Genomic DNA, 48,443 nt, shown 5'->3' with positions numbered 1-48,443 from the left:
AAAGTTAGTTTGTCTAGCATCTAAAAATAAAAATTGACGTTTCACGTTGTTTGTTTCGTTCAGTTTTCAAAGAACTTATCTGTCGCTCAGAAGCGACTTTATTAATATAACATTTCGTTATATCTTCGTCAACAACTTTTTTCAATAAGTTGTTTTTCGTTTGTTTTTCTTGTTACCTTTCGTGGCAACGAATATAAATATACCAGTTTGATTATTAAAATGCAATAGTTTTTCTAATAAAATTTTTAACTTAGTAAAAAAGTATAAAAACAGCATATTTCTTCTATATAAATATAATTTCTTGCGCCATCAAGAACTACTATCCCCATGCAACTCTTACTCAAATAAAAAAAGCTTTGGAGAAATCTCCAAAGCTTAGTCTTGTTTATGACGCATGGCAGGGAATAATAATACATCACGAATAGATGGCGCATTCGTTAATAGCATAACAAGACGATCAATACCAATTCCTAGTCCACCTGTAGGAGGCATACCGTACTCAAGAGCTTCAATATAATCATCATCCATCATGTGGGCTTCATCATTACCTTGTTCACGCTCTTTTAGTTGCGCTTCAAAACGTTCTTTTTGATCAATCGGATCATTTAGCTCAGTGAATGCATTTGCATGTTCACGTGCAACGATAAATAATTCGAAACGATCTGTGAATCGTGGATCTTCGTCATTCTTTTTCGCAAGTGGCGAAATTTCTACCGGATGACCGTAAATAAACGTTGGTTGGATTAATTTATCTTCTACTTTTTGTTCGAAGAATTCGTTTATAATGTGACCAACTTCCATCGTATCCTTAATACCTACATTATGTTCTTTTGCAAGTTCACGCGCTTCTTCTACACTCATTGGATTCCAGAAATCTGCTCCAGAGTGTTCTTTAATCGCATCTACCATATGAAGACGTGTCCATTCTGGCTCTAGATTAATTTCATAATCACCATATTGGATTGTTGTTGTACCTAGTACTTGCTTCGCAATATGAGCAACCATATTTTCTGTTAGTTTCATAATATCTTTATAATCAGCATACGCCTCATATAATTCAATCATTGTAAACTCTGGGTTATGGCGAGTTGATACACCCTCATTACGGAATACACGACCGATTTCATAAACTTTTTCTAATCCACCCACAATAAGGCGTTTTAAATGAAGTTCAATTGCGATACGCATGTATAATTCCATATCTAACGCATTATGGTGTGTAATGAAAGGACGCGCAGAAGCTCCACCTGCAATTGCATGCATCATAGGTGTTTCCACTTCAAGGTAACCATTGTCATCTAAGTATCTTCTCATTTCACGAATGATCTTACTACGAGTAACGAATGTTTCACGGCTTTCCATACTTGTAATTAAATCTAAGTAACGTTGACGGTAGCGTTGTTCAACATCTTTTAACCCATGATATTTATCCGGTAATGGACGAAGAGATTTCGTTAATAGTGTAAAGCCCGTTGCTTTCACTGAAAGTTCTCCAACGTTTGTTTTGAATACTTTACCTTCAATACCTACTAAGTCACCTAAATCTGCTGTTTTAAATAATTCGTACTCTTCATCTCCAACAGCATCTTTACGAACATAAATTTGAACTTGTCCATGTAAATCTTGAATATGTGCAAATCCAGCTTTTCCTTTACCGCGTTTTGTCATAATACGACCAGCGATAGAAACAGAGATTTCTTTCTCTTCTAATTCCTCTTTAGAGAACTCTCCATATAAGCTTAATAAGTCATTTGTTGCATTTGTACGTTCAAATCGTTTACCGAACGGATCGATTCCTTGCTCACGTAAGTTATGTAACTTTTCACGACGAACAAGCAATTGGTCGTTTAATTCTTCGTGGTTCATGTTATCCATGGTATTGATATCACTCCAGCTCTATTAATTTTTACAATATATACAGTATAGCATTTTCTACTCAACTAGAAAAACTGCCAGCAACTAGCTGGCAGTTCTTCTTTCTTTCACGTAATTATAGGAAGTGTATAGAAGAATGTCAATCTTCCCTATCTATTATTAACCAACGTGAATTGTTTGTTGTTTCACTTCTACTTCTTCTACAAATGCACCTAATACATTCGCAAGGTCTTCACGCGTATTACAAGCATTGATTCCATTACGTACAGTTGCATTACCACGAACACCCTTTAAGTACCAAGCTGCATGCTTTCTCATTTCTCTTACAGCGACATTTTCGTTCTTTAAATCGATAAGACGATCTAGATGCAACATACATACGTCAATTTTCTCGCGCACTGTCGGTTCCGGCATTAATTCACCTGTCTCTAAATACTTTACCGTACGATAAATCATCCACGGGTCCCCAAGGGCAGCGCGACCAATCATAACACCATCTACACCAATTTCATCAAGCATGCGCTTTGCATCTTGTGGTGTTTCGACATCACCATTTCCGATAACCGGGATATTTACAGCTTGCTTTACTTGTTTAATAATATCCCAATCCGCTTTCCCTTCATACATTTGTACTCGTGTACGCCCATGAACCGCTACCGCTTGTCCGCCAGCACGCTCAACAGCTTTCGCATTCTCAATTGCAAAAATATGATCTGCATCCCAACCAATACGCATCTTAACTGTAACCGGCTTTTCAACAGCATCTACAACTGCCGCTACCATTTCATATATTTTATTCGGGTCTAAAAGCCACTTTGCTCCCGCATCACACTTAATGATTTTCGGTACTGGGCACCCCATATTAATATCAATAATGTCTGCTGTCGTATATTTATCTACATATTTCGCAGCATCTACAAGAGTTTCTTTCTCTCCGCCGAAAATTTGTAAACTTAATGGCTTTTCTCTTTCATCAATATATAACATATCTAATGTTCTTTTGTTATTAAGCAATATCGCTTTATCACTTACCATCTCAGCACAAACTAGTCCTGCACCAAATTCTTTTACTGTCAAACGGAATGCAGAATTACACACTCCCGCCATCGGTGCTAATACAACCGGGTTTTTCATCTCAATATTTGCGATCTTTAACACTCGACTTACTCCTTCCTTCATAGTCACTTTGGCATTAATTCCTCCACCGAAACCTTCAATGCCTTAGCAACTTCTACTACAAAATCTTGGGAAGGCGATCGATTCCCTCTCTCAACTTCACCTAAAACAGATACAGATACCCCTAACTCTTTAGCAAAACCTTCTTGCGTATAGCCTTTTAGCTTTCGAAAAGCACGAATGCGTCTTCCCCATTTTTCTGCTTCCATACCGTTACTCCCTCTCGCCTTTTCATTTCTTCTACTTGTGAACGTGAAATGTTTTGTTTAATATCTTGATTAATCTCTAACAACGGAACGATAACAAAAGCTCTTTCGAACATCCGCGGATGCGGAACAATAAGATTCTCTGCTTCAATATTTTCTTGATTATATAGTAAAATGTCAAGGTCGATGGTCCTCGGACCCCATCTGATTTCCCTTTTTCTTCCTAAATCATTCTCTACTCTTTGCGTAACCTTCAATAACTCTTGCGGTGATAAATTGGTAGAAATTTTTACAACTAAATTTAAAAAGCAACTTTGGTCAGTATAACCAACTGGTTCCGTTTCATATACAGACGAAACATCCTCAACTTGGATATAAGGATTTTTATTTAGAAACTGAATCGCTTCAGTTAAATACGTGTGACGTTCTCCGATATTTGAGCCTAATGCAATGTAAGCTATATTATTCATGGACGCCCTCTCGTAATTTCCACTGCTACAGCACGATAATGCCCAGGTATCGGCGGATCTGGTTTGATTACTTTAATTGTACAACGGCAAATACTCTCATATTGTTTCAATATATCTGCAGCAATATTTTCAGCGATACTCTCTACAAGCTTATACGTTCTATCTTCAACAACTTTTCTACATAATTCGAAAAGCTCTCCATAATTGACAGAATACTCTAAGTCATCACTTTCCCCTGCCCGCTTCAAATCCAATTCCACCGTTAAGTCCACTTTAAATCTCTGACCCAATTTATTTTCCTCTGGGAATACACCATGATAACCGTAAAACTCCATATCATGAACATAGATTTTATCCAATTACTTTCCCCCCTTACCAATCATCGCGTCCATCATCATAGCCATACGTGACATTTCCTTCACATCATGAACACGAACAAATTCACAACCCTTTTCAATACCGAGACAAACGGTAGCTCCCGTTCCCTCAAGACGTTCCTCTACCGGTAAATCTAGCACATGCCCAATAAAGGACTTTCTTGAAGTACCTAACAGCACTGGGTAACCTAGTACGTTTAACTGTTCTAAATTACGCATCGCTTCTAAATTTTGTTCAGGTGTTTTAGCAAAACCGATGCCTGGGTCTAAAATGATATTCTCATCTCGCACACCAGCATTTTTAGCAATTTTAATACTGTCATATAAATCAGCAACCATATCAGCCATTAAATTGCGATAATTCATGTTATCGCGATTATGCATTAAAATAATAGGTACATCGTAATGAGCTGCAACTTCAGCGATTTTCGGTTCCGCCTTCGCTCCCCAAACGTCATTAATAATATGAGCACCAGCTTCGATTGCTTGTTTTGCAACTTCAGCTTTATACGTGTCGATAGAAATAGGCAATTTTACTTCTTTTGAAACTGCCTGAATCATCGGAACAACTCGCTTTATTTCTTCTTCCACTGATACTTTAGCAAAACCCGGACGAGTAGATTCACCGCCGATATCAATAATATGAGCACCTTCATCTCGCATTTCTTTCGCATGGCGCACCGCAGCCTCTACCTCGTTGTAACTCCCACCATCAGAAAACGAATCTGGCGTTACATTTAAAATCCCCATAATTAAGGTTTTTTCATTTAAGTTCAATGTATATTCGCCGCAGCGCAAATCATAATCCCACTTCAAACTACACATCTCCTCTTCACAATTCATTTCTGCTCCACAATTTCTCTCTCTGCATTTCATAAAGACTCATAAACCTTTTTGTAACCATACCTACTTTACCCGGGAAATCTCGTCCCTCTACATGATAAAGTGGAACAATTTCTTGAATCGAGTTTGTCACGAAAACTTCATCAGCTGAAAGTAATTCATCTTTTGTAAAGAAACCTTCCTTTACTTCTATACCTAACTCTTCAGCAACCTTTATAATAAACGCACGAGTGATACCATTTAAAATCCCTGTTTTTAGCGAAGGTGTATATAAAATATCGCCTTTTACGAAAAAGAGATTCGAAACAATACCCTCTGCAACATAACCTGTTTCAGTAAGGAAAATCCCTTCCTTATTCACAACATTTCCAATTTCACGTTTCCCTAAAATGTTATTTAAAAAATGATGAGACTTCAAGCGAGACGCACCCTCTGGTGTATTTCGCACTTGCTTTAAAACAACCCCTTCTTTTTCCACTACATCTCCCGGGGCTACTAAAGGTTTTATAAAAACAACAACAGACGGCTCTTCATACATTTCCGTTTGCAACCCAATTTCATCTATACCCGCTGATACATTAAAACGGACATACGCATGCTCTAATTCATTCTCCACGAGTAGGTTCTTCAAAATAAGCAATACTTCATCTTTCGTCATTGTCCATTTGATTTGCAATGTATTCAGTGCATCTATTAAACGATCATAATGATCATCCAATAAGAACGGATGACCATTATAAATACGAAATGTCTCAAAAACCCCAAGGCCATATAAATAGCCATGATCATAAGGAGAAATTCTCGCTTCACTTGCTTCTACATACTCACCATTTACGTAAATTAACACGATGTCACACTTGGACTGTATTTACGAATGAAATTCTGCAACAACTCTTTCCCGTGGGAAGTCATAATTGATTCCGGATGGAACTGTACACCTTCAATTGGTAATGTTGTATGACGGAGTGCCATAATTTCCCCTTCTTCTGTCCAAGATGTTACCTCTAAGCAATCAGGTAACGTCTCTTTCTTAACGATAAGGGAATGATAGCGCGTCGCAGTAAACGGATTAGGAATATCCGAAAAAATCGTCTTTCCGTCATGATGCATAAGCGACGTTTTTCCATGCATTAAGCGCTCGGCACGAACAACCTCTCCACCGAATACTTGCGCAATGGATTGATGCCCAAGACAAACCCCAAAAATCGGAATCTTTCCAGCAAAGTATTGAATAACCTCCATACTAATACCTGCTTCATTAGGACTACACGGACCTGGCGAAATCATTAAAAAGTCTGGTTTCATATTCTCAATATCTGAAATGGTCACTTCATCGTTACGTTTAACAACAAGCTCTTGTCCAAGTTCTCCTAGAAACTGCACTAAATTAAATGTAAAAGAATCATAATTATCAATCATTAATATCATTTCTCTCACCTAACCGTTTCTTCACTACGTTCTTTTGCACGCCATAAAGCAATCGCCTTTTTTAACGACTCTTTATATTCATTTTCCGGATTTGAATCAATTACAATTCCCGCTCCTGCTTGTACATGAGCTTTTCCATCTTTAGCAAGAAGTGTTCTAATTACAATATTCAATTCTGTATCTCCAGAATAACCGATCCAACCAATTGAACCTGTATAAATCCCTCTGCGAACAGGTTCTAATTCTTCAATAATTTCCATCGTACGTATTTTCGGGGCACCAGTAATTGTTCCCCCAGGGAATACAGCCTTCACTAAATCAAAAGCATCTTTATCTTCATCCACCTCACCACGCACATTAGAAACAATATGCATTACATGTGAGTATTTCTCGATTACCATAAATTCATCTACTTCTACAGTGCCGTATTTACAAACACGCCCTAAATCATTTCGTTCTAAATCTACAAGCATGACGTGCTCTGCTCTTTCTTTTTCGTTCTCAATTAATTCTCTTGCTAACGCTTCATCCTCTTGCTCATTCGCACCTCTAGATCTCGTTCCAGCAATCGGTCTTGTACTTACTTCGATTCCTTGTTTCTTAATTAACAACTCTGGCGATCCACTAACAATTTGAAAATCCCCAAGCTCCAAGTAACCCATATATGGAGATGGATTAATTTCACGAAGACTTGTATAAATTTCTAGCGGGTGTGTTTGTAACGTTCTTTCTTGTCTCGTCGACAAGTTTACTTGGAACACATCACCAGCCCCAATATATTCTTGAATACATTCAACCGCCTTCATAAAACTTTCTTCTGTAAAAGCAACTTCTTCACTTTTCTTTTCAGGGCATGCAAATGGTATAGTCACTTCCGGCGCTTCTGTCGCCCAAAGAACCTCCCACTCATTTAATCGCTCTTTTGCCTCTTCATGCTTATCTACATAATGTGTAATAATCCATAATACTTTCTCTTCTTGATCATACACAAACACATCATCAAATAATAAAAAGAATATATCAGGTATATTAATGTCATCCTCTGCAAGAGAAGGAAGTTTTTCAATATAACGGATGCAATCATAACTAAAGTAACCAATCGCACCACCTTGAAACGGCGGGTACTCTGGATTATAGTCAGTTTTCCATCGCTCCATATATTCCTGCATTAAATCTAATGGGTTTCCTTGCTTTATTGTTTCCTTACCACTTTCGCTTATATGTAACGTTTCACCCTTCCCTCGGATTACCGCTACTGGGTTTAATCCCACAATGTTATAACGACCACCACGTCCACTTTCTAACAAAATATGTTGCGGTTTATCCTTAGAAAGAAATTTATATTGCTTAAAGAAATCTAACTGATATGGAATAGAAAGCGCTAAAGATTTTCTTCGTTGCATATCAACACCCCGTCTTCTTTTATCCCACCCTCTTAGATTAACCACTTCAAACTACATTCGTTATGTATATAGAGTAGTTACACTAGAAGGCTAGTGAAAATAAATTAATTATACTACCTCTTATTTTACATGAAGTTTTCTAGTCATTCACTCTTTTCCTATTTCCAATCCAAAAAGAAAAAGCATCCCTTTTTCAAGGATGCTTTTTCAATCACATATAATTAAGACTCAAATTGATAAAGTGGTGTACTTAAATAACGTTCACCGTTACTTGGGATAATAACAAGTACCTTTTTCCCTTTACCTAACTTTTTCGCAATTTCTGTTGCCGCATAAATAACCGCTCCAGAAGAGATACCCACTAAAATACCTTCCTCTTTAGCCACTCTTCTTGCATATTCAAATGCTTGCTCCGCTTTCACTTGCACAATTTCATCATATACCTCTACATCCAATGTCTCTGGGATGAATCCCGCCCCAATTCCTTGGATTTTATGTGGACCCGGTTTCCCACCAGATAATACTGGTGAATCCGCAGGTTCTACTGCATAAATTTTAATATCTTTATACGCTTCCTTCAGTACTTCACCAGCACCAGTAATCGTTCCACCTGTACCAATACCTGCAATAAATGCATCTAATTGGTCGCCCATTTGTTCAACAATTTCTGGACCTGTTGTTAAACGATGTATTTCTGGATTCGATTGGTTTTTGAACTGTTGTGGTATAAAGTAGCCATGCTCTTTTGCTAATTCAGTCGCTTGACGAATCGCTCCACCCATTCCTTCAGGCCCTGGAGTCAATACTAATTCCGCACCGTAAGCACGTAATAAATTACGACGCTCAATACTCATTGTTTCTGGCATTACTAAAATTGCCTTATATCCTTTAGCGGCCGCTACCATCGCTAAACCAATCCCTGTGTTACCACTTGTCGGCTCAATGATTGTATCGCCTTCTTTTAATAATCCTTTGTTTTCAGCATCTTCAATCATAGCTAATGCAATACGATCTTTAACGCTGCTCCCTGGATTCATAAATTCTAATTTTAAGTATATATCAGCGCTGTCTGATTCTACGATGCGGTTCAACTTAACGATCGGCGTTTTCCCGATTAATTCTGAAACTGATTGTGCCACTCGCATTCCTGTCACTCCTAACACCGAGTATTTTTATTGGTTTTATTTATATTTAGATTTTGTCAGAAAATTCCCTGTTTGTCAATCTATTTAGAGGATGTATTCCCTTACTTCCCTTATTACAAATTCTCAATTAAATTTGTAATATCTTCTTTAGAGAACTTGTATCGCTCATTACAGAAATGACAATGAACTTCTGTCTCTTCTTCTTCTGCACGAACTTGCTCTAACTCTGTTTTACCTAAACTAATTAACACACTCTCAATACGTTCGCGTGAGCATGTGCAATTAAATTGAACATCCATCGTTTCTAATACTTTTACTTTATCTTCTCCAAGAACTGCATACAGTAACTCTTCGGGAGAAAGCCCTTGTTCGATTAACGTTGATACAGGAGGAATCTTCTGCAAACGATCTTCAATGAATGAAATTGTTTCTTCTTGTGCACCTGGCATAATTTGAAGGATAAATCCACCTGCCGCTAATACACTGTCATCTCCATTTACAAGAACGCCAACACCTACAGAAGAAGGTGTTTGCTCAGAAACTGCAAAATAATACGTGAAGTCTTCCCCTAATTCTCCTGAAACAATTGGAGATTGACCAATAAACGGCTCACGCATACCAATATCTTTAATTACTGTTACAAATCCTTCAGTACCTACCGCTTGATATACACGTAATTTCCCTTGCTCCGTTCCTTCAAAATCAACATGCGAATTCGTTACATAACCACGTACATCGCCATTTGCATGAGCATCTACTAAGATAGGACCAATCGGACCATTACCTTCTACTTTAATCGTTAACTTTTGGTCACCTTTTAACATTGCGCCCATCATTGTACCTGCAGTTAAAGAACGACCAAGTGCCGCTGAAGCTGTTCTCCATGTATCATGACGTCTTTGCGCCTCACTTACTGTGTTTGTAGTACGTACACTATATGCACGCACTTCTCCATCAAACGCTAACGCTTTTACTAAATAATCTTTCATACTCATTTATTCACCTTTCTCATGCTGTAAATTTGCATTACGCTCGTATAACATATACAAACCTTTTAATGTTAAAAATGGATCTACAACATCAATTACATTCGATTCTTCTGAAATTAATTTCGCCAATCCACCTGTTGCAATAACTTTCGGTTCTTGTTTAGCTTCCTCTTTCATACGCTTAACAATACCTTCCACTTGTCCAACATAACCATAAAGAATACCAGATTGCATCGCACTTACCGTATTCTTTCCAACGACACTGCTTGGTTTTGTAATTTCAATACGAGGAAGTTTTGCCGCTCTACTATATAAAGCTTCTGCTGAAATCATAATTCCCGGCGTAATAACCCCACCCATATAATGCTTTTCTTCGTTAATATAACAATATGTAGTAGCCGTACCGAAATCGACAATAATAAGCGGACTTCCATATAAATGGATCCCTGCTACTGCATTTACAATTCGGTCCGCGCCTACTTCACGTGGATTTTCATATTTAATATTTAGCCCTGTTTTTATTCCAGGACCTACTACAAGCGGTTTAATTTTAAAATACTTTTCACACATGCGCTCTAAAGCAAACATAATTGGTGGTACGACTGAAGACACGATAATACCTTTCACATCTTCAAACGAAAGACCTTCATGCTCAAGCAATTGCTTTACAAGCATTCCATATTCATCTTCTGTCTTATGACGATCTGTTTCCATGCGCCAATGTTGACGGAGTTCCCCGTCTTCAAACACGCCTAGCACAGCATTTGTGTTCCCTACATCCAATACAAAAATCATATTCTCACCACTTATCTTATTTAATCTATATTTGTGCAGTATGTATAAAACTTATAAAAACATCATATCACACATACTTATATAATCAGCTTTTCTATCCTCATCATTTTACAAAAAGATTACGCCCTATTTCAATTTTTAATACCCGATTTATTTAAATTCTTTTCTACTTCATCTCGTTCCACAAATAAAAAAAGGAGTGACCATCGTCACTCCTTCATCTCTTACTTATCTTCTGATTCTTCATCGTCCTTTTTCATGTTGATGTTTACTTTCACATCAGCTGAAGACGTTGGACGTTCTGGCAATCTGCCGTAATCACATAAATGATTGATTTGCTCTGCATCTAACGTTTCTACTTCAAGTAGCGTTTTCGCAATAAGATCTAGTTTATCACGATTTTCAGTAAGAATTTCTTTCGCACGAGCATAACAATCTTTCATAATTGTTTGCATTTCCACATCGATTTCATGTGCAATTGCATCACTGTAGTTTTGTTCTGAATGGAAGTCTCTTCCTAAGAACACTTGACCACCTTGTGAGCTACCAAATTGCATCGGTCCAAGCTTATCACTCATACCGAATTCCGTAACCATACGTCTTGCAATGCCAGTCGCACGTTGGAAGTCGTTGTGAGCACCTGTACTCACTTCACCAAATACAATCTCCTCAGCCACTCGACCACCAAGTAAACCAGTGATTTTATCAAGTAACTCTGGTTTTGTCATGAAGTAACGATCTTCTTTCGGAAGCATTACTGCATATCCACCAGCTTGACCACGAGGGACAATTGTTACTTTATGAACGACATCAGCTTCATCAAGAACAACACCAATTACAGTATGGCCCGCTTCATGGAAAGCAACGATATTACGTTCTTTTTCAGAGATAACACGACTTTTCTTAGCAGGACCTGCAATAACGCGATCCGTCGCTTCATCAATGTCACTCATATCAATTTTCTTCTTATCTTGACGCGCAGCCACTAAAGCAGCTTCGTTTAATAAGTTTTCAAGATCGGCACCAGAGAATCCTGGTGTACGAGTTGCGATTGCTCTTAAGTTGATATTCTCATCAAGCGGTTTATTACGAGCATGTACTTTCAGTACAGCTTCACGGCCATTTACATCTGGACGATCTACTGTAATTTGACGGTCAAAACGACCTGGACGTAATAATGCTGGATCAAGAATATCAGGACGGTTTGTCGCAGCGATGATAATAATACCTTCGTTTGCACCGAATCCATCCATTTCAACAAGTAATTGGTTCAACGTTTGCTCACGCTCATCATGGCCACCACCAAGACCTGCGCCACGTTGACGTCCTACTGCATCAATTTCATCAATGAAAATGATACAAGGAGCATTTTTCTTTGCATTTTCGAATAAATCACGTACACGTGATGCACCGACACCGACAAACATCTCTACGAAATCGGAACCACTGATAGAGAAGAACGGAACGCCTGCCTCACCTGCAACGGCACGTGCTAGTAAAGTTTTACCTGTACCTGGAGGTCCTACTAATAGAACACCCTTCGGAATACGGGCACCAACTTCAGCAAACTTACGAGGGTCTTTCAAGAATTCAACTACCTCAACAAGCTCTTGTTTCTCTTCATCCGCTCCAGCAACATCTCTGAAACGAACTTTTTTCTTTTCGTCATTATATAACTTCGCCTTACTTTTCCCGAAGTTCATAACACGGCTACCGCCGCCCTGAGCTTGGTTTAATAAGAAGAAGAATAAAATGAAGATAATAACAAACGGAATGATAGAAGTGAAGAATGTTACCCAAGCACTTGTTTCTTCTGCTGGTTGATACTTAACTTCAGCACCTTGCGCTTTGTCATTAATTTTCTTTTGTAATTCCTCAGTATTTGGTGCATAAGTAACAAATTGTTCTCCTTGGCTAGAGTTGTTAAATTGTCCTTTTACCTCAAATACACCATTTTTCGGTTGAAGTTGCACATTACGCACTTCACCTTTTTCTAGTTTAGTAATGAATTTATCGTAGCTAACTGATGTCGTTTTTTGTGTCGAACCATTAAAATAGCTCACGATTCCAATTACTACTAGGAATATCAGTAAATAAAAGATGGTATTACGGAAGATACGATTCATTCCTAACCTCCTCTCACGGCATAAACACTATAGTAAATCGTAACATAGAAAAACTTTCCTATACAATTGTGACGCCTGTATTTAATTAATTTGAGTAAACGCTTGGTTTTAATACTCCTACATAAGGAAGATTACGGTACTGCTCTTTATAATCTAATCCATACCCTACAACAAATTCATGCGGTACAGTAAATCCAACATAATCCGCTTTCAAATCTACTTTGCGGCCTGTTGGCTTATCTAATAACGTAACAATTTTTACAGATTTCGCTTTACGATATTTAAATAGGTCTACTAAGTAGCTTAACGTAAGACCGCTATCAATAATATCTTCAACGATTAAAATATCGCGACCTTCTACAGAAGTATCAAGGTCTTTTAAAATTTTCACTTCGCCTGTTGAAACAGTAGAGTGACCGTAACTAGATACAGCCATAAAGTCCATTTCAAGATATGTATCTGTTCTCTTTAATAAATCTGCCATGAATGGCATTGCACCCTTTAATACGCCGATTGCAAGAGGTACTGTGTTTTTATAATCCTCTGCAATAATTGCGCCTAATTCGAGCACCTTTTCTTGTATTTGTTCTTCAGAAATTAATACTTTTTCGATATCTTGATTCATCATTTCATTATCCTCCCGGAAGACTCCTTGCTTTTGTAGTGAATAATCATATATTTATCCTTCTTTGCGATCTCTTTCGAGATAGCAAATGCAGATCGCTTCAACAAGGGTATCCAAATAATATTCCCACTTGCATCACAAACGACCGGCCATTCTTCTCTTTTTTCTCTTGGTACTTTTGCCTCGATAAAAATAGCTTTTATCTTTTTGGTGCCATTCATACCTTGTATTGACATGCGATCTCCATTTTCCCTAGACCGAATACGAAGTGGATATGATATATCATTATACTTAGCAACAAATACTGTTTCATTCATGTTACTTGGTATATCTTCGCTCACCTCTGCTACAAGCTTATCCCCGTTCGATAGCGTAATTGCCCCGGGTACTGATAAATCTTGCAAAAAAGGAGAAACAATTTCTTGTTTAAATCCAAAGCTACACTCCTCGTATGTGCGGACAATTTTTAAATCACCTGGGAAATCAAGTGAACCCGAAGGTTGTGTCCGCTTAAAAAATTCAATCACTTTGTCAATATGTATAGAGGAAAGAGAAGATGGAATCTTATATTCATAAAGATAGTTTAATATTAGTTGAATCCCTCTCCTTTGTAAAGGCATAGACATGGATTCAAAGGCAGGAATTGATAAGCTAATTTGTTTATCACTTTTTTTTGTAATTACTTTATTCATTTTCTCAAAAGCTAATTCCTGCAAATACGCCTCATCCTCTTGCATCTGCATGCTAAATTTCTGGAATTTCTCATGCACTTGTGAATTTTCTTCTTTCAAATGCGGAAGGACATATTTACGTAATCGATTCCTTGTATATACTTCCTTTTTATTACTTGGATCTATACGAGGAATTATTTTTAGCTTATTACAGTAATCAACAATTTCTTCCTTCGTTACTCCAAGTAACGGCCTAATTAAATATCCATTATGAAAAGGACGCTTCACTGCAATGCCTGCATATCCTTTCGGAGTACTCCCTCGCACAAGGCGCATTAAAATCGTTTCTACTTGGTCATCACCATGATGTCCAAGAGCTACATATCTCGCATCATATTTCTTCATTATTCTTTCCAAAAATGCATATCTGCATTCTCTAGCAGCAACTTGTGCATTAAGCCCGTATTGCTGTTGATATTGCGACACATTAATCCTTATCGTTTCGCAAATAACTCCCAGTCCCTTACAAAGGTCCTGTACAAACTGTAGGTCCTCATGAGATTCATCACCTCTAAACATATGATCCACATGTGCCACTACAATTTCCAACTGTTTTGCTGCTCTTTTTTCTAACAAATAATATAGAAGAGCCAAAGAGTCTGGACCACCAGAAACCCCTACAACAATTGTTGAACGTTCCTTTAATACATCATGCTGCTTTACAAAGTCATCTACCTTTTCAACAAATGTATCTTTCAACTTCGTAATCACCTTTCATTAAACAAGAACAGCAACGTTAGTTACCTTGTTTATAATGGTACAACTTTTACAAACATTGTGCAAAAAAAAGATATACAAAAATTACATTTTTATCTTACATCAACCGTACATATTCAAAAAAATAATAATATTATCTTTTAAAGCAAAAAAACCTAGGCATCCACCTAGGTTTTTAGAAAGAAACGGCGACAGAGAAACATAACACTTAAAGTTTATTGTGCTTGCATTCCTACAATCGGAATCGTAGCCCACTTCGGCATATTTTTCTTCACTTTCGCCACAACAATAGTCATATCGTCATTTATATAACCATCACCAGAGCGAATCACCTCTTCCATAATGATATCAGCAATTTCTTGCGGATCTTCGGTTTGTAGTTCTTTAATTTTTCGTTTCATCCATAGTTCATGATTCTCCACATGTTGGGCTCCCTCAAAAATCCCATCGCTCATCATAATAAGAATATCGCCAGTTTTTAATTGTTCACCCACTACATCAACTTCAACATCCTCAATAATCCCCATCGGTAAATTACTTGCTTCAATTTTCGAAATATTGTTTGCGCGTTTAACAAAACTCGGCGTCGATCCAATCTTTAAAAATTTTGCACTCGCATCCCGCAAATCTACCATAGCCAAATCTAACGTCGTAAACATCTCTTCTGTTGTTCTTAAAGAAAGAATAGAATTGATAGATTTAATTGCTATTTCCTCATCAATGCCTGATTGAAGTATTTTTTGTAATAATTTTACCGTTTCTTTACTCTCCATATGAGCCCTTTGCCCATTTCCCATACCATCACTAATTGCAAGCGCATATTTACCAACACTTAAATCCATCATCGCATAAGAATCCCCCGAAACAAACCCACCGCCTTTTGCAGCTGTAGCCAAGCCAGTATCAAGAGAATACGTTTTTGCTGAACCAAATGATATTAAGCTGTGGCCATTCGGATAAGAAGATTTTTCTTCATTTTTAACAACTATATTTTCCTTTAAAATATCAGAAAGCATCGGCGCAACTAACTTTTCACATTCTCCATGTTCATTAGATGCAACCGGAATCAGCATTTCAATATCAATACTCCCTCTATCTAAACAATATATATCAACGTGCTCTACTTCTACACCGAAATCACGAAACGCTTGCAGAATCTGTTCTTCCTGTACTTGATGATTTTCTCGTTCTCTTTGGATTTCCTTAGCAAAATCCTCCATAACTTTTGATACGCCTAATAGTTGCTCCGCTACTATCCTGCGATTTTCTTTCATTTGTTTTCGTAATTTTTGCCCCTCATAGAAGTGATCTAATTCACCTGCTACTAAATCTGTCACTTTCTTACCTCTTACACAATGTTTGTCCCATTCACGAACTAACTTCCGATTATGCTGCAACGTCCCCTCTTCCGTTTCGCTCATTATCTGTTTCATATAATCGTACGTTTTGTCGAAATTCACTACCCAGCATTGATCCTTTTTAAAACATGTTTGACATGTTTTTGCAGTAATTGTACTTAAGAATAAATCTGCCTCTGTCTCTTTATCATCCTCCTCCACATACCCATATACAGAAAAGCTATTAGATAAAGCAGCAAACACATTGGCAAATTGATTAATTTTATTCGCTGTAACATCACGCATCCTTCTTAAATACTGTTGTTGATCCTGCGAATGCTCCTGTGTGCCTGGCATAAACTTAGCAATGCGATCCATAACAAGTTTCGGTGTTAATAAGAAGAAAGCAATCGCCACACCGGATTCAATTAAAGTTGTCACGATGTTTGTTTGCTTGTCTACATACAGCGTAATCAAGCTCGTCCCAATTAATAAACCTAAACTAACACCTAAACGCTTCCCTTCTTTTAACAAACCACCAAGCAATCCGGAAAAGGCAAGTAGACTAAGTTGAGACAAACTGGAGACATTGGCTAAACTTAATATTAACCCAGTGACAACCCCCACGGTAGATCCCGTAGCAGCCCCCGCGATAAATGCAAACACGAGCACTAAATACCTAGTAAAAATATGTTGAATAGAAGCGTCATATACGAACCAATCTGTTGTACCTGTTAAAACAGATGCTAGTAATATAATTAAACAAACAATTTCTTCTGTCTCTAGTGCTTGTTGTTTACCTTTTCGTTCGACTAGAAGCGGAACACTTTGTAAAAATATCATAGTTAATACGAAGCTCAGCCCTGCTTCAATCGTACTAACGAGTAAATCGTACATGGTAACAGTTTGTTGCGCAAAATATACGACAACTAAATGTGCGGTTAATGCGGAGATAAATACTTGGAATGGAACAAGTCCAACAGTTTTACGTGTAAACCGACTAAAGAAGATATTATAAATGAAGAAAGTAAAAATAGATGCAAAGGTAAAGAATAGATTATCTATCGAAACTGAAAGTGCGCCCCCCATTAGAGCCAAGAACGCGAGCGGCATTTTATCCCGCTTCATAACATAAACAGCAGCAAAAAACGGCAGTGCAAACGGTAAAATGTTTGTTAATATATATGCTCGTCCCAAAAGAAAACCAATAACAACAATAATAAATCCCCATCTAAAGAAAACTTGCTCAAACTTCATTCGCAACTTACTTGTCCACTTTACGGCTCCAAGCTGACTCTCATTCATTGCCAATGCACTTGTATTCATAGTATTCCTTCCTGCTTTAGGCATATTTTTAACACCACCTGCATAGTTTAATTACTGTCATTATAAAAGATGATTATTGGGATTTTTGTCAAAACAACAGTTTTCACTTTTATAATCGTTCGACTTTTTATTCGAAATAACTCTACATATATACACGGTATGTAATGTATTCTTGATATTTTAATTGAACATTCAGAAAATATAGGGTGATTTTGTAGAAGTATTGTATGTCTTAATTTATTTAACAAAAAAAGATCATGCAAATTTGCATGATCTTTTTAGGATGACCCGTACGGGATTCGAACCCGTGTTACCGCCGTGAAAGGGCGGTGTCTTAACCACTTGACCAACGGGCCGTTAAATTAAATATAGCGGCGGAGGGGATCGAACCCCCGACCTCACGGGTATGAACCGTACGCTCTAGCCAGCTGAGCTACACCGCCATGTCGTCTTATTTAACGGACAATTAGTATCTTACCTCAGATACATTTTAAAGTCAACACATCTTGAAAACTTTTTTAAAAATATATTTTCACATATAAAAAAGCACCCCGAGCAATCGCCCTGGGCACCTCTCTATATACTAAGAATTAAACGTTCTTATTATCCGCGACGTGCGCCACGGCCACCACGTTTAGATTCTGTGTTACGTTTTAAAGAAGTTAAACGATCTTCACTATCCTTTAAGAAACGCGCCATCTTTTGCTCGAATGTTTCTTTTGGAGCTCGTTCGTTACCGCCGCCACGATTATCTCTGTTGAAAGAACGATTACGTTGTGGACGTCCAGAACGTTGTTGATCGCCGCCACCGCGTTGGTATTCACCACGTGGACGATCTCCTTCTGTTTTTTCACGCTCTTTCGCTTTTTTAATAGATAGACCGATCTTGCCATCTTTTTCAACGTTAATAACTTTTACTTCTACTTGGTCGCCCACTTTTAAGTGATCGTTAATATCTTTCACATAATTATCAGCAACTTCACTAATATGAACAAGACCCGTTAAGCCTTCTGGCAGCTCCACAAAAGCCCCAAAATTTGTAATACCTGTTACTTTACCCTGTAACTTGCTACCTACCTCGATTGACATAAAAAAAATGCTCCTCCTTAGTGGTTAAAAAGTCAAATTTTACTTTATTATATATAATCCTAAAATATAGTGTCAATAAGACATACTCTACTTAGAAACAGGAAAAATTATCTCCCCTTTTCCAGAGAAGAAATAATCCCTTCTAGCAATCTTTAATACGTACTCTTCATCATTTAACTTTTGAACTTCGTCTTTTAGACTCTTTTCTTTATTCGTTAATGAATCCAGTTCTTTTTTCATGTCCTTAACTTTTGCTTCTTTTGCTCTAATGGAACTGTTTTGTTGATAAAACGTTACACTAATACTCGCAATAATTGTAAAAGCAAAGACAAGAAAAACCGCTAAACGGCGATAAAGTCGCTTCCTGTTCTCATCCGTTTGTATTATATGCTCTTTAACAGGATTTGGACTCTGTTTTTCGATTGTTCTTTGTCTCAGTTCCCTCATTTCCGAGGTCCCCCTAACTTCTTTTTTATACGCTCCCATAATTGGAAGATGTGTCCCTTCAATTTTGCTATATATTGCAGGAACCCTACATGTTTCATTATAAAAAGTTTAACACAATTAGGGAGAAGTTTCCATATGAGCGAAGCAATAAATCGAACAGGCCAGAAAAAAACTTTCCATATGAAAAGTAATATCCAAATCACCATTTTCCATAACACATGTCCAATTGAAAGCAGTATACGAAATAAGAATAATATAAATGCAATAAATAGCTGCGCTATAATAATAACAGGTTTTATCATGAGTAGCTTTATAATTTGAACAAAAAAATGTGTTGTTTGCATAAAAATATAGATGAGAAAATTTAACAGTTTCATGTATAGTGCTTTCAATAAGCTTTGATATGCCGCAAAACCACATAATAATGCCAAAAATACATATATACGTAGTTCAGCTTCATTTACAAGAAGCAATACATAAAAAACGAATAATGCTTGGACAATCCAAAATAGTATATCATGTATAAATACAAGCCAACGTTTACGTTCTTGACGATTTAAAAATCGTTGGTATGTATCTAAAGACGCTCCAATCCAAGCACCCATTCCGATCATTGAGAGCATCGTATACAACTGAATTGTTAGGCTCATTTAAACAACTTACTAAAGAAACCTTTAGTTTTCTCCCCTTGATTCTCATCAATATACAGCATCTCATGAACTTTCCCTTTAATTGATACAACACCTTTTTCTACATCTAAATTTTTCATTTGCAAATTTTGACCACGAATTGTTAAAAAGCCCATTACAGTCTCAAGTAAAAACTCTTCGCTATCAAAACTCTCTACCTGTTTTACACCGGTAATGTCAATTACACGCCTGCCACGCATAACAATATCATGCTCTACCGAAACATTTTGTTGATTAGAAGACATAGGTGAGTAACCATTATTCACGTAAATCCCCCCATACATTTATACTAGCTAATAGTAATGTATGAAGGGATAATTGATTTTAGAACAAGCCTTCTTCAGCCTTTACTTTTTCTTCGCGAACTAAGCTATACATATTTGCTGCATCTTCTTTTTTAGTCGTTTCTTTCAATTCGTTTATTTTTACAGTTACTATTTTTTGACCAAAACGAATTGTTAATTCATCAGCTACTTTCACATCCGAACTCGCTTTTGCCACTTGACCATTAATTGATATTCTTCCTTGATCAGCTACTTCTTTCGCTAATGTTCTTCTTTTAATTAAACGTGATACTTTTAAAAACTTATCTAAACGCATATCAAATCCCCCTATTAACGCTCTGTTTGTTTTGCCTCTTCCCATAAAACATCCAACTGCTCTAATGATAAATCTTGCATCTCTTTATTCATTTCAGCCACCTTTGCTTCCATGTATAAGAAACGACCGACGAATTTCTCATTCGTTGAATGTAACGCCTCTTCTGGATCTATTTTATAATGACGAGCTATATTAACAAACGCAAATAGTAAATCGCCGAATTCACCTAACATCTTCGCCTCATCCATGTTTGTAACTTCTTGTTGGAACTCTTGCCATTCTTCTAAAGCTTTCTCTATCATCGGTTGTACATCAACCCAATCAAAACCAACCTTGCCAGCTTTTTTCTGGATTTCATAAGCGCGTAGTAACTGTGGCAAACTTTTTGGAACTCCATTTAAAACAGATTCTTTCACGAACCCTTTTTCTTGTTTTTTAATTTCTTCCCAATTGGCAAGTACTTCATCGGCATTATTTACATCTGTATTCCCAAATACATGCGGATGACGACGAACCATTTTCTCAGATAAAGTTCGAATAATATCATCTATAGAGAACCAACCTTCATCCTCTCCGATTTGAGCATGCAGCATAACTTGCAATAATACATCACCCAATTCCTCTACTAAGTGATCGTCATCCTCTTCATCAATTGCTTCCAACACTTCATAAGCTTCCTCAATTAAATACTTCTTTAACGATTGATGTGTTTGCTTTTTATCCCACGGACAACCATTCGGTCCACGAAGGTCTGCAATAATTTCTCTAAGCACATCAAACTGTTGATACAAGGATGCACGTTCCTGAACTGGTGGTACATATACACTCGTTAAATTATTCAACTCCGTTTCATGATCTAACATGTACAACGGCACTTTTTTAACTTGTTCAAATGAAGTCCCTACAGCTGTTACAATATACACTTCATAATCATCTGGTAGCATCTCCATTAATGTTAATTTCACATCAGATGCAACGAATGCGTCATATACTTGGCAAAAGATTAAATGTTGGCGTAATTCTAATTGTCCTCTTTCAAATGATGTGGCGTCAATTAATTGGAATCCTTCAATCGGATCAATCTTTAGACTTGCAAACATCGGATCAAGGAAACTTTGCCCACCTTCAATGCGCACTTCAACATTCGCTACTTCGCCTTTTTCCAACAATAGCTGAACCGTTCTTTCCGCTACAAGCGGATGCCCTGGAACGGCATAGATGATTTCTGCGCCTTCAGCTTTTTCTAACAATGTATTTGCAATTGTTTCATATACAATTTCAAATGTATCATGTGCTTCATATACACTGTCAAAGGCTGTATATTGTATACCTTCTTTCTCCAACTCTTCTATAACGGGATGTTCCTTCGTTCTAACAAACATGTGATCTGCTTCTTTTATTTTTCGATATACACCCATCGTTAACTGATCTAATTCACCAGCACCTAATCCTAAAATAGTAATGATTCCACTCACAACCTGCCACCTCTATCCACTCTTCTTCAATGAACCTTCTTTTTTCTCTTTTTTCATCACGGTTCCTATTTCCGCTTTTGTAAATACACGTAATTTTAAAATTAAAAACATATATGCCAATCCACCGATAGCTACACCTAACAACGCCTCAATTGTCGCAATTCCTCTATGTTCCGTATCAATTACTAATCCAGACATTTGCATCACACGCATAAACATTATTAATACAAATCCCATACCGATACCACTAATAACTACACCTAACATATTACGTTTATCGATCAGCGATTCAGATACAGTTTGCATAAGTAATGCACTATTTAACACAGAAATTACAAGTAACGCAACTAGTGTTGCGATTGCAGCTCCCTTCACACCAAAATACGGCATTAATATATAATTTAAAGCTAACTTTAAACAACTCCCAAATATAACGAATATTGCTGGTTTTAATGTTTGTCCTAACCCTTGCAAAATAGAAGCAGTTGTAATCGACAACGAACTAAATAAAATAGATAAAGATAAAATGGATAAAACATCTGACCCATCACTATTTTCAAACAACATAATATTCGTAGGCTGAATAATACAAGTTAATCCGATGGCCGCTGCAAATCCAATAACAAATGTTATTTTCATTGCTAACTTTACCTTTTCTCGAATAAAAGAAAGATCTCCTCTTTCCTTTGCCGCTGTAATGATCGGAATAAGCGACAAAGAGAAAGAAGTTGTCACGACAGTCCCTAATTGCATAAGCGGGATACTTCTGTCATACACACCTTTTAATACCTTTGCACTTTCAGCTGGTTCTCCTGCCCCAATAAGTAAGGAATAGAAGGAAACAGAATCAGCCATTTGTATAAAAATAAGTACTAAGTTACTAACACAAATCGCCAATCCCTGCCAAAATAGAATTTTAATGATCCTCTTTTTGCCCTTAATTCTCTTTACACTTTTGAAGAATATAGAACGAAAGTCATGACGCATATAAAGTACAAGTACGATAATCCCAATCAGTCCGCCTGCGATTGAACCTAACATAGCACCTGCACCGACTGTATATAAATCAAATCCATGAGCAATTAGGAAGAGAGATAAAAATACAATAATAGAGACACGAATCGTTTGTTCTATCACTTGCGAAACAGCTGTTGGCATCATATTATTGAATCCCTGAAAATATCCTCTTGCTACAGATAAAAACGGCATCAATATGAATGAAAAGGAAATAACACGTAATAACTTATCTAAGTGTATATCGCCCATGGCTGTTGCAATTGCTTCGGCACCAAAAAACAATGTGAAAAATCCTATGAATCCAATTCCTAATAAAAACCAAAAAGATACACAAATAATTTCTTTTGCTTCTTGTTGTTTCCCTCGCTCTAATCGTTCCGCAACCATTTTTGAAATTATAATGGGGAATCCATAAGTAGCTAAAATTAAACAAAATCCATAAAACGGATAAATTTGTTGGTAAATATAAAAACCAATATCACCCGCTATATTTTGATATGGAATACGGTAAAAAGCGCTTAATACCTTTGTAACAAAACTTGCAATTGTTAATATAATAGCCCCACGCCAAAAGGCTTGATACTTCTTCGATTCCATACAAGAAAACTCCTTTTTCTATTCTCACCCCTCGTATTATATCATAAAGAAAAGGACAAGCTTCCTTACCTACACGAGTAATAATACGTTCGTGCAGTGCTAGAAATGTTCAACGAAAAAAGGTAGCAAAGCGCTACCTTTTTTCAATATACATATATCTCCGAATAATTGATTTCTCAAGAAGAAATATCATAATTAGGAAAGATTGCTACTTCTAAAATTCGATATGTCTTTATTGCTCCATTTGTTTCGCTAAAAAGCTCGCTGCTGTATTTACTGACTTATGCTCCACTTCGCTTATAATGGCCTCTTTAGAGAAGATAATAACAGCTCCAATTGGATCCCCATTCGCAACAATCGGGCCAATTGTATAGGAACTAACTTTTTCTGTTACTCCATCAATAATTGAAATTTCGCTTTCATCCGTCATAATTACAGACTTACGATCTTCCATGGTCTTCTCGATTAAATCGCCAACACTTTTATTTAAGTATTCTTTTTTAGATATACCTGCTACTGCGATAATAGAATCACGATCGCATACAAGCACATTATGTCCTAAGCTATCGTATAAAGCTTCCGTATATTCTTTTGCAAAATCGCCTAGTTCACTAATCGGAGAATATTTCTTCAAAATTACTTCTCCATCGCGATCAACAAATATTTCTAGTGGATCCCCTTCTCGAATACGTAAAGTTCTACGAATTTCCTTCGGGATTACTACCCTACCTAAATCATCAATTCGACGTACGATTCCAGTTGCTTTCATTCTAATGCTGCCTCACTTTCTACTGATGATGAAAGTGGTGAATTTACCTGTTCATGTAAAAATCACCAACTGTTAGACATAGTATTTTACACATTAGTTCTTCTATGCACGCCGAATTGTATTTTTTTATCTAATATTAGGCATTTATGACTTCTTTTTTTACATCTGGTAGGCCTTTTAATAAATTTTCAGCAATTGTTAACCACTTCGATGTCTCTAAGCCATTTGTTTTCATAACGATTTTCAATTGTGATCCTTCCATCCCTAAACCAATCATACGTCCAAAACTATTTCCAAGCATGAATAATTTTCCGCCATCAATATTTTGACTTGCTTGTTCTGAGAACAGAATTGTTACTTCAAATTTATTTTGCTTAATTAACTCAATTTGTTCTTTCATTGCCAATACTTTAATATTTGCAATTTGTAATAAGTAACCAACTTCTTGCGGGTAATCACCAAATCTATCTATCATCTCTTCCTGCAACTCTTCAATATCCTCCATTGCAGAAACGCCTCTAAACTGTTTATACATCATAATTTTTTGTTTACTATCTGAAATATAAGCATCTGGTAAATATGCATCTACTTCTAAATCAATTTCAACATTAACTGTATTTTCAACCCCATCTGTTCCTCTACGCTGTTCAATTGCATCTTTTAACATTTGAGAATATAGATCAAATCCGACAGAATCAATAAATCCATGCTGTTCGGCACCTAACAAGTTACCTGCACCACGAATAGATAAGTCTCTCATCGCAATTTTGAAACCTGATCCAAGCTCTGTGAACTCTTTAATAGCTTGTAGACGCCTCTCTGCAACTTCTGATAACACTTTATCTCGTTTGTATGCAAAGTATGCATATGCAACACGATTAGAACGTCCGACACGCCCACGAAGCTGATACAACTGCGATAATCCCATTCGATCTGCATCAAATACAATTAACGTATTTACATTCGGAATATCTACACCCGTCTCAATAATTGTTGTACTTACAAGAACATCATGCTGTCCCTCTAAAAACGATAGCATAACAGACTCTAATTCACTTTCGTTCATTTTCCCATGTGCATAAGTTACACGTGCGTCTGGAACTAACATCGAAATTTCATCTGCTTTTCTTTCGATATCCTCCACACGATTATATAGGAAGTAAATTTGCCCACCTCTTGCAAGCTCTCGTTCTATCGCTTCTCGCATTAACGCTGGATTATACTCTACTACATACGTTTGAACTGGGAAACGATTTTCTGGTGGTGTCTCAATAACAGATAAGTCACGCACACCAAGCATAGACATATGGAGTGTACGCGGAATCGGAGTTGCCGTTAATGTTAATACGTCAACATTCGCTTTTAATTGTTTAATTTTTTCTTTATGCGTTACACCAAATCTTTGTTCTTCATCAATAATAAGGAGACCTAGATCTTTATAAGTAACATCTTTAGATAAAATACGATGCGTTCCAATTACGATATCTACCGTGCCATCTTTTAAGCCTTTAATTGTTTCATTTTGCTGTTTTCTCGTACGGAATCTACTTAATAATCCTATATTGATTGGATAATCTTGAAAACGCTCTCGAATTGTTTCATAGTGTTGTTGTGCAAGGATCGTTGTAGGCACTAAAATTGCAACTTGTTTTTCATCCATAATTGCCTTAAATGCCGCACGGATAGCTACTTCCGTCTTTCCATATCCTACATCACCACAAAGAAGCCTATCCATCGGACGTCCACGTTCCATATCTTTCTTAATCTCTTCAATAGAACGTAATTGATCCTCTGTCTCTTGATACGGGAAAGAAGATTCAAATTCTTGTTGTTCTGCCGTATCTGGTGTATATGCATAACCCTTTGAAGCTTCGCGTTCAGCATATAATTTAATTAGGTCATCCGCAATGTCTTGTACAGATTTTTCAACTTTCGTTTTGACCTTTTTCCAGTCATTTCCGCCCAATTTATAAACTTTAGGATCCTTACCTTCAGATCCTACATATTTTTGCACTTGGTCAATTTGTTCAATTGGAACGTATAACTTATCATTACCTTGATATTTAATATTCAAGTAATCTTTATGAACACCATTAATTTCTAATGTCTCGATGCCTAAGAATTTACCTATACCATGATTTACATGAACTACATAATCTCCAACTTTTAATTCCGAATAACTTTTAATACGTTCGGCATTAGATAACTTTTGCTTACGTTGTGATTTTTTAACTTTCTTATGAAAAAGCTCTTTTTCAGTAATAACAACAAGCTTTTGCATCGGCATTTCAAATCCTGCATGTAAATCACCTACAGCAATTTGTAACCTTCCAGGCAATAATATATCTGTGCCCTCTACGATATCTGCCTCAATATCATAATCACTTAAAATATGTTGTAGTTTTTTTACACGTTCATCATCAGTTCCGAGCACAACAGTCGTAAAATGCCCTTCGTTCCATCTATCAATTTCAGTTTTCAACAACTGCATCTGTCCATGGAAATCTTGCATTGTTTTACATGTCACATTCACAATGTTTTGCGGATGTGTATGTGCTATGTGACGTAAGAATAACGTTAAATATACAAAACTTCTTTTTTTATGATGAAGAAATTCCTCAAACGAGTGCGAGAAAGATAAATCTTGAATAATTGTTCCCTCACCAAGAAGTGATATATACCATTCCGCCTCTTCCGTTTCAAGATGTGATGCTGTTTCTTGAATACGGGAAATCTCATCTAAAATTACAATACCATCTTCTGGTAAATAATCTATCAGACTAGCAGGTTCGTTATAGAAAATAGATAAATATTTAAACATCTGTTCTATACTTTGCCCGTTTTTTAACATCTCAATTTCATGACTTACCGTCTCAAGCACTGTAGTCTTCAATTTATCATCGGAAAGTTTTTGCATCGTCTTAGTCAAGCCTTCCTCAAGACGCTTAATTCCCGACTTCAATTCTTCCTGTGAAAATAAAAACTCTGTTGCTGGACCAAATCTAACACTGTCTTTTTTATCTTGAGAGCGTTGTTCATCCACATCAAATAATCGAATAGAATCAACTTCTGTGTCGAAAAATTCAATACGAAATGGTAACTCTTCAGTTAATGGATAAATATCTAATATTCCCCCGCGCAAACTGAATTCCCCAGGAGCTTCTACCATCGACTTACGCTCATAACCAATATGATGTAAAGTATGCAAGAATGTATCTAAATCAATCTCTTGCCCTAGATTAATTTCGATTTGCCTTTGCTTCCACAATTCTTTCATTGGTAAAAATCTGCGTAGTCCTGCAACCGGCGCTACAATAATCCCATTCTCTCCTGCAGCCAAACGATTCAATACTTCAATACGTTGCGCCTTCAATTCTGGGCTTGCAACACCAATTTCTGATGCTATCAATTCATTTACTGGGTATAGCCACACATCTTTTTCACCAAGTAACGCCACTAAATCTTCATGTACTTTTTGCGCTTGATATAAATTATGCGTCACAATAAGTTGTGATTTTTTTGTTTTTTTATATAAGGCCGCTATTAATAACGAACGAGAAGAGGTTGCCATACCTGATACAAGCTGTTCTTTTAAACCATCTTCTAATCCATTAATAACCGATTGGATCTCTTCATTTTTATAAAATTGCTCTAATAAACCTATCATTTTCAAAACCCCTCTCAACATAAAGAGCAAGCCACTATATTTTATGCAAATATTTCGGAAAAAGAAAACAGAAAAATGCTTTGGACATGCCAAAGCGACAACATTTTATTGCAGAAATTTTTCATATTCATAATACTCAGGATAAGATGCGAGCGTTTCTTGACACGATTCACAAATCGTTTGTATATATATATTTCCATTCTCATGAAAATGAATCATCTCTACTACTTCTTGCTCTGTTAGTTGAAATAAAACGTCGCTATATACTTTTTCTGCAGTAACGGAGCCTACATTACTCCCGCAGTGTCTGCAATAATAATACCCTTCCATACTAGCCTCCTAAAAATCCAATTACTACTAGTATGGGTAAAAATAAAACAAAATATTCCCAATCATACCCTTAACTATTGAAGGTATTCATGATTTGAAGAAAAGGTTTATTTAACCATTCTTCACATGCATCCGCTGCTTTTTCAATAGAATGACCCACATCAGGAATTTCTTCCGATGTAAAACGTCCTAATACGTAATCTACTACCTTCATTCCATTTTTTGGACGATCAATTCCCATACGAATGCGTTGAAACTCTTGTGTTCCTAAATGTGAAATTGTTGATTTCACACCATTATGTCCACCAGCACTACCTTTCATACGAATGCGTAATTTACCTACAGGAATGTCTAAATCATCGTACAGAACAACGAAGTCCTCAACATCAATTTTATAGTAATCCATGAGTGGACGAATACTTTCCCCAGATAAATTCATATATGTAAGTGGCTTTAATAAGATTACTTTTTCTCCATTAACAAATCCTGCACCAAATACTCCTTTAAATTTTTGTTCATTCAAAGAAATATTCCAACGCTTTGCGAGTTCATCAATTGCCATAAATCCAATATTATGCCTTGTTAATTCATATTCTCTACCCGGGTTCCCAAGTCCTACTATCAATTTCATTCTTGTACCACTACTTTCTTTTTTCGATACGAAAAGACGTAACCAATCTTGGTTACGTCTCATTCTATCCAATTAATTGAATAATACACTTACAGATTCTTCTTCGTATACACGAATGATTGCTTCTCCGATTAATGGAGCAACTGAAAGTTCATGTACTTTGTCGATTTTCTTCTCTTCCGGTAATACGATAGAGTTCGTTACAACTAACTCTTTAATATTTGAGTTTTGGATACGCTCAATTGCTGGACCAGATAATACTGGGTGTGTACAGCAAGCATATACTTCAGAAGCACCGTTCTCAACAAGAGCGTTTGCTGCTAATGTAATTGTACCAGCTGTATCAATGATGTCATCAATTAAAATTGCTGTTTTACCTTCAATATTACCGATAATGTTCATTACCTCTGATACGTTCGGACGAGGACGACGCTTATCAATAATAGCGATTGGTGCTTTTAGGCGATCTGCCATTTTTCTAGCACGAGTTACCCCACCATGGTCAGGTGACACGATTACGATATCTTTAAGACCTTTTGTTTCAAAGTAATCTGAAAGAATCGGTACACCCATTAGGTGGTCAATTGGGATATCAAAGAACCCTTGAATTTGTGGAGCATGTAAATCTAGAGTGATTACACGAGTTGCACCTGCTGTTTCAAGCAAGTTTGCTACAAGTTTCGATGTAATTGGTTCACGAGAACGCGCTTTACGGTCTTGACGCGCATAACCATAGTAAGGAATAACAATATTAATTGTTTTTGCAGATGCACGCTTTAATGCATCGATCATAATAAGTAATTCCATGATATGTTCGTTTACTGGGAAGCTTGTAGATTGAATAATGAATACATCGCAACCACGGATACTTTCTTCAATGTTAATTTGAACTTCTCCATCACTAAAACGATCAACAGAACATTTTCCTAGTCCTACTCCAATGTGCTTTGCAATTTGCTCAGCAAGTTCCTTATTAGAGTTTAAAGAGAATACTTTCAAATTAGAATTTAGATATTGAGTCGACATCTAGATTAACCCTCCACATTATGATTTTTTCTTATTCAGCAATTGATCAACATAGTCTTCTTTGTTAACTTGACGCGCACGTGCTACAGATAATGCTTTTGATGGAACATTCTCTGTAATTGTAGAGCCTGCTGCCACATAAGCACCATCTTCAACTGTTACAGGAGCAACAAGGTTTGAATTACATCCAATAAATACCCCGTTACCAATCACAGTTTTGAATTTATTCTTACCGTCATAGTTCACCGTAATTGAACCACAACCAAGATTCACGTCTTCTCCAACTTGTGCATCCCCGATATAACTTAAGTGTGAAGCTTTACTTCTATTACCAAAAACAGTTTTTTTGATTTCTACGAAGTTTCCAACGCGTACTTCATCTCCAATAACTGAATCTGGGCGAATATGTGCAAATGGACCAACCGATACTTCTGTACCCAGTTTACTATCATGTACAGTAGATTGACGAATTGTCGTACGATCTCCAATTTCACTATCGCGAATTACTGTATGCGGTCCAATTTCACAATCAGAACCAATTACAGTATTCCCCTCAATAATTGTTCCTGGATGAAGAACTGTATCACTACCGATAATTGCATCAGCAGAAATATACGTGTTACTTGGATCAATAATCGTAACACCATTTACCATGTTCTTTCGGTTGATACGGTTTTTCATAATAATTTCCGCTTGCGATAGAGCGACTCTGTCGTTAACACCTAACGTTTCATCGAAGTGCTCTGTTTGATAAGCCGATACAATATGACCTTCATTTTTTAAAATCTCAATAACATCTGGCAGGTAATATTCACCTTGTACGTTATCATTTGAAACTTTAGAAAGTGAAGCGAATAAAGCTTTATTATCAAAACAATACGTACCTGTATTGATTTCTTTAATAGCTAATTCTTTCTCATTTGCATCCTTATGCTCAACAATCTTTTCAACATGACCATTCTCATTACGAACGATACGACCATATCCAGCAGGTTCTTCTATGTAAGCTGTTAGCACCGTTGCCATTGCCCCTGCTTCTTTATGTTGCTGAAGCAATGCTTCCATCGTTTCAGCAGTTATTAGCGGCGTATCACCACAAATAACTAAAGTTGTTCCTTCTTCATTTGCAAGTACATTTGCAGCTTGATCTACAGCATGCGCTGTACCAAGTTGTTCTGCTTGTAATGCAAACTCACTTACGTTTCCTAGCTGTTCTTGTACCATTTCAGCACCATGTCCTACGACTGTTACAAGTTTCTGCAATCCTAATTGAGATACTTGATCGACAACATGTTGTACCATAGGTTTTCCACATACAGGATGAAGCACTTTGTATAGCTTAGACTTCATACGTGTGCCTTTACCTGCAGCTAGAATCACTGCAAATCTGTTTGACATATAGACCCTCCATCGCAACCTATTTATCCATTAACGATATTATCCTAAATCATCATATATTTCAAGAAACACATTTCAACTATTAAATTTTACCATAATTCTTATACGATGTTTTACTCTTTAGTATCTTTTTTAAGAAATAAGCTATACTATTTAAAATGATTTTGAAAAAATTAGAAGTTTTTCTCTTCAATTTTATGAATTCAGAATTTTCCGTACATAAAATATATAAAAACAAAAAAAAAACAAACCCCTGTAAATGCTTACAGGAGTTTGTTACAAAATTATAGGGCTTTCTTTAAAAAGCCCTTTTCATTCGAATTTTACGAAGCACCCGCTTCTTCAAACTCAACCTCTTCTAACTCGCCTAAACGATGATACTCTGTTAAAACCGCATCTTGAATTTTAGAGCGTGTACCAGAATTAATTGGATGTGCAATGTCACGGAATTCTCCATCTGGAGTACGTTTGCTTGGCATTGCTACAAATAATCCATTATTACCATCAATTACACGAATATCATGAACAACAAATTCATGGTCTAGAGTAATAGAGGCAATTGCTCTCATGCGGCCTTCTGTGTTTACGCGGCGTAATCTTACGTCAGTCACTTCCATCTTGTGTTCACCACCCTTTTCTAAATAAGCGATATATTTGTATAAATTCCACAAATTTTCTATTTTCCCTTTAATTTTTTAAAAATTTTTAAGATAAAAATTTTTAATGTAATTGAATATAGAGATTAGTGGAGGTTATCGCTTACAAAGAACTACTTAACTAGGGCAATTACTTCGATTTCAACTGAAACATCTTTCGGTAATTTTGCTACTTGTACACAAGAACGAGCTGGCTTATGAGTAGAGAAATAAGAGCCGTATACTTCATTAACAGCATTAAAATCATCCATATCTTTTAAGAATACTGTTGTTTTTACTACTGTATCAAATGAAGCACCCGCTTCTTCTAATACTGCTTGTAAATTTTGAAATACTTGCTCTGTTTGTACTGTCACGTCTCCCGCTACAAGCTCTCCACTTGCAGTTAATGGAATTTGTCCTGAACTATAAAACATATTATTTACAATAATCCCTTGTGAATATGGTCCAATTGCTTGTGGTGCATTGCTTGTTTGAACAACTTTCATATTTTTCCACCCTTTTATTATTTATTTTTACTCTTTAAAAATAGTGCACGAAAAGCAGTTTGTCCATCTATTTTATAATTTATAAATAGAATAAAAAAAAGATAAAGCGATCGCTTTACCTTTTTACTCAGCCTCTACAAGCCCTTCATCAAATGGTGCCAGTGAATAATTTCCCTTTTCCACTTGAATCGCTTTTTCTTTCACATCAACTTCTGATAGACGAATTAATGATACAAAATTATTAATTAGTCTTTCTTCAATATCCGTGGATTCTACTAATACACCAATACCAACAACATTAGCCTTAAACTCTTCTAACATACTCATCATACCTTGAATTGTCCCGCCAGCTTTCATGAAGTCATCAATAATTAAAACATTTGACCCTTCTGGAAGGCTACGCTTTGCTAACGTCATTGTTTGAATTCGCTTAGAAGAACCTGATACATAGTTAATACTAACAGTTGGGCCTTCTGTTACTTTATTATCTTTTCTTGCAATTACTACCGGTACATCTAAGTAATTTGCCACCGCATAAGCAAGTGGAATCCCCTTTGTTGCCACCGTCATAACTGCATCAATTGGTTGCCTAGCAAAAACAGAAGCAAATAAACGACCTGCGCCATTAATATGACGAGGATTACTTAAAAGATCTGTCATATATAAGTAACCACCAGGTAAAATACGACCTGGATTTTCAAATAGGCTACAAAGCTCTCCAATAATGAGATCTGCCTCTTCCGCACTTATATATGGTATATATTTCACTCCTCCTGCTGCTCCTGGTATCGTTTGCAATGTGCCGACCCCTTGTTGTTCAAACGTTTGCTTAATAATAACTAAATCTTCACTAATGGAAGACTTAGCCGATTGATACCTTTCAGCAAAAAAAGTGAGAGAAACTAGCTGACGAGGATTTTGTAACAAGTAATACGTCATATCGACTAATCTTGTACTTCGTCTAATTTTCATACTCTCACCTCAAATCACGAATATTCTAAACAAATCATACCGTATTATACGTCTTTATTCAAGCGTTTCTCGCTCTCCCAACAAACGTACTGCATATACTTGTTCACAAAATCCTTTTAATCCGTTATATATACGATGCATTCGCGAATCATGGTGCACCAGGCCAAATACGGTTGGGCCACTTCCACTCATTAATACGGCATCCGCTCCAAATCGCTTCATCTGCGCCTTAATACGTGCAACTTCAGGATGCATCGCAAATGTTACATCTTCTAAAACGTTATCAACAGTGTCACAAATCCCTTTGTAATCCCCGGCATTTATAACATCAACCATTTTATCTACATTTGGATGTGTAACTCGATTTAACTTTAAATTTCCATACACATCAGCAGTAGATACACCAATATGGGGTTTTGCTAAAATAACCCAACACGAAGGCGGAGTTTTTATGTGCTCAATTTGCTCTCCTCTTCCAGTGGCAATTGCTGTCCCACCATATACGCAAAACGATACATCTGATCCAATTTCTGCGCCAAGCTCTGCTAACTGGTCAATTGTAAGCCCTAAATTCCATAATTTATTAAGGCCACGTAATGTCGCTGCTGCATCACTACTTCCACCTGCTAATCCAGCTGCTACTGGAATCGTTTTTTCAATAGTAATAGATACGCCTTTTTTTACATTAAACTTCTCTTTTAATAATCTCGCTGCTTGATAAGCTAAATTTCTTTGGTCGTCTGGGACATACCGATTATGGGATAAAATTTCAATACGGTCTTCTGCTAATTCCATTAGTTCTAAACGATCCGCTAAATCAATTGTTGTCATAATCATTTTCACTTCATGATATCCGTCTTGTCTTTTTCCCAGTACATCTAACGACAGATTAATCTTTGCTGGTGCTTTCACTAGTAGCTTCAATCTATTCACCCACTCTATGTACTCAATCTTTTATCGTTTATTTTACCATAAATTTATAGTAAGACGATGACACTTCCCTAATTATAACGAAAAGCATTCAGAATGAAACTACTTATGTAAAATGATGGCACCTTTTAGAGTACAAAAAGCCGAGGAATCACTCCTCGGCTACCGTAGCATAGAAAGTATCTTATAACTACTGGTTTTGTTTCATTAATTGCTGTTCTGCAATTTCTATAGCACGTTTCACCATGTTACCAGCATCTTTCGCACGAATTCCGCCCCAGCCTTCTTTCTGAACAACATCATAAAAGCCTAGCTCTTTTGCAAGCTCTTCTTTAAATTGATTTGACATGACACCTCTTCGTCTACTCAATGCAGAGTCCCTCCTTATTTTGCTACGGTATAATTAGTATGCAAAATAATATAGCTTTTCATTTGTGGGAATATATGTAACGATACATCAATTATAAAATCACTTCATTATGAGGGTCACCATAAAACGTTAACTCCACTGTTTCTGTTAAAACATCCGCATAGCTATACGATACACGTTGCAACGCATCTTCTTGCTGATCCAATTGTACAACAAAAACAGAACGGTACGTTTCTGCAAGTACACCTGATTGTTCTACTGTTTTTCTTCTCCCACTATTTGCCTTTAACATCAGTCTCTGTCCAAGATGGTGATCTAATTCGCTTTTAATTTCATCTAAACGTTTTGACATATACTTCGTTACACCTCGCTGTAATTTAGATTGAACACTTAAAACACGATATATCTATCCCAATTATTAACCGCAACTCACAGGCAATATCATTATAAAAGCATTATGCGTTCGAATAGATAGAAGAAATACTATATTGTAAAAGTATCATTATGTAGTCTGTGCGTTCTTATCTCTTTTTATCCAAGTTGATTTAAATCCTTTCCATACAAAAAAGCAAGATACATATGTACCTTGCTTATTCTTCATAATGTTGAAAGGGTAATCCAGTTCGTAAAATCCCCCTCGTTTCAATCCCGCCAAGTCCCTTTTCACCGGTAATCGTATTACGTACAACATCCCATACATTGACTCTCTCCATAAATGACGTAAAACTAATTTTACCTACCACATATACAGGATCTAGTGCGTGAATATTAATTCTAGATGGTGAACTAGCAAAATTAGCGCCGGCTCGAATTAATGCTTCAAAGTGTGATTGGCATGCCCCGGCAAAAATAACGAGTTGATCCAATGATGGATATTTTTTTCTCACTTCTCGAACAGCCTGTACAAAATGCCTTGAATGTCTATATGCTGCTAAATCTCCCTTTACACCCTTTGACTTTGTATATGCATCGTGCCCCGTAATAACTAAAATATCCGGACGAAAATGATCTATTAAATCTACTACTTTTTCATGCATCTCTGTTTCTTTACAATGAATACCTTGTACAGGAACACCAATTTTATTATATAAGTCTAAGCACTTGCGCAAATATAACGGGTCTCCATCTATATGCAATACACGTCCCGGCATTTGAAAATAATTCACCTCACTTGTATATCCACCCGTTGAAGTGTGTTCGTGCCTTTGTTTCATTAATACATAATCTTGTTGAAACAATCGATACGTACGCTCCATCGTTTCTTTCTCACGCTTCGCTCTTTTTTTATGTTCTCGTTGATCTATACTAATTAAATCTTCAAGTGGTGCGTCTGCCACCAGTCTAATTTCCTCTCCAAACAATATAGCTATCTCGCCTTTTATTTCTATAATACGAAAAAGAATATCCCTATTATGAGAATATCGTTCCACTAATTCTCCAACATGTAAAACCATTCTCCTACCTCCAAACTCGTTAGGCCATCTTACCTGTTTTTAAAGTATGAATGTAGGAGAGGAAAGGTGACAAAAGGGACAGTTCAAGTTGAACTGTCCCTTTTCTATTCTTATGACAATTTATGAAGAACTAATGCATTACTTAATGTTGCAAACTCCTCGATAGATAGCGTTTCGCCTCTTCGTTTTGGATCAATTCCTACTTCTGTTAAAATTCGATCCAACAACTCTTTATCTTTCGGGAAACCATTTAAATTATTTGATAAATTATTCATTAAAGTTTTACGACGTTGTGCAAAACTTGCTCGTACTACTTCAAAGAAGAATGTCTCATCTGTTACTTCTACAACTGGTTTCGGACGCTTCAGAAGACGAATAATCGCAGAATCAACATTTGGTTGTGGCACAAACACTGTACGCGGTACAGTCATAACTGTTTCTACCTCTGTATAATACTGAATAGCAATGGATAAAGAACCATACTCTTTCGTTCCAGGTTTAGCAGCTAAACGATCTCCGACTTCTTTTTGCATCATAACAACAAATCCACGAACCGGTAATTTCTCTTCCAGCAATTTAAATAAAATTGGCGTTGTAATATAGTATGGTAAATTAGCTACTACCATTACATCTTGCCCTTCCTCAAATTGCTCACTAAACACCTCATGTACATCTGCCTTTAATACATCTTTATTGATAACTGTGACGTTGTTATACGGAGCTAACGTCTCATCTAAAATCGGTAATAATCTTTGATCAATTTCAAAAGCCACTACTTTTTTAGCACGCTTCGCTAATTGTTCTGTTAACGCACCGATACCTGGTCCAATTTCAATTGCACCACTTTCTGAACCAATTTCAGCGTGATCAACGATACGATTTAATACATTCGTATCAATTAAAAAATTTTGTCCTAAACTTTTTTTGAATGAAAATCCGTACTTTTCAACAATATCTTTCGTACGATTTGGCGTTGCGATATCCTTCATTTTCTTTCCTCCTGTATGACTTGCTTATAAGCCTCTGCAAATGCTTCTTTTGAAACTTGAAACATTTGTAAACGTTTATGTAACTGTTTTGCGTTTGTATAACCAATCTTTAATAGCTTACCCATTCTTTCTCTGCGACTCTTTGCCATCTCTCCGCCCACTAAGCCTGCATCGACTAGATCGCTCCAACTAATTTCACTTGTGTAAGCTTCCATTTCTTCATGTATATTCTCTAAAGCTCGGCGAATTGATTCATTAGTAGCATGTTCAATTCCGACACCCTTTTTCCTTTTAGCAATTGCTTCTTCCTTCGGTAAAAAAGCATGTTTACATCCAGGAACCTTATCAGAAATAATTTTCCGAATACGCTCTCCAGGATAATCCGGATCTGTAAAAATAATAACGCCTCGTTTTTGCAGCGCTAATTTAACTTGCTCAATAACATGATCACCGATTGCTGAACCGTTCGTTTCAATTGTATCCGCATCAACAGCACGCTTAATCGCAACTGTATCATCTTTACCTTCTACAACGATAATCTCTTTAATTTTCATGCTTGCCTCCACACTCGTTTCGTCTCTACTTAGTAAAACAAAAAAATGACGACTTTTCCATTATTATTTTCCCCATTCTTACATTTTAAAAAATAGAATGTCCAAAACTTTGTTCTCTCTCCTTATTGTAGCACTTCCTCATTCACCTTTATTTTCTCTATCACTCCTGCTATTTTTTCACAAAACTAAAAAAAGAATGGGTTCTCCCACTCCTTTTTATTCAACACCAAATAAAGCTTTTGCATTCTTTGTTGTTACTTCTGCTACTTCCTCATAAGAAATCCCTTTTAAGTTCGCAATTTCTTCTGCTACGAGTTTTACATAACTCGGTTCATTTCGTTTCCCTCGAAATGGATGTGGTGTTAAATATGGACAGTCCGTCTCTATTAACAATTTCTCTAACGGAATCTCTGCAGCAACCTCTTTCGGTTTCTTAGCATTTTTAAATGTAACTGGTCCGCCCAACGAAATTAAAAAGTTCATATCAACACATCGCTCTGCTACTTCTACGCTGCCACTAAAGCAATGCATAATGCCTCCCACTTCAGCCGCATTCTCTTCTTCTAGAATATCAACAATATCTTGAGTTGCATCGCGGTTATGTATAATAATCGGCAATTTTACTTTTTTCGCTAATGCAATTTGTTTACGGAATACTTCCTTCTGTATTTCTTTTGGAGACTTATCCCAGTGATAATCTAAGCCCATTTCTCCAAGTGCAACAACTTTAGGATGGGAAGCAAGTTCTTCTAACCAAGCTAAATGTTCTTCCGTCATGTCGATTGCATCAACTGGATGCCATCCAACCGCAGCATAAATAAAATCATAAGTTTCAGCTAATTCAATCGCCTTTTTAATCGTTACTTCATCAAAACCAACAACAACTGTATAAGTAACTCCCGCTTCTTTCATTCGTGCAATAACTTCTTGCAAATCCTCTTCAAATTGGTCTGCATTCAAATGTGAATGTGTATCAAACAACATCATACATAACTCCTTTTATATTGAAATCAAGTTTATTCTACACAAATAAGCTCTTTACTAGCTTAACGATAACAATACTACAATCTTAATGCAAAAATTGAGAGTGTAAAAAGAAAAAAGACGCTTCACACATGTTACACGTGAAACATCTCTTTTCTTGTCTTAATTACTTAATTTTTGTACCGTTTGGTAGATTTTGGTCGATTGTTGCTAATGACAATACGCCATTCTCCTCACCCGCTAAAATCATACCTTGTGATAATTCACCGCGTAGTTTTACAGGTTTTAAGTTTGTTACACAAATAACCTTTTTACCTTTTAGGTCTTCTGGCGAATAAAATTTTGCAATTCCAGAAACAACTTGACGCTTTTCTGTACCTAAATCTAGCTGGATTTTTAACAACTTATCTGCTTTTTTCACAGGCTCAGCAGATAATACTTCAGCTACGCGTAATTCTACTTTAAAGAAATCATCAATTGTAATTTCTTCTGCCTTCGGTTCTTCTTCTTTTTTCTCTTCTACTTTAGGAGCAGAGGCTTTCATTTGTTCTTTAATGTACTCTACCTCTACTTCCATTTCTAAGCGTGGGAAAATTGGTTGTCCCTTTTCTACTTTTGTTCCAGCTGGAATACAGCCAACTGTAGATAGACTTTCCCAAGACTTATGTGCTTCATCAGTAAGGCCAAGCTGAGCAAACATCTTGCTTGGTGCTACTGTTAAGAATGGCATAAGCATAATACCTGTTTGACGAAGTACTTCTGCTAAATGGGCCATTACAGAAGCTAACTTTTCACGATCATTCTCATCTTTTGCTAATACCCAAGGTTGTGTTTCATCAATATATTTATTCGTACGGCTAACCAATTGCCAAATTGAGCTTAATGCTACAGAGAATTCCATATTCTCCATTGCTTCTTCTACTTTTTTCAATGTATCCTGTGCAAACGTTACTAACGTTTCATCGAATTCCGTTACATTTGCTTTAAATGCAGGGATTTCTCCGTTAAAGTACTTATCAATCATAGCTACTGTACGATTTAATAAGTTACCTAAGTCATTTGCTAAATCGAAATTAATACGCTCCACGAATCCTTCTGGTGTGAATACGCCATCAGATCCGAATGGAACTTCACGAAGTAAGTAATAACGTAATGCATCTAATCCGTAACGATCGATTAATGTAACTGGATCTACTACGTTCCCTTTTGACTTACTCATCTTTCCATCCTTCATTAAAATCCAACCATGAGCAAAGACTTTTTTCGGAAGAGGTAAGTCTAATGCTATTAAAATGATTGGCCAATAAATTGTATGGAAACGAACGATTTCTTTTCCAACTAAATGCACATCAGCCGGCCAGAACTTCTTATACATCTCTTGATTTTCTGTTCCATAACCTAATGCTGTAATGTAGTTAGATAATGCGTCAACCCATACGTAAATAACGTGTTTTGGGTTGCCTGGAACACGAACTCCCCAGTCAAATGAAGTACGAGAAACAGCTAAATCTTCTAAGCCTGGTTTAATGAAGTTATTAATCATTTCATTCTTGCGAGACTCTGGCTGAATGAAATGTGGATTATCTTCATAGAATTTTAATAGTCTGTCGACATATTTACCCATTCTAAAGAAATACGACTCCTCACGAACAAGTTCTACATCATGACCACTATCTGGGCTTTTTCCTCCAACTACTTTGTCACCTTCCATAATTGGATCTACTAATTGATGCGCTGTATAGAATGTCTCATCTTGTACAGAATACCAACCTTCATATTCATCAAGATAAATATCACCTTGATCTACTAGTTGCTTGAAGATTTTTTCAACAACATCTTTATGACGATCTTCAGTTGTACGAATAAAATCATCATAAGAGATATCCATCTTCTCCCAAAGTTCTTTAATTCCTGCAACGATGTTATCCACATATGCTTGTGGTGTCACGTTTAATTCTTCTGCTTTCTTTTGGATCTTCTGTCCATGCTCATCAGTTCCTGTTAAATAATGAACATTATATCCTTGCATACGCTTATATCGTGCCATCGCATCTCCTGCTACTGTTGTATAAGCATGTCCAATGTGTAATTTTCCACTTGGATAATAAATTGGGGTAGTAATATAAAAGGACTTGTTTTCCTCTGTCATTGTTTTGGACCTCCCGGATAACCTCATATGTATTTATAAACAGTATATCAAAAACTTATATATAAAGTGAAACTTTAATCTGTGGGGCTTTGTTCACTCCCGCGGATTATTAGTCCGCACTAATCGAGCTTTTACGAGCAGCCCGATCCACACTGGACTTCTTTCCTCCAATCGAGTTTTGAAGTGGGAATCTTACTGCTCGTTAACATGGGATAAAAAACGAGTTAATACCTAGTGCCTTTATCATCTATTACTCATATTTCAAGAAAATATACAATCCTCACTTGCAATTTATAAATTTTTCAGAAAATAAAGTTAAATAATAGTAGAAATTACTCGCATTCTATTATATATAAGAAGTAAGAAATCTATAAATCTTTTTAAAAAATATAGAATTTAAGAATTGACGGAAATGTAAATGATTGGTATCATATGTCCATAGGGTATTTTGTCGAAAAATGACGAATCTAGAAAATAGACTCGAAACTTATAAACTATTTCTTTAGGAGGAAAAGAATTATGAAATCTACTGGTATCGTTCGTAAAGTTGATGAATTAGGTCGTGTAGTAATTCCAATCGAATTACGCCGTACTTTAGGTATTGCAGAAAAGGATGCTCTTGAAATCTACGTTGATGACGAGAAAATCATCTTAAAAAAATATAAGCCAAACATGACTTGCCAAGTAACTGGTGAAGTATCTGATGGTAACCTATCTTTAGCTGAAGGTAAAATTATCTTAAGCAAAGAAGGCGCTGAGCAAATCTTAAACGAACTTCAAGATTATATCGAAACTGCAAAATAAGCTTCTCAATTATGAGAAGCTTATTTTTTATCGACATGATAGATTTGATATACATCGCGTTTCGACAAATCTCGATCTTTAGCGACTGTTTTTATCGCCTCTTTTGAATTCATACCTTTTTCGTTTATATAATGTTCAATATGATCATATACCGAAATAGATTCCCACCATTGTTCTTCTGGGGCAGGTTCTTCCGTTGAACCAGCTACTAAAATACAAAACTCACCACGAACTTCATTTTGTTTCGTCCACTCAATTGCTTCCTCGACTGTTCCACGAATAAATTCCTCGAATTTTTTCGTTAACTCTCGACATAATACAATTTCTCTATTTCCCAGCACTTCCTGCATCGAGATTAAAGTATCATCTAAACGATGAGGTGCTTCATAAAACATCATTGTAGTTTGTACATAACGAAGCTTCTCTAACTCCATTTTTCTTTCTTTTTTATTTCTTTGTAAAAATCCATAGAAATAAAATTGTTTTGTTTCAAGGCCTGACGCAATTAACGCTGTAAGGGCTGCATTCGCCCCAGGAAGCGGGATAACATGATACTGTTCCGCTACAGCCTCTACGACAATATCGTAACCTGGATCGGAAATACACGGCATACCAGCATCACTAACAAGTGCTACTGTCTTTCCTTCGTCTAACTTATCTAATATTTTTTTCCCACTTACTTCCTTATTATGCTCATGGTAACTCATAACAGGTGTTTCAATTTCGAAGTAATTACAAAGTTTTTTCGTTTGTCTCGTATCTTCAGCAGCAATTAAATCAGCTTCTTTTAAAATTCGGATTGCACGAAATGTCATATCTTCTAAATTTCCAATAGGAGTTGGTACTAAATATAAAACTCCCTTTTCATTTTGTTGAAAGCTTTTTTGTTGCCACATAGCGTTCTCCTTTTTGCATATATTCTTCTTTTTGTTTTCTATTTAATTGCTTAAAATAGTACTCTGCTTGCATAGCTGTACGCTTATCTTCATGAAATTCTACATATTTTAAAACAACAGGAAGTCTAGCACGCGTATACCTAGCTCCCTTTCCGCTATTATGTGTCTGAATCCGCTTCTCTATATGATTTGTATATCCAGCATAATAACTTCCGTCAGAGCACTCTACTACATAAAAACAATGCTTATTCTTCTCCATATAAAATTGAACGAATCTCCTTTGTATATTCATTATTTTCTTCATATACAAAAAGAGGTGGCAATATTTTTAAATCTGCGTTTCCATCCTTAATTCCTTCAATTAACAACGTATTCGCTTCTTTCCCTGCCTTTGGATAAACAAATCGTACACGTTTTGGTTCGATTTTGTATTTACGCATTAATGTAACAATATCTAGTAAACGGCCGGGGCGATGTACAAATGCTACTTTCCCGCCTTGCTTTACTAGCTGACTACTTGCAGATACAACATCCTCTAATGTACACATAATTTCATGACGAGCTATCGCTAAATGTTCATTCATATTTTTCTCAGACGTTGCAGGTGTTTGAAAATAAGGCGGATTACATGTGACAACATCATATTGATGACGTCCAAGTTTCTCCGGCATATCTTTCAAATCCCCGTGTATTAAGTGAATTCTTTCTTCTAACTTATTGTATTGAACGCTTCTGATTCCCATATCATATAAACGTTCTTGAATTTCCACACCTGTAATATTCCCTTTCGTTCTTGTGCTTAATAGAAGCGGCACAACTGCATTACCTGTACACAAATCAAGTAAATTACCTTTTTGAATTGGTACCCAAGCAAAGTCTGCAAGTAAAACAGCATCTAACGAGAAATTGAATACTGATGGGCTTTGTACAATCTTCATATCTTGCGCTAATAAGTAATCTAAACGTTCATCTTCATATAAATTCATATGTTACTCCTTTTCTTACACTTAACCTACCCTATTTCATCTTCTACTAATAAAAAACATATTTCATTCTACTCTCATGTATAAAAAATTACCTTTCCAATTATCATTGGAAAGGTAATTTCACTTTTTATTTAAAAATGACAGGCAGAATAAACAATCTCCCTCTTTACGTACACTTCCATAATGCAGATTACAAATATGAAAACCTTCTTGATATAGTCTTGCTAAATTATCGTAGCCTTCACCAATATCAGCTGTCTTCGGCTTCACTTCTTTACGTTTTTGAGTTTTTTGTTTTTCTTTAATCTGCACTTCTTCAAAACGGTGTCGCAAATTTTCATTTTCCATTTTTATATGTTGGTTTTCTTCCAACAACTCTGCAAGATGTTGTTTTAATTCTCCCAACTGTTTGTATAAATGTCCAATTTGCTCTTCCATACTAGAAACCGATGCAAAAATATCTTTTTTCTCCACAAGCACCCACCTCATTAATCTGTGGTTTGACTCGAAACGACCCCTTTATTCACTAACTCATCTAACGTATATTCTACTATCCGTTCCTTGTCTACTAGTTCCACTTGAATTAATCTTTCTAAAATATTTAATCCGATAACACGGCCAGTACCATGCGGGGTTTGTATACGTTGATCTAAATCAGGAAGTTGTTCCTTTGCTGCCTCGTATTCATCATTCTCATATTTTAAGCAACACATTAAACGACCACATAAACCAGAGATTTTTGCAGGATTTAATGATAAATTTTGATCCTTTGCCATCTTAATAGATACAGGTTCAAAATCACCTAAAAAAGTAGAACAACAAAGCATACGACCACACGGACCAATACCACCAAGCATCTTCGCTTCATCACGAACACCGATTTGTCTTAGTTCAATTCTTGTCCTAAAAATTGCTGCTAAGTCCTTCACCAGTTCTCGGAAATCAATCCGACCATCCGCAGTAAAGTAGAAAATAATCTTATTGCGATCGAACGTATACTCTACATCTACAAGTTTCATATCAAGATTATGCTCTACTACCTTTTGCTGACAAACTTGATATGCTTCTTTCGCAGCATGTTTGTTCTCTTCAACAATGGTACGATCATTTTCATTTGCAATACGAATAACCTTTTTTAGCGGTAATACAACGTCGTTTTCATCAACTTGCTTTTTGGTAATAACTACTTTTCCGTATTCAATACCTCTTACCGTTTCTACAATTACAAACTCATTTTCAGAGATATCGAACTGGTTCGGATCAAAATAGTACACCTTTCCGGCCTTCTTAAAGCGAACACCTACTACATCATACAAAACGGTCATCCCTCCTGCAACCGCAACACTAACTGTTCGAACACAAGCTGCGCATTTACATTAGCGTTGATTCTATTTTTTGCCTCTAATATATTAAAGAGAGCTGATACAATGCGCTTCTGAGCATAGGAGAAAGATTCAAACATCTCTTTCTGCTCATGAAAAACAAGACGATCTTCTTCTCCAAGTTGAACATATAATAAATCCTTATAAATAAGGAGTAACATATCTAAACCTTGCTGTAATTGTTCTTTCTCTCCAAAGTGTTTTCCCCATTTTTCTTGTACAAAAAAAATAGAGGCTTTATCCTTTTCGAGCGCTTCACATAATTTTATCACTAAAGCTCGTGCTTGTGCAAACCATTCATCACTACATAAAGCTAAAGCTTCATCAAAACTATTCGTGAGTTGTGCAGCAAGTGTTGATAAAGATGCCGTAATACCTTCATCCTGTAATCTTCTAATTAAAGATTCCGTAGGTAATGGTCTAAATGTAACAACTTGACAGCGAGATAAAATCGTATTTAAAATTTGATGACTTTGTTCAGTAAGTAAAATAGCTGTTGTATCACTACTCGGTTCTTCTAAAAATTTCAAGAGTGTATTCGCTGCATTTGCTGTCATGCGGTCTGCGTGCTCAATAATATATACTTTTTTATTTGCCTCTAATCCTGTTTTTGAAAACTCTTCTTGTAAATCATGAATTTGTTGCTTCTTAATAGATAATCCGTCTGGTTTTACAATATGTAAGTTCGGGTGGTTACCTGAATCAATTCGCTTACAATTTGTACATACATGACAAGGCTCTACCCCATTCCGCTGAGAACAGAGGAAACTCTTTGCCATTTGAATTGCCGTCGCAAATTTTCCTGTCCCTTTCCCTCCCTCTAACAAGTAAGCGTGGGATATACGCTCTTTTGCAATGCTATTCATCAACATTTTTACACCGATGGGTTGTATAGCAGAAAGCTGCTCCCACGTCTTCGTCATAATGCATACCTCACTTATTTCATTCTTTCCTTCTATTATAACAATTTATCTTCTATAATCTGAACAACTTCTTCTATAAGTTTTTCCATTGGTTGATCAGCATTTACTAATACAATACGATCTGAGAAACGTTCTACAACTTGTAAATATCCTTCACGCACACGTTTATGGAAAGAGATATCTTCCATATCTAATCGATTCACTTCACGTCCTGCATCTTTTTCAATTCGAGCTAAACCAATCTCTGGTTCAATGTCTAAGTAAATCGTTAAACTAGGCATACAGTCCTCTGTTGCGAAACGATTGATTTCAAATACTTTATCCATACCTAATCCTCTTGCATATCCTTGATACGCTAAAGAGCTATCTATAAAACGATCACATAGTACAAGGTAATCCTCGTTAAGCGCTGGCATAACTTTTTCCACTAAATGTTGTCTACGTGCAGCAGCGTACAGAAGCGCCTCTGTACGTGCTTCCATCATCGTGTATTCTTGTTTATGTAAAATCGTTCTAATATCCTCAGAAATCGCAATACCACCTGGTTCTCTCGTCGCCATTACCTTTTGTTCTTTTTGTTCAAAGTATGGCAATAAACTTTGAATTAACGTTGTCTTACCAGAACCTTCTGGACCTTCAATTGTTACAAATAATCCCTTCATCCTAAAACCCACTTTCTATATCATACACTTTCATATATTTCGTACTGCCTTGAAAACGAGCGCCTGCTTTCTCTAAATACATAATTTGCTCTTTATGTTCTGAAGTAATTCTTTCCCCATACATAATCAATGGAATTCCAGGTGGATACGGAATCACCATTTCTGCCGCTATCATCCCAACTGCTTCCTCTACAGATACTACTTTTGTTTCATATCCTTCCAGTTGTTTATATGTATACGGTAAAGGAGAAATTTCTCCTTTATAAGTATAACGAATAGATTCCTTCTTGTCTTTCACCTCATAATATTGCAATACCACTCGGATCATCTCTATAGCCTTCATATACTCCTTATTTACTTGCAAGGGCAAAATAAATAGGACATTATATGGATCCGCCATTTCTGTATATATACCGACCTTTTCAAATACAGACTGTAATTCGTATCCTGATAACTGACAACGTGTCTGTACGGTAACCTTTAACTCGTCTTGTAATGGATATTGTAAAATAGCTATTTGTGGGATAGAACACAATTCTTCTTTAAATTCCCGTAAAAACTCGACAATTTCATCCTGTCCCTTTTCTTTTATACGCGCTATTGTAAAGCGTGCAATATCAAGAGAAGTCATAATTGGATACGATGGACTACTCGATTGTAGCATATTTAAATAGGTAGAAACTTTTTCTTCTTTTACTAGGCGACTATTGATATGTAAATAAGATCCCATCGTCATGGCGGGTAATGTTTTATGTGCAGAATGAACTACAATATCTGCACCATATGCTAATGCTGACTTTGGAAATGCCCCCCCTAAACAAAAATGAGCACCATGTGCCTCATCTACTAAAACGGGGATTTTATGTGCATGTGCATAAGTGATGCTTGCCTCTAGATTCATCCCCATACCATAATAATTAGGATGCGTTAAAATGAGTGCTTTAGCATTTGGATATTTTTCAATTGCTTCCTTAATAACTTCATCATGAATTCCCGCTGGTACATTATAAGCTTCATCAATCCATGGATCTAAAAAAATTGGATTTGCTCCCGCTAATTTTAAACCATTAATAATTGATTTATGACAATTTCTTTGTACAAGAACAATATCATTTTCCCCGCAACAAGACAAAATCATTGCTAAGTTCCCTACTGTTGAACCATTAATTAAAAAATAACTTTTTTCCACTTCATATACATCAGCTAATAATTGTTGTGCCTCATCTATACATTCAAATGGACTATGTAAATCATCCAGCCCTGACAACTCAGTTACATCGATAGATAGTATATCTTTAAACTCCTCTACTGCCTCCCTAGGGAAGTTTAAACCATTTTTATGACCTGGAACATGAAAGGACAACGGTCCTCTTTCTTTAAACTCTATTAATGCCTCATATAAAGGTATGCGATTTTGATTCATCTATATCTCTTCCTTATTATTTCATTCTTCCTCTATTATACAGAACAAAAAAAATAATAGGCATATGCCTATTTAAAAATATGATACTTCTAATTTCCGAAGCTGTTTTAAATAATATATATACTTCGGATCATTTGTCTCCGTATTCACCATATCTTTTTCACATTCATAACATATTAAATTATTATAAACATATATCCCTTCTTTTCTTTCTGTCTCACAAACAATACAAACTTCATTTTTTGATTTCATATCCTTCCCTCCCTAATTTAAATGGACATATTTTATACTCCTATTCCTTAACAATTTACAGAAAAATATACATCAACCTCTTATATAATATGATTAATCCTTGGGCAACGTGTTTGTATTATCATTACTTCTTTTTACGTACTGTTTGAAAACACAAAAAACACAAGTCAAAAGACTTGTGTTTTTAATTGCTTGGCGACGTCCTACTCTCACAGGGACAAGGTCCCAACTACCATCGGCGCTAGAGAGCTTAACTTCCGTGTTC

50 protein-coding genes and 2 tRNA genes are annotated in these 48,443 nt (G+C 36.3%); 1 reads left to right on the top strand and 51 read right to left on the bottom strand.

All coding sequences use genetic code 11. From position 1 onward, the window contains the following. Positions 1-375 precede the first annotated feature (375 nt). The 42 genes from lysS to metG all read right to left on the bottom strand — a co-directional run bounded on the left by lysS (position 376) and on the right by metG (position 40,850). Positions 376-1,875, bottom strand: coding sequence for a lysine--tRNA ligase (gene lysS, locus PDL00_RS31590; protein ID WP_000369672.1), 1,500 nt, complete (start codon positions 1,873-1,875; stop codon positions 376-378). A 159-nt stretch (positions 1,876-2,034) separates the two neighbouring features. Beyond that, positions 2,035-3,033 carry a tRNA dihydrouridine synthase DusB gene (gene dusB, locus PDL00_RS31585; protein WP_270733497.1) on the bottom strand — a complete coding sequence of 333 codons (999 nt, stop codon included), beginning with the start codon at positions 3,031-3,033 and terminating at the stop codon, positions 2,035-2,037. Positions 3,034-3,056: 23 nt separating this feature from the next. Next, complete coding sequence (locus tag PDL00_RS31580) at positions 3,057-3,260, bottom strand: helix-turn-helix domain-containing protein (protein ID WP_000387029.1); 204 nt, start codon at positions 3,258-3,260, stop codon at positions 3,057-3,059. Next, complete coding sequence (folK, locus tag PDL00_RS31575) at positions 3,212-3,727, bottom strand: 2-amino-4-hydroxy-6-hydroxymethyldihydropteridine diphosphokinase (RefSeq protein WP_001059441.1); 516 nt, start codon at positions 3,725-3,727, stop codon at positions 3,212-3,214. Before folK ends, PDL00_RS31580 begins: the two co-directional genes overlap by 49 nt. After that, positions 3,724-4,086 carry a dihydroneopterin aldolase gene (gene folB, locus PDL00_RS31570; protein WP_242257392.1) on the bottom strand — a complete coding sequence of 121 codons (363 nt, stop codon included), beginning with the start codon at positions 4,084-4,086 and terminating at the stop codon, positions 3,724-3,726. Before folB ends, folK begins: the two co-directional genes overlap by 4 nt. Next, on the bottom strand, positions 4,087-4,947 hold the full coding sequence (gene folP, locus PDL00_RS31565; RefSeq protein WP_242257391.1) for a dihydropteroate synthase: 861 nt from the start codon (positions 4,945-4,947) through the stop codon (positions 4,087-4,089). It abuts the gene before it with no gap. Continuing rightward, positions 4,937-5,794 (bottom strand): aminodeoxychorismate lyase, encoded by an 858-nt coding sequence (gene pabC / locus PDL00_RS31560; RefSeq protein WP_270733495.1) that lies wholly within the window; start codon positions 5,792-5,794, stop codon positions 4,937-4,939. Before pabC ends, folP begins: the two co-directional genes overlap by 11 nt. After that, on the bottom strand, positions 5,788-6,375 hold the full coding sequence (pabA, locus tag PDL00_RS31555) for an aminodeoxychorismate/anthranilate synthase component II (RefSeq protein ID WP_088022345.1): 588 nt from the start codon (positions 6,373-6,375) through the stop codon (positions 5,788-5,790). Before pabA ends, pabC begins: the two co-directional genes overlap by 7 nt. A 5-nt stretch (positions 6,376-6,380) precedes the next feature. Then, the gene (gene pabB, locus PDL00_RS31550; protein WP_270733492.1) at positions 6,381-7,778 is read right to left on the bottom strand and encodes an aminodeoxychorismate synthase component I; all 1,398 of its coding nucleotides are present in this window, start codon (positions 7,776-7,778) and stop codon (positions 6,381-6,383) included. Positions 7,779-7,999: 221 nt separating this feature from the next. Next, a complete protein-coding gene (cysK, locus tag PDL00_RS31545; protein WP_270733491.1) occupies positions 8,000-8,923 on the bottom strand; it encodes a cysteine synthase A in 924 nt (307 codons plus the stop codon). Between the two features lie 113 nt (positions 8,924-9,036). After that, positions 9,037-9,912: a redox-regulated molecular chaperone HslO gene (gene hslO, locus PDL00_RS31540; RefSeq protein ID WP_270733489.1), complete on the bottom strand. Its 876-nt coding sequence runs from the start codon at positions 9,910-9,912 to the stop codon at positions 9,037-9,039. Between the two features lie 6 nt (positions 9,913-9,918). Beyond that, positions 9,919-10,707, bottom strand: a complete 789-nt coding sequence (locus tag PDL00_RS31535; RefSeq protein ID WP_149178472.1) for a type III pantothenate kinase — start codon at positions 10,705-10,707, stop codon at positions 9,919-9,921. A gap of 224 nt (positions 10,708-10,931) precedes the next feature. Continuing rightward, positions 10,932-12,833: an ATP-dependent zinc metalloprotease FtsH gene (gene ftsH, locus PDL00_RS31530; protein ID WP_001079662.1), complete on the bottom strand. Its 1,902-nt coding sequence runs from the start codon at positions 12,831-12,833 to the stop codon at positions 10,932-10,934. 85 nt (positions 12,834-12,918) lie between these two features. Next, positions 12,919-13,461 carry a hypoxanthine phosphoribosyltransferase gene (hpt, locus tag PDL00_RS31525; protein WP_000981838.1) on the bottom strand — a complete coding sequence of 181 codons (543 nt, stop codon included), beginning with the start codon at positions 13,459-13,461 and terminating at the stop codon, positions 12,919-12,921. Beyond that, positions 13,458-14,888, bottom strand: coding sequence for a tRNA lysidine(34) synthetase TilS (gene tilS / locus PDL00_RS31520; RefSeq protein WP_242257022.1), 1,431 nt, complete (start codon positions 14,886-14,888; stop codon positions 13,458-13,460). The genes hpt and tilS overlap by 4 nt, the downstream gene beginning before the upstream one ends. A gap of 233 nt (positions 14,889-15,121) precedes the next feature. Then, entirely contained in the window at positions 15,122-17,593 is a 2,472-nt protein-coding gene (spoIIE, locus tag PDL00_RS31515; RefSeq protein ID WP_270733484.1) for a stage II sporulation protein E, read from the bottom strand. A gap of 260 nt (positions 17,594-17,853) precedes the next feature. Further along, a tRNA-Glu gene (locus PDL00_RS31510) sits at positions 17,854-17,925 on the bottom strand. 13 nt (positions 17,926-17,938) lie between these two features. Next, positions 17,939-18,012: transfer RNA gene (locus PDL00_RS31505), tRNA-Met, on the bottom strand. A 160-nt stretch (positions 18,013-18,172) separates the two neighbouring features. After that, the gene (locus PDL00_RS31500) at positions 18,173-18,658 is read right to left on the bottom strand and encodes a S1 domain-containing RNA-binding protein (RefSeq protein ID WP_000021453.1); all 486 of its coding nucleotides are present in this window, start codon (positions 18,656-18,658) and stop codon (positions 18,173-18,175) included. A gap of 87 nt (positions 18,659-18,745) precedes the next feature. Beyond that, complete coding sequence (gene divIC, locus PDL00_RS31495) at positions 18,746-19,105, bottom strand: cell division protein DivIC (RefSeq protein ID WP_001208737.1); 360 nt, start codon at positions 19,103-19,105, stop codon at positions 18,746-18,748. Next, a complete protein-coding gene (gene yabQ / locus PDL00_RS31490) occupies positions 19,102-19,755 on the bottom strand; it encodes a spore cortex biosynthesis protein YabQ (protein ID WP_270733477.1) in 654 nt (217 codons plus the stop codon). Before yabQ ends, divIC begins: the two co-directional genes overlap by 4 nt. Next, positions 19,752-20,060 carry a sporulation protein YabP gene (yabP, locus tag PDL00_RS31485; RefSeq protein ID WP_001059102.1) on the bottom strand — a complete coding sequence of 103 codons (309 nt, stop codon included), beginning with the start codon at positions 20,058-20,060 and terminating at the stop codon, positions 19,752-19,754. Before yabP ends, yabQ begins: the two co-directional genes overlap by 4 nt. A gap of 58 nt (positions 20,061-20,118) precedes the next feature. Further along, positions 20,119-20,394 (bottom strand): RNA-binding S4 domain-containing protein, encoded by a 276-nt coding sequence (locus PDL00_RS31480; protein WP_001234876.1) that lies wholly within the window; start codon positions 20,392-20,394, stop codon positions 20,119-20,121. A gap of 14 nt (positions 20,395-20,408) precedes the next feature. Next, positions 20,409-21,869: a nucleoside triphosphate pyrophosphohydrolase gene (mazG, locus tag PDL00_RS31475; RefSeq protein ID WP_270733475.1), complete on the bottom strand. Its 1,461-nt coding sequence runs from the start codon at positions 21,867-21,869 to the stop codon at positions 20,409-20,411. Positions 21,870-21,881: 12 nt separating this feature from the next. Next, a complete protein-coding gene (locus tag PDL00_RS31470) occupies positions 21,882-23,483 on the bottom strand; it encodes a putative polysaccharide biosynthesis protein (RefSeq protein ID WP_242257020.1) in 1,602 nt (533 codons plus the stop codon). A gap of 232 nt (positions 23,484-23,715) precedes the next feature. Then, positions 23,716-24,252: a stage V sporulation protein T gene (gene spoVT / locus PDL00_RS31465; protein WP_000648309.1), complete on the bottom strand. Its 537-nt coding sequence runs from the start codon at positions 24,250-24,252 to the stop codon at positions 23,716-23,718. Positions 24,253-24,388: 136 nt separating this feature from the next. Further along, entirely contained in the window at positions 24,389-27,919 is a 3,531-nt protein-coding gene (gene mfd, locus PDL00_RS31460; RefSeq protein ID WP_270733472.1) for a transcription-repair coupling factor, read from the bottom strand. A gap of 105 nt (positions 27,920-28,024) precedes the next feature. Next, a complete protein-coding gene (locus tag PDL00_RS31455) occupies positions 28,025-28,249 on the bottom strand; it encodes an anti-sigma-F factor Fin (RefSeq protein ID WP_000399442.1) in 225 nt (74 codons plus the stop codon). Between the two features lie 70 nt (positions 28,250-28,319). Continuing rightward, complete coding sequence (pth, locus tag PDL00_RS31450) at positions 28,320-28,880, bottom strand: aminoacyl-tRNA hydrolase (RefSeq protein ID WP_333563550.1); 561 nt, start codon at positions 28,878-28,880, stop codon at positions 28,320-28,322. A gap of 72 nt (positions 28,881-28,952) precedes the next feature. Next, positions 28,953-29,906: a ribose-phosphate diphosphokinase gene (locus PDL00_RS31445; protein WP_000107420.1), complete on the bottom strand. Its 954-nt coding sequence runs from the start codon at positions 29,904-29,906 to the stop codon at positions 28,953-28,955. Positions 29,907-29,924: 18 nt separating this feature from the next. Continuing rightward, positions 29,925-31,304 (bottom strand): bifunctional UDP-N-acetylglucosamine diphosphorylase/glucosamine-1-phosphate N-acetyltransferase GlmU, encoded by a 1,380-nt coding sequence (glmU, locus tag PDL00_RS31440; protein ID WP_270733467.1) that lies wholly within the window; start codon positions 31,302-31,304, stop codon positions 29,925-29,927. A 323-nt stretch (positions 31,305-31,627) separates the two neighbouring features. Then, positions 31,628-31,921, bottom strand: a complete 294-nt coding sequence (gene spoVG, locus PDL00_RS31435; RefSeq protein ID WP_000454041.1) for a septation regulator SpoVG — start codon at positions 31,919-31,921, stop codon at positions 31,628-31,630. A gap of 152 nt (positions 31,922-32,073) precedes the next feature. Continuing rightward, positions 32,074-32,448, bottom strand: coding sequence for a RidA family protein (locus tag PDL00_RS31430; RefSeq protein ID WP_097905083.1), 375 nt, complete (start codon positions 32,446-32,448; stop codon positions 32,074-32,076). A gap of 123 nt (positions 32,449-32,571) precedes the next feature. Further along, positions 32,572-33,420 carry a pur operon repressor gene (gene purR, locus PDL00_RS31425; protein ID WP_061678916.1) on the bottom strand — a complete coding sequence of 283 codons (849 nt, stop codon included), beginning with the start codon at positions 33,418-33,420 and terminating at the stop codon, positions 32,572-32,574. A gap of 54 nt (positions 33,421-33,474) precedes the next feature. After that, on the bottom strand, positions 33,475-34,344 hold the full coding sequence (ispE, locus tag PDL00_RS31420) for a 4-(cytidine 5'-diphospho)-2-C-methyl-D-erythritol kinase (RefSeq protein WP_270733463.1): 870 nt from the start codon (positions 34,342-34,344) through the stop codon (positions 33,475-33,477). 196 nt (positions 34,345-34,540) lie between these two features. Next, entirely contained in the window at positions 34,541-34,720 is a 180-nt protein-coding gene (gene sspF, locus PDL00_RS31415) for an acid-soluble spore protein SspF (RefSeq protein WP_001985066.1), read from the bottom strand. A 91-nt stretch (positions 34,721-34,811) separates the two neighbouring features. Beyond that, on the bottom strand, positions 34,812-35,072 hold the full coding sequence (veg, locus tag PDL00_RS31410) for a biofilm formation stimulator Veg (RefSeq protein WP_000044347.1): 261 nt from the start codon (positions 35,070-35,072) through the stop codon (positions 34,812-34,814). A 238-nt stretch (positions 35,073-35,310) separates the two neighbouring features. Further along, complete coding sequence (gene yabG / locus PDL00_RS31405) at positions 35,311-36,174, bottom strand: sporulation peptidase YabG (RefSeq protein ID WP_000242870.1); 864 nt, start codon at positions 36,172-36,174, stop codon at positions 35,311-35,313. A gap of 110 nt (positions 36,175-36,284) precedes the next feature. Next, on the bottom strand, positions 36,285-37,163 hold the full coding sequence (gene rsmA, locus PDL00_RS31400; RefSeq protein ID WP_064475151.1) for a 16S rRNA (adenine(1518)-N(6)/adenine(1519)-N(6))-dimethyltransferase RsmA: 879 nt from the start codon (positions 37,161-37,163) through the stop codon (positions 36,285-36,287). Beyond that, positions 37,160-37,717, bottom strand: a complete 558-nt coding sequence (rnmV, locus tag PDL00_RS31395; RefSeq protein ID WP_270733459.1) for a ribonuclease M5 — start codon at positions 37,715-37,717, stop codon at positions 37,160-37,162. The genes rsmA and rnmV overlap by 4 nt, the downstream gene beginning before the upstream one ends. Before the next feature lie 216 nt (positions 37,718-37,933). Next, entirely contained in the window at positions 37,934-38,701 is a 768-nt protein-coding gene (locus tag PDL00_RS31390; RefSeq protein WP_270733457.1) for a TatD family hydrolase, read from the bottom strand. Between the two features lie 166 nt (positions 38,702-38,867). Further along, positions 38,868-40,850 (bottom strand): methionine--tRNA ligase, encoded by a 1,983-nt coding sequence (metG, locus tag PDL00_RS31385; RefSeq protein WP_270733455.1) that lies wholly within the window; start codon positions 40,848-40,850, stop codon positions 38,868-38,870. Between the two features lie 519 nt (positions 40,851-41,369). Between metG and PDL00_RS31380 the strand changes: the two genes are divergently transcribed. Continuing rightward, entirely contained in the window at positions 41,370-41,654 is a 285-nt protein-coding gene (locus tag PDL00_RS31380) for an AbrB/MazE/SpoVT family DNA-binding domain-containing protein (RefSeq protein WP_000843036.1), read from the top strand. A gap of 20 nt (positions 41,655-41,674) precedes the next feature. Here the strand turns inward: PDL00_RS31380 and rsmI are convergent, their stop codons facing one another. From rsmI to PDL00_RS31335, 9 genes are all read right to left on the bottom strand, one after another. Then, entirely contained in the window at positions 41,675-42,550 is an 876-nt protein-coding gene (gene rsmI / locus PDL00_RS31375; RefSeq protein ID WP_061678921.1) for a 16S rRNA (cytidine(1402)-2'-O)-methyltransferase, read from the bottom strand. Next, positions 42,519-42,809 (bottom strand): GIY-YIG nuclease family protein, encoded by a 291-nt coding sequence (locus PDL00_RS31370; RefSeq protein WP_000414344.1) that lies wholly within the window; start codon positions 42,807-42,809, stop codon positions 42,519-42,521. Before PDL00_RS31370 ends, rsmI begins: the two co-directional genes overlap by 32 nt. Next, positions 42,796-43,536, bottom strand: a complete 741-nt coding sequence (locus tag PDL00_RS31365) for a tRNA1(Val) (adenine(37)-N6)-methyltransferase (protein ID WP_061678923.1) — start codon at positions 43,534-43,536, stop codon at positions 42,796-42,798. Before PDL00_RS31365 ends, PDL00_RS31370 begins: the two co-directional genes overlap by 14 nt. A gap of 120 nt (positions 43,537-43,656) precedes the next feature. Continuing rightward, positions 43,657-44,010 carry a DNA replication initiation control protein YabA gene (gene yabA / locus PDL00_RS31360; RefSeq protein WP_000412055.1) on the bottom strand — a complete coding sequence of 118 codons (354 nt, stop codon included), beginning with the start codon at positions 44,008-44,010 and terminating at the stop codon, positions 43,657-43,659. 14 nt (positions 44,011-44,024) lie between these two features. Beyond that, positions 44,025-44,852 (bottom strand): PSP1 domain-containing protein, encoded by an 828-nt coding sequence (locus PDL00_RS31355; RefSeq protein ID WP_000272429.1) that lies wholly within the window; start codon positions 44,850-44,852, stop codon positions 44,025-44,027. 5 nt (positions 44,853-44,857) lie between these two features. After that, positions 44,858-45,841, bottom strand: a complete 984-nt coding sequence (gene holB, locus PDL00_RS31350) for a DNA polymerase III subunit delta' (RefSeq protein WP_000169570.1) — start codon at positions 45,839-45,841, stop codon at positions 44,858-44,860. A gap of 35 nt (positions 45,842-45,876) precedes the next feature. Next, positions 45,877-46,503, bottom strand: a complete 627-nt coding sequence (gene tmk, locus PDL00_RS31345) for a dTMP kinase (protein ID WP_061678924.1) — start codon at positions 46,501-46,503, stop codon at positions 45,877-45,879. A gap of 1 nt (position 46,504) precedes the next feature. Further along, positions 46,505-47,926 carry an aminotransferase class I/II-fold pyridoxal phosphate-dependent enzyme gene (locus PDL00_RS31340; RefSeq protein ID WP_270733452.1) on the bottom strand — a complete coding sequence of 474 codons (1,422 nt, stop codon included), beginning with the start codon at positions 47,924-47,926 and terminating at the stop codon, positions 46,505-46,507. 72 nt (positions 47,927-47,998) lie between these two features. Next, entirely contained in the window at positions 47,999-48,178 is a 180-nt protein-coding gene (locus tag PDL00_RS31335) for a sigma factor G inhibitor Gin (RefSeq protein ID WP_061678926.1), read from the bottom strand. Positions 48,179-48,443 lie beyond the last annotated feature (265 nt).

Origin of the sequence: Bacillus cereus group sp. TH152-1LC, assembly GCF_027710505.1 — a bacterium.
In the GTDB taxonomy this organism is placed as follows: Bacteria; Bacillota; Bacilli; order Bacillales; family Bacillaceae_G; genus Bacillus_A; species Bacillus_A mobilis.
The sequence above is the reverse complement of the archived record's forward strand: the minus strand, read 5'-3'. Positions and strand labels throughout refer to the sequence as shown.

Bases quoted from the DNA above. Each gene is read 5' to 3' on its own strand.
- lysS (WP_000369672.1), bottom strand. From the start codon at position 1,875: ATGGATAACATGAACCACGAAGAATTAAACGACCAATTGCTTGTTCGT.
- PDL00_RS31580 (WP_000387029.1), bottom strand. From the start codon at position 3,260: ATGGAAGCAGAAAAATGGGGAAGACGCATTCGTGCTTTTCGAAAGCTA.
- folK (WP_001059441.1), bottom strand. From the start codon at position 3,727: ATGAATAATATAGCTTACATTGCATTAGGCTCAAATATCGGAGAACGT.
- folP (WP_242257391.1), bottom strand. From the start codon at position 4,947: ATGAATTGTGAAGAGGAGATGTGTAGTTTGAAGTGGGATTATGATTTG.
- pabA (WP_088022345.1), bottom strand. From the start codon at position 6,375: ATGATATTAATGATTGATAATTATGATTCTTTTACATTTAATTTAGTG.
- pabB (WP_270733492.1), bottom strand. From the start codon at position 7,778: ATGCAACGAAGAAAATCTTTAGCGCTTTCTATTCCATATCAGTTAGAT.
- cysK (WP_270733491.1), bottom strand. From the start codon at position 8,923: ATGCGAGTGGCACAATCAGTTTCAGAATTAATCGGGAAAACGCCGATC.
- hslO (WP_270733489.1), bottom strand. From the start codon at position 9,912: ATGAAAGATTATTTAGTAAAAGCGTTAGCGTTTGATGGAGAAGTGCGT.
- PDL00_RS31535 (WP_149178472.1), bottom strand. From the start codon at position 10,707: ATGATTTTTGTATTGGATGTAGGGAACACAAATGCTGTGCTAGGCGTG.
- ftsH (WP_001079662.1), bottom strand. From the start codon at position 12,833: ATGAATCGTATCTTCCGTAATACCATCTTTTATTTACTGATATTCCTA.
- hpt (WP_000981838.1), bottom strand. From the start codon at position 13,461: ATGATGAATCAAGATATCGAAAAAGTATTAATTTCTGAAGAACAAATA.
- spoIIE (WP_270733484.1), bottom strand. From the start codon at position 17,593: ATGCCTAAAGCAGGAAGGAATACTATGAATACAAGTGCATTGGCAATG.
- PDL00_RS31500 (WP_000021453.1), bottom strand. From the start codon at position 18,658: ATGTCAATCGAGGTAGGTAGCAAGTTACAGGGTAAAGTAACAGGTATT.
- divIC (WP_001208737.1), bottom strand. From the start codon at position 19,105: ATGAGGGAACTGAGACAAAGAACAATCGAAAAACAGAGTCCAAATCCT.
- yabQ (WP_270733477.1), bottom strand. From the start codon at position 19,755: ATGAGCCTAACAATTCAGTTGTATACGATGCTCTCAATGATCGGAATG.
- PDL00_RS31480 (WP_001234876.1), bottom strand. From the start codon at position 20,394: ATGCGTTTAGATAAGTTTTTAAAAGTATCACGTTTAATTAAAAGAAGA.
- PDL00_RS31470 (WP_242257020.1), bottom strand. From the start codon at position 23,483: ATGGAATCGAAGAAGTATCAAGCCTTTTGGCGTGGGGCTATTATATTA.
- spoVT (WP_000648309.1), bottom strand. From the start codon at position 24,252: ATGAAAGCAACTGGAATCGTACGTCGAATTGATGATTTAGGTAGGGTA.
- mfd (WP_270733472.1), bottom strand. From the start codon at position 27,919: ATGATAGGTTTATTAGAGCAATTTTATAAAAATGAAGAGATCCAATCG.
- PDL00_RS31455 (WP_000399442.1), bottom strand. From the start codon at position 28,249: ATGGAAGGGTATTATTATTGCAGACACTGCGGGAGTAATGTAGGCTCC.
- pth (WP_333563550.1), bottom strand. From the start codon at position 28,880: ATGAAATTGATAGTAGGACTTGGGAACCCGGGTAGAGAATATGAATTA.
- PDL00_RS31445 (WP_000107420.1), bottom strand. From the start codon at position 29,906: ATGTCGACTCAATATCTAAATTCTAATTTGAAAGTATTCTCTTTAAAC.
- glmU (WP_270733467.1), bottom strand. From the start codon at position 31,304: ATGTCAAACAGATTTGCAGTGATTCTAGCTGCAGGTAAAGGCACACGT.
- spoVG (WP_000454041.1), bottom strand. From the start codon at position 31,921: ATGGAAGTGACTGACGTAAGATTACGCCGCGTAAACACAGAAGGCCGC.
- PDL00_RS31430 (WP_097905083.1), bottom strand. From the start codon at position 32,448: ATGAAAGTTGTTCAAACAAGCAATGCACCACAAGCAATTGGACCATAT.
- purR (WP_061678916.1), bottom strand. From the start codon at position 33,420: ATGAAAATTAGACGAAGTACAAGATTAGTCGATATGACGTATTACTTG.
- veg (WP_000044347.1), bottom strand. From the start codon at position 35,072: ATGTCAAAACGTTTAGATGAAATTAAAAGCGAATTAGATCACCATCTT.
- yabG (WP_000242870.1), bottom strand. From the start codon at position 36,174: ATGGTTTTACATGTTGGAGAATTAGTGGAACGATATTCTCATAATAGG.
- rsmA (WP_064475151.1), bottom strand. From the start codon at position 37,163: ATGAAGGATATCGCAACGCCAAATCGTACGAAAGATATTGTTGAAAAG.
- rnmV (WP_270733459.1), bottom strand. From the start codon at position 37,717: ATGAAAATTAAAGAGATTATCGTTGTAGAAGGTAAAGATGATACAGTT.
- PDL00_RS31390 (WP_270733457.1), bottom strand. From the start codon at position 38,701: ATGTTGTTTGATACACATTCACATTTGAATGCAGACCAATTTGAAGAG.
- metG (WP_270733455.1), bottom strand. From the start codon at position 40,850: ATGACAGAGGAAAACAAGTCCTTTTATATTACTACCCCAATTTATTAT.
- PDL00_RS31380 (WP_000843036.1), top strand. From the start codon at position 41,370: ATGAAATCTACTGGTATCGTTCGTAAAGTTGATGAATTAGGTCGTGTA.
- rsmI (WP_061678921.1), bottom strand. From the start codon at position 42,550: ATGTGGCAACAAAAAAGCTTTCAACAAAATGAAAAGGGAGTTTTATAT.
- PDL00_RS31370 (WP_000414344.1), bottom strand. From the start codon at position 42,809: ATGGAGAAGAATAAGCATTGTTTTTATGTAGTAGAGTGCTCTGACGGA.
- PDL00_RS31365 (WP_061678923.1), bottom strand. From the start codon at position 43,536: ATGAATTTATATGAAGATGAACGTTTAGATTACTTATTAGCGCAAGAT.
- holB (WP_000169570.1), bottom strand. From the start codon at position 45,841: ATGACGAAGACGTGGGAGCAGCTTTCTGCTATACAACCCATCGGTGTA.
- tmk (WP_061678924.1), bottom strand. From the start codon at position 46,503: ATGAAGGGATTATTTGTAACAATTGAAGGTCCAGAAGGTTCTGGTAAG.
- PDL00_RS31340 (WP_270733452.1), bottom strand. From the start codon at position 47,926: ATGAATCAAAATCGCATACCTTTATATGAGGCATTAATAGAGTTTAAA.
- PDL00_RS31335 (WP_061678926.1), bottom strand. From the start codon at position 48,178: ATGAAATCAAAAAATGAAGTTTGTATTGTTTGTGAGACAGAAAGAAAA.